Raw genomic sequence first — 43,242 nt, forward strand, 5'->3', positions numbered from 1 at the left:
TGGAGAAGCCGCTCCATGTGAAGCGCGCCTCCGACCTTCTGTCCGCATTCGTCGGTGATAACGAGCGGAACATCGCCTCGGCCTTCCGGGGCGCCGAGCGGGAAGGGGCTGTGCTGCTCATCGACGAGATCGATACGTTCCTGCTCGACCGGCGTAGCGCGCAGCGCCACTGGGAGGTCAGCATGGTCAACGAGATGTTGACCCAGATGGAATGCCACGATGGCATCTTCATCGCCTCGACGAACCAGATCGACGCTCTCGATAAGGCCGCGCTGCGGCGGTTTGACGTCAAGATTAGGTTCTGCGCCATGCGGCCGGAGCAGGCGTGGGAACTGCTCCGGCGGCAATGTGCCCTCCTGGGGATCGGAGAGCCCGATGCGGGACTGCTGCCGGCGGTTCAGCGGCTGGGCGGGCTGGTTCCGGGTGACTTCGCCACCGTCTCGCGCCGCAGCCGCTTGTCGGCCATCACCTGCCCGAGCGCGTACGCCGCGGCGCTTGCGGAGGAGTGCGCGCTTAGGGGCGATCAGCGGACGATCGGTTTCGCGGTGCGGTAGGCAATCACGGCGGCGACGACGCGGTTCGCTACGATTGTACAGAGACGGCGACAGTCGGTGGTGAGGGGAGTCCATCCGGATGGACTTGCAGGGACGTTTGCCGCGGAGCGACATCGGCCGTCGAAATCTTGCCGAACAGCGGAAGCCCTTGGCTTCCTGAGGCGTGTGAACTGGGGAGGGGTCATGTCGGGGATACCTTATCCGCACGATCGCCGTTCACCGTGACATGATCTGCGCCGATGGTTGGTCGACCCCGAGGGGATGTTGACGATCATGACTTTGCAGGCTTGGCTCAGAGCTTCGTCCAGTTTACCGAGTCCCAGTGAACATCGGCTGTTGCGGCATCCCCGTCGGCTGGTGCGCGACCGCGAAAATGGCCGGAGAAGGGGAGGGTGTTGTCTGTCTGAGGCAGGCGGGATGCAGGTGCCAAGGGTCGTGTCCCTGGGAGTGGTGTAGGAGTACCGGTCCTCGGCAGGGTCCGAGGGTAATCAGGCGGCCACGGCGGACAGCCTGAGGACGGGATCATCGCTCAGTGCTGCGAGCGACTCCAGGCTCATGTATCGGCGGCTGACCGCCCACTCGTCGTTCTGCTCCAGCATCAGGGCGCCCACCAGGCGGACGACGGCGCGATCGTTGGGGAAGATGCCGATGACATCGGCTCGCCGCTTGATCTCGCCGTTCAAGCGCTCGAGCGGGTTGGTGGATGCGATCTGCGGCCAGTGCTCGCGCGGGAACGTCATGTAGGCGAGCACGTCCTCACGGGCGCCGTCCATGAGTCCGGCGAGCTTGGGGAAGCGCTCGCGCAGGGCGTCGGCCACCTGCCGCCACTGGGCATGTGCGGCCTCGGCGCTGTCCTGGGCGAAGATCGTCTTCAGCATGGCGACCGCCGCTGGGCGCTGCTTCGCCGGCACGTGCGCGAGCGTGTTCCTCAGCCAGTGCACGCGGCACCGCTGGTGCGTCGCGCTGAACACCTTCGCCGCCGCTGCCCGCAGCCCCTTGTGGTCGTCGGCCACGACGAGCTTCACCCCGCGCAGGCCCCGGTCGGCCAGGGAGCGCAGGAACGCCTTCCAGAACGGCTCGGCTTCCGAGGCGCCCGTGGCGACGCCGAGCACCTCGCGGCGCCCATCCGTGTTCACGCCCACGGCGATTATCACGGCGAGCGACACGATCCGCCCGGCCTGGCGAACCTTCAGGTAGGTGGCGTCGATCCACAGATAGGGCCAGGCGCCCTCGATCGGCCGGGACAGGAAGGCGTTCAGGTCCTTGCCTTGCATGCGGGACTTCCTCCCCATCATCTGTTCAGGACGAGTGCCGAGGGCGGGCGGACCAAGCTGCCCCACGGCGCTGATCGCCGAGGCTCTGACGGTCCCGCCCGCCCGCGCCTGGAGGGGTGGTCACCCCTCCAGGCGCACCGCTCAGCTTGCGCCAGGCCGGCTCCGAGAACACGCAAGGCTCTTTCGAGGAACCGGGTGAGGCCCGGCCAGTGGCCGAGGGCATAGCGGATGTCGCCGGCCAGGGTGGAGCCGGACGAGATCGCCGACAACTGCTTCTCGAACCAGGGCTTCAGGGCCTCGACGATCGGCGCCGCGTGGCGCGTGCGCGCGGCCAGCTGCACCTCCGGGGCCTGCCCGCGCACGCCAGCCTCGACGCTACAGAGTGCTGCGATGTGGCGAAGCGCGGCCGCCGCTAGCGGCTCTCGATGTGGCCATCGCGTTGCGCAGTCCCCCTCCCGACTGCGTCCACCACACCGACCGCGGATCGCAATACGCTGCCGAGAAGTATACCGCGACCGCCTTGGCCAGGCGAAACTCGTCGGCTCGATGGGACGGCGTGGCAATCCCTACAACAATGCAATGATGGAGAGCCTCATGAAGACCCTGAAGGTCGAAGGCGTATACCCGCTCGAGTTCGAGACGGCGGAGGATGTCACGAACCAGCTTCCGGCCTTCATCGAGAAGTACAACGCCAAGCGCCTCCACTCATCGCTTGGCTACCTCAGCCCCGAACAGTTCGAGAAGCAGCACGCCCAGCCACCGGTCAAAGACGCCGCCTGATTGTGTCCGGCCCAAGGGGCCCACTCCAATCAGGGGGCAGCTTGAACGCCGTTTGACAATCAGAGGAGCCCGGTTGCGGCGGCGGGAAGCGGTCTTCGACGCCCGTGGTACCCCCGGGGAAGCGGCTACATTGAAGTCTTCGCGAGGAGCGGGCGGACGTCGATCTGTGTATGAATGAAATAATGAATGAGCCCTTCCTTCTGGGTTATTCTTGTCCTCGTCGGATTTCACCTGACAATTTGCGCGAAAGAGGAATTGCATTATGCCAGATTGGTGTTACGATAAGATCATGATCGAGACAGATGGCTCAATAACAGGGGCAGGCCTTCTTTCGGTACTTCGCGACCGATCGCAATGTCCAACGCGGTCGTTTAGCCTGACGAGCTGTGCGCCGATACCCGGCGACCTCTCTAGCGAGCCGTTCGGTTCGGACGGCTGGTACGACTGGCGGTTGGTTCACTGGGGGACCAAGTGGGACATCTCCTGCCAAGGTGACGACGAACCGTGCGTCGATTGTAACGGAGACAGAATTACCATAATCGGCGAAACACCGTGGAGCCCCCCGGCCGCAGCTCTCGACCGACTGGCAGCGGCGTTCCCCTGCATCTCGGTTTCCCTTTACTGGGCGGGCACGGAGCTGGAGGGCTGCACCGTCTGGAAAAACGCGACACGAATCCACGACTGGTGGAGATGGACTGCAGATGAGGTCGATTGGGAAAACGCCAACCGCTCAGAGTGGGACGGCGCTGCACGGCTGTCGCGTTACTTTCGGATGCCCGCGGAGGTTTCTGTACATGAGTGCAGGGCACGCAGTTAATCTGCATGCCTAGTCTAAACCACATGTCTGCCTGAGTACGGGGCGGCCCGTCTCACCAGCATGCAGGTAAAGAGGGCCGCGCCGGATAGACCGGTGTCGAGCCTCATGCATCGGGAGAGGGGCCATGGCGGATCGTATTAACTACGTCGGGCTTGTTGTTCACAAGGAGGGGGGATCCCATGGTCGGGGGCAATGTTCGAAACATGTTGATCGCGGTCAAGATTGCTTTCGACGCGCCAGGCGGTGGGTGGCGCTTTCGCTGTGTCCAACGCCAAGGCGATGCTGCATCAGACGGTGGCACCGAAGCTGCGGGCGGCTGCCAACGAGCGACGCATGTCGCTCAGTGCTCGTTCCGCGGCGACCCGTGCGCGATCCTGCCCGGTCGCCGATCCCTCCCCGTAGTAGGCCCCTCGACCATCATTGAGGACGGTTCTGACATCCCCAAAGTCGAGTCCGATGATCCCCCGGGCGGAGACGAGCTTGGATATCGCCTCAACCGCGCCTGTGGCCGACGCGAGTGCCGGATCGTAGAGCGGGGGAGGGGCCGCCGCCCCAAGGCGGTGGTAAGGCAACCACAGCAGCGCTGCTGTGGAAGCACTGCCAAGAAGAAAACTGCGTCGCGTGATTCTCATGTGGCCTTCTCGGGCGTGGGTGCGCGTCATCATCTCCCGAAACTTGTATCTGTCGACCGCGCCGGCGTTGCCTCAGGCTCCGCGGCTGGCGCGACAGACGGTTCGCCCGAGCAGTATCCGGAGGAATGGGGGAGGGATATGATCGCCGCTGACCGAGGCGCGGCGATGTCGCTACTCGTGCGGTTCGGCAAGGCGTCCGACGTCGACGGTGTCCTCGCCTGTGTCACGCCAGATTTTGGATGGCGCCTGGCGAAGGGGCTGGAAGCGCCCGACGGTCTGATCGTGCGCGGCAAAGAGGTGGTTCGCCAGGCGCTCGCCGAACGCGCGGCCGTTATCCAGCGCATTCGCTTCTCGGAAACAGAGGTCACGATCGTCGGCGACAGCATCATCGACGGCTCCGCGCTACCGGGCGAGCGGGCAACTGGCGCTCCGATCCTGGCATGAGCATCAACGTCTATGATCTACGCGACGGCCTGATTGCTGCTTAGGCCAGCTACCGGAACAGATCGGCTGATCCCCAAGCGCGCGAGGAGCAGCACCCGGCTCAGTCGGGGGCGCCGTGGGGGCGGTCGCCGGAACCCTGGCCGGTGCCGCGTGAGCCGAGCGGCCGCCTTCGGCCGCGAGCGCCGGCGGCGCTGATCGAGGACGCCCTCGCCATCCTCGGGGCGGCAATCATCGCGTGGAGCCTGTCATGAGTGAAACGTTCGATGTGATGTTGCTGGCGCGGGGTAGGCAGGCCGGGTGCAGGCTTATTGCCTGGCCGCCGCCTGGACGCGCGTGGCGCTGGTCGAGCAGCACCTCCGGTGGCACCTGCGTCAACATCGGCTGCATCCGACAACTCCGAACCCCGGCGTCATGCCACCGATCGTCAAAACCGTTCTTATCAATCCGCCACTTTCGCTTCGCCTGGACGAGATGCGGAGTCTCGTCAGAGTCCATCCGGATGGACTCCCAGGGGGCGTTCATCGCGGAGCGAGGCCGGCCGTTTATCTGCTGAGAAGCCGGCAGTCCCTTGGGTCGTTCCAGAGACATGTGAACTGGGAAGGCGATGTCGGGGATACCTTACCCGCAGGATTACCGTTCACACCCTGGCAGAATCTTCACCGATGGCTGGTAGACCCTGAAACGGGGATGTTGACGATCATGACGACGTTGGACGTGCCGCTGCCTCGCTTCCTCTATGTCAAACGGCAATAGAAGCTAACCGCTCTTCTAGAGCGGGACTCTTGGTCTGAACAGCGGAACCGGATAAATTGACAAAATTAGCCGACTGTCCAAAATATGAAAGTCATGGCACGACACTGATCCCATGGCGTCTAATTCAAGCGGAAGGTTGCCACAGGATTTTCTGGCCAGGGAGCCCTGCACGGCTTGGCGAAGCGCCAAGAAATCTCCCGCAACCTGATCCGGACCAGGGATCGAGTAGTACGATCCGACGGCGGATCTGCTCCAAGTCTACAGACACCGCGATGGGAAGACCCATTCGGGAAAGAATGATCGCCGCAAAGGTGCCGTGCGCATCGGCGAAGCCCGTCCTCGATCGGAACGCGGGCACGACGTCTCTGACGTTCGTCCTGTATCACGGCGGCGGCTATTCCGTTCCCATCGAAACGACGCGGTGTTGCTGGCGCAGCGGCCATGGCCCTCCGATCGCCTCTATCGCTGAGTGGAAATGCCAGTCAGAAGCGCACGGTGAGGTCGAGCAACCAGTCGGGCATCATGCGCACCAGAGCGGCCTCCAGGGATCTGTCGAGGCCGGTAACGATCAGTCCGCCCACCAGAATCAACAATCCCCCTAGGATGGGCTTGCTCCAGCGGCCGATCGACTGGAAGGCCGCCTTGCGCGTCGCCAGCGCCTTCCGCGATCCATAGGCGAATGCGAGCAGCGCCGTGGCCACGCCGAGCCCGAAGATCAGGAATATGAGGAAAGCGGACGGCAGATCCTCGCCACGGCTCGCTGCGGCGATGGCCACTCCGAGCGTAGGACCGACGCATGGCGTCCAGACGAGCCCGAGGAGAAGGCCGATCGAGAACTGCCCGCCGAGGCCGCGGCCGGAGACGCTCGCCAGAAGGCGATTACCGCCGCTCGCGATCGGTGCGGCGGCGCTGGCGAAGGCGATTTGGGCAACGGGTACGGTCAGCAAGACGCCCGCACCGATCAGGATGATCGCCGCGACGAGCCGCATCACCTCCTGATCGAGCCCGATGCTGAACCCAATCGTCAACAGAAGGAAGCCGAAGATCGAGAACGACAGGACTAGGCCGGCGGCTAGGGCCGCCGGTCCGTAACGGTTCTCGCCAAGGGCCGAGCCGATGATGATCGGCAGGATCGGAAGGACGCAGGGATTGAGCAGAGTCACGAGCCCGGCGACGTAGGGTAGAAGAACCGTTCCCAGCATGGGTTCGCTCGCTCCGCGTGCCGGTCAGCCGCCCGCGGCTGAGAGGATGGCGGCGCGCAGGCGGTCGCGGTCCGTTTCGGCGATGCTACGGGCGACCTCGCTGCCGCCCTTGAACACCAGAATCGTCGACTGGCGCGGGACCCGGTGCTCGCGCAGGAAAGCCTTCTCCTGGTCGTAGTCCACCGTCACGAAGAGGCTGTCCTTCAACTCCGGCTCCGCCTTCAGCTCGTTCAGGATCGGCTTCTGCGCGCGGCAGGTGGGGCACCAGTCGGCATAGACGTCGACGATGATCGTCTTGCCGGCCGCCTGCGCATCGGCGAATGCCGCTTCGGAATAGGAGATGCTGTTCGCGGCGGCGAGCGTCGCTGATCCCGTGAAGGCCAGCAGCATCAGCGCGAAGACGGTCCTGATGGTCGATTTCATGATCTGTCCTTTGTCGGTTCGAGAGGGAGGCCGGCGCATCTTTGCCTAGGCGGGAACCGGCCCGCATCGGCGGGCGGCGAAACGCGCCGTCACGCAGAGACCGGCGACGAGGAGAAGGAAGGCCGCGGGAATCATCAGACTCATTGTGGTGACGACGGCCGTGGTGACCTGAAGACCGAGGAGCAGGAAGAGAAGGGGAGCGCAGCAGGCGCTGCCGGCGAGGAGGCCCGGAAGACCGGAGATCAGCCCCGAGAGCGGGTGCAGTCCGCAGGCCGTGGCGCAGCGCCCCGCAATGCCCACCAGCGCGATCTGCACGCCCGTCAGGAGCCCCAGGATCAGGCCCGTCGCGATGTTCAGAGGCGACAGCAGCAGGACCGCCCCGGGAAGCCCGATCACGGCGACTGCCTCGAACTGGAAGGGCGCGCGCTGACGCAGCATCAGTTCCATCCAACTGCCGGCGACGGTCGCGGACAGCGGACGCATCACCGCGTCGATCGCGAGATCGCCGACGGACAGCAGGAAGGCGGTCAGGTAAAGCGCCGCTACCAGGGAGACGGTGCGCAGGCTGCGCGGCTCGCCCGCCAGACGGCGCCAGACGTCAGGCATGAACCGCGGACCCTGGATAGAAGGCCGCCCAGGCGAACCACATCGCCTGGAACGTATTCACCGGTTCGAGCGCCCGGCCGTCGGACCACCGCACGGATCCGGGCAGGGCGCCGTCCATGGTGGCGCGCGCATCGCTGGCGCCGCGGAAAATGTAGCCGGTGTCCAGTCCCGGATCGTACACAGCGGTGAACGCGTCGCCGCCGACCCGCTGGATCAACTGTCCCTCTCGACGAAGTGTCGCCAGATCGAATGCGACCGCGACATCCGCGGTCCTGCCGCCCAGTACCATCGTCTTCGGCGCGAAACGGTCGTCCTCATTCAGCACGGGAAAGATGCGGGCACTGTCCGGCGCGTAGTAACCCTCCGGCGGATTGTAGGCGCCGTATGGGTCCCGCTCATAGTTTCGCGCGAAGCCGGTTTTCGTGGAAAGGACGTCGGTGCGGGGGTACGCGGCCCGCCAGCGCTCCCATGTCGTCCAGACAAGGGGACGCTCGACCAGCGCCCCGCCGGCATGCGGCCCGCTGATGCCGACCGCCAGAACCTGCGGGAACCAAGTGTCGGTGTCGCGGTCGTACATGACCAGGTTGCTGTTCACCAAGCTGCCCGAAACGCCGAATGCGGTATCGTTCCGCTCGAACGCGATCGCCGTGCCGGTGAGCGGACAGTAGGTCACGGCCAGTCGGCGCATGCCGATCGTGTCGTTGACGATCTCGTGCCAGACCAGCACGCGCTGCGGGTAGGCACGGGCGGTGCCTCCCTCGACCAGCCCGAAGACGATGTCGCCGTCGTCCAGATATCCGCCGGCCTCCGCCGCACTCCAGAAGGCCGGCGCGTCTATCGACGGGATGCCGTCTTTGCCGGGGCCGCCAGACATCATGATCTGCCTGTAGGCGGAGAGGTCCCGCGGAACCAAACGTCCGCCCGCGAGGAGGGGGAACCGCTCCCGGCCCTGCGCGATCCCGAACGGCATCGCGGCCAGAGCTACGGACGAAAGCGCACCAGTCAGGACCGTGCGGCGGCTGGGCATCCGAACGCCTCCTCGATCTCGGTCGGGCCGCGACCGACCACTTGGCCGGCCGATCGGCAGACGGTTCAATCCCGTATTCGTGCCGCGACCCGATCCGGTTACGTGCGGTCGTGGTTCGTCGACCGTTGCTGCCGGCACGTCCGTCAGTGACCGGAGCATGACGCTCCGCCGAGGACGCAGAATTGCGCACAATTGGGATGGTTCAAACGGACCGGTCCGCTCGCGGCGGCGAGCGTCCCACCTATCTCGAACGCCTCGTCGTAAGGCAGGAGCGTGCACGCCACCACGGCCGGCCGCTCGCTGCCGCGCCGCTTCACGACCATGCGGGATGACGCGCACATGACGCTGTCCGGAGACATGCCCAGCCGGCTCCAGCAGCCCTCGCTGATCTCCGGGACGTCGCGGGTGCCGTCCATCTCGGGGAAGATGACCAGCGCGGCCGGGTCCGCAGGGTCGATCGGAAGCCCGTGCTTTGCAAAGAGGCGCGCATAGCCGAGGCGGGCCTCGGCGTCGCTCTCCGTGCCGATGGACCGACCGGCGACACTCACGGTCAAGCCGCTCCGTGCGAGCCACTTCAAACCATCGATGGCGGCGTCGAAGGCGCCCAACCCGCGTTCCTCATCGTGCCGTTCGCGCGTGTAATGATCCAAAGACACGCGCATCAGTAGGATGCCGCCGAGCCGCCGCACGACGGACAGAAGTTCTTTCTCCAGGCGCCGCATCGGTCGCATCGCGTTGGTGAGCACCAGGACCCGAAAGCTGCGGCTGAGGCACAGCTCGATCATGGCCAGAAAATCGGGATTCATGAACGGTTCGCCGCCGGTGAAGCCGATCTCGTCGGTCGGGGCGCGCAGCCGATCGATCTCATCGAGATAGTCGCGCAGATCGTCGAGACGGAAATAGGCCAGGCGATCGTTCCGCGGGCTCGATTCGATGTAGCAGTTCCGGCATTCGATATTGCAGAGCGTCCCGGTGTTGACCCAGAGAGTCCGCAACGCGGTCAGTGCGACCTCTGCCCGCGGTTCGCCAGCAGCCGTCCACGCCGGGTCTTCGAACTTGGCCGTACCGCGCGCTCCAGGCCGCCCATGGGAATCCGGCCAGTGATGCTCCACCCGGGGATCGCGCGCAGGATCGAGCGCCACCGCCCTCCACTGCGGGCGACAGAGAATCTCGCCGGCTTCGAGTGGGACGCCGCGAGCAGCACACTCCGCGGCAGGCAGAACATCGCAGCTCGGCCACAGGCCCTGCTCCAGCGCATCCGCATAACCCTCGGGTAGGCCTGCAGCCCGCATCTTCGCCGCGGCGCCGGCATGTCCATATTCGAGCGCGCGATGGGCGATCCGAAGGCCGGACGCCGACGGCGTGAGAATGCTGTACCAGACGCGCGGCGTGCCGTCGTTCGCCGGCAGGCCGACAACCCCTGGATTGTGCCAGAGGAAGCCCTCGATCGACTGTGTGAAGGGAAGTCCGCAGTGACCGCCGACGATGCCGTCCACACCGGCTGCGCTGAGTTCGGCCAGCTTGGCTGCCGCTGGCGTCGTGGCGAAGTTGAATACGTTGATGTCGTTCAGGCCGCCGTGCACGACGGCGAGGCGGATCCCGCCGAGGACAATGTCGATACGGCGCGGCAGGTTCGCCATCCAGGCCCGCCGATCGGCATCCACCAGGCCATCAGCAAATGCGTACCACGCGGCACTCAATCGATCGCAGCTACTCCCGGGCTCAAAGCCGCATCCGCAATCGCCGGCACCGCTCGCCAAGGATTCCTCGCAGTTGCCCATGACGACGTGTATGGCCGACTCGCGGATGACATCGATCGTCGCGACCGGGTCGGCGCAGTAGGCGACGACGTCACCCGTGCAGACGATCCGTTCGGGTGGGATATCGAGACGGCGGGCGTCGTCGAGGACTGCGCGTGTCGCTTCGAGATTTCCGTAGGGCCCGCCGAAGATGAGCACCGGTTGGTCGGTAGCGATCGTTGCGGGTATGCGCATGATGAGATCGAAACTCCCTGCCGACGGGTCGAGACGGCCGTCGACGTCGCCACGGCGAGTGCCCGGCGACGATCGGCCATGTCGAAGGTGTTCGAGCGCTCCGCGGCCGAGGTTACACGGCCCACGTCGGTTCTTACCGGATGCGGAACTTCGACGCTCGCGACGATCGGAACCTCGGTGTGCCGGAATGGCGCAGGCCGGAGAGAACGCCTCGCCACCCGAAGCTGGCGCCGACGCTGCGGGCCGCGCGATCGGCATAGGTGCCCTGCACTGCAGCCGCGCCACCGGCTTCGAAGAGCGCAAGGTTCACGGCACTTCCGATCAGCCCAAGGTGCGTCAGTGCCTGCGGGAAGTTGCCGAGGAACGCCCCCGTCCGCGGGTCGATCTCTTCCGCGAAGAGACCGACATCGTTCGCACGACCACAGAGATGCTCGAAGAGGGTTCGTGCCTCCTGTCCCCGACCAAGGGCCAGAAGCGCATCAACCAGCCAGAAGCTGCAAAGAAGGAAGGCTCCTTCACTGCCGGTGAGCCCGTCCTCGGCAACGTAGCGGACGACGAAATCGCCTTCGCGCAGGCCGGATTCGATTTTCTCGACGGTTGCGGCGAGATCCGCACCCGCCAAGGGGAAGTCCATGAGCGGAACCAAGAGCAGCGCGGCATCGGGACCGGCATCCTCGGCGGCGCGCGGAAGGGCAGCTCCGCTTCGTTCGAGAATCGCGGCGCGGATCTGCGCGCGCAGTTGAAGCCAGTCCCGACGCTCGCCGAGGAGCCGGATCGCGCGATCCACCGTGACCCAGCACATCACGCGCGAATGGGTGAAGTGCAAAGGGTCGGAACGCACTTCCCACAGGCCGCTGTCCGGCTCGCGCCAATACCTCGCCACCATTTCGACGAAACCGCTCAGCAGGGGGCGAGCCTCGGCCGGCAGGCGGCCGCCCAGCCGGACATAGATCAGGGCGGCATCCAGAATATAGCCGTACACGTCCAGCTGTCGCTGGCGAACAGCCGCATTGCCGATCCGGACAGGCCGGCTGCCGCAGTAGCCGTCGAGATGTAGCAGCACCGACTCCGGCAGTTCCGTCTCTCCCGCGATGCCATACATCAGCTGAACGTCCGGATGGGTCGTTGCGCAACTGCGCTGCAGAAACGTGAAGAAACGCTGCGCCTCGCCCGAATAGCCAAGCGACGTCAGAGCATAGAGCGTCAGGCTGGCGTCACGGACCCAGCAGAAGCGATAGTCCCAGTTGCGTTCACCGCCGATCGTTTCGGGAAGCGATGTCGTCGGCGCCGCGACAATCGCCCCGGTCGGCGCGAAGCACATCAGCTTCAGCGCCAATGCGCTCCGCCGGACATGCTCGGTGTATGGACCCTCATACCGGCAGAAGCCGATCCACTCCTCCCAGAAGTGCATCGTCGTGGCCAGTGCGCGGTCGACATCCTCCGGGTCGCTCGGTGAGGCGGACGCGCTGAGAAGAATGTAGAACCGATCGCCCGCGCGGACCGCGATGCGACCGCGCGCCTCGTGCCGATCCACCTCAAACGGGAGATCGGACTGAAGGCGCAATCCATTTTCCGCGACGAAGCCCGTTGCGTCAGGCTGGAGGTGCGCCGATCGCCGCGCGAAGTCGAGCGAGAGACGCAGGGCAAAGTCCAACTCGACTTCACCCGAAACGCCCTCGATCCGACGTATCAGCCAGGCCGGCGCCTCCAACGAGACATAGTCGAAAGCGCCCGCCGTCCCGTCACGCCCTACCGCCATGAAATCCGTCAGGTGGACGGCGCCGGTATCGGTCGTGAAACTCGTTCTCAAGACATTCGTGCCAGGCAGATAGTGCCGGTCCACGGCACAAGCTGCTACCGGCCGGGTCGCCATGTAGCCGGCCGATTCATTGTCCAGCAGGCGGCAAAGCACGGGGTCGGCGTCGAACCGGCCGAAGGCGCACCAGTCGATACCGCCGTCCATAGAAACGAGCGCGGTTCCATGGCAGTCGCCGAGCGCGGCATAGTCTGCGATGGGGCGGTACCCTCGTCCCTCCGCACTGTGGGGGAGTCGGGTTTTCGTCTGTGGGGCGGTCTCCCGCATGTCGGCCTCCGTTCAAGGCAGCCTGGCGAGTGCCCTGACCAGGCGTCGGCTCCACGTCCCAAAGAGCGATGCGCGGTAGAATTCGCCGGCAGCGGATTTGCTCGCCTCACCCAAGGTGGGATATGGCGCAACGGCACCGGCGATGTCCTTCAGCTTCAGCCGCTGCGCGATCGCCAGTACCCACACCTGGATGAGCTCACCGGCATGCGGCCCCAGGATCGAGGCACCGAGCACCCGGCCATTGCGCCGTGCGACGATCTTCACCGAGCCCAAGGTCTGAAGCTCAGCCCGCGCTCTGTCGTTCTTGCCGAAGCTGGACCGCACCACGACGATGCGGTCGCCGTGGACCTCTCGGGCCTGAGTCTCCGTCAATCCAACCTGTGCGAGTTCGGGATCCGTGTAGGTGACCCACGGCAGAGCGCGGTAGTCGACCTGCGCCGGGAGCCGGAACAAGGCATTGCGCACGACGATGCCGGCCTGATAGGCGGCGGCGTGCGTAAACTGGGGGCCGCCCGCGACATCGCCAATGGCATAAACGCCCCTGACGCTTGTGCGCATCCGGCTGTCGACGACGATCCCCTTCTTGCCGTAGGCGATACCCGCCGCGTCGAGATCCAGTCCATCGATGTTCGGACGTCGTCCGGTCGCGACGAGCAGGTGCGACGCGACGAGCCGGCTCGTTCTGGTGCCTTCCCTGATCAGCACCGCTATCCCGGCCTCATCCGCTTCGACCGACACGATCTCCACCTGCGGACGGATGTCGATGCCCTCGGACAGAAGATGCCGAAGCAGCGTGTCGGCCAAATCCCGATCGTCTTTCGCCATCGGTCGCGCCGCCTCGAGAACGGTGACGCGGGAACCCAGGCGGCGATGCGCCTGAGCCATCTCGATCCCGATGGGGCCACCTCCTATGACGACGAGGTGCTCGGGAAGACGCGTGTTCTGGAAGATCGTCTCGTTGGTATGGAAGCGAACCCCGTCGAGGCCCGGAATGGGCGGCACCGCCGGGGACGAACCAGTGGCGACGACGATGCGTCGGGCCTCTATGAACGTATCGTCGGCCACCAGTTCGCGCGGGCCCACGAAGCGTGCTTCCGCCCTGATGACCTCGGCGCCGAGCTCTTCGAACCGGACTTGGGAGTCGTGTGGCGCGATCGCCCGAACGACGTCTTGGACATGCTCGCGTACCCGATCGAAATTGACGGACGGCGCTCCGGCGTCTACGCCGAACCGTGGGCTCGATCGCACCGAGGCTGCGGCGTTCGCTGCTGCAATAAGCGCCTTCGACGGAACGCAGCCGGTGTTCAGGCACTCTCCTCCCATCTCGCCGCGTTCGATCAGAACAGTCGTTACGCCCAGTTGCGCAGCGACGGCGGCAACGGAGAGACCTCCCGAGCCCGCACCGATGACGCAGACATCGGCCTTGATCCGTGAACTCATAGGTCCTCCAGGCGGCGAGGCCGCGATCGGGGTGCGGGCGGAACGGCGTCGGGTGCGGGCGGAGCGGTGGGCACAGCCATGGTCGTTCCGCTTCAGGGAGCCTCGGCGATTCCCATTTCTCGAAGCTTCGTCCGGGTTCTGCGGCCGATCAGGACCGTCACACCCACCGTTGCGAGCAGTCCCACCCCGAACAGCACCCAGCGCAGCAGGCCGACGTCGGTGCTGTCTGTGGTCGCGGCGCGCCCCATGATGCCCAGCCAGACGAAGACCACTGTTCCGGGTGCGATGCCGACGAAGGTCGCGAGCACGTAGTCACGGAACGGGATGCGGGTGATTCCAAAGAAATAGTTCTGAAGATTGAACGGCACCAATGGGCTGAGGCGAAGGAGAAGCACCACCTTCCACCCCTCGTCCCCTACCGCGCGATCAATGGCCGCGAAGCGCGGGCGACCGTCGAGCATCGCCTGCACCTTTCCCTGCGCAATGTACCGGCCAATCAGGAAGGCGGCCGACGCTCCGACCGTCGCAGCGGCCAGGACCAGGGGAATCCCCATGACGCCGAAGACGAGACCGGCGACGATCGACAGGGCGGACGCCGGGGCGAGCAGAACGGTTGCGAGCACGTACACGAGGCCGAACGCAGCGAAACCCCACATGCCGAGACGTTCGACCCAATGCTCCAGGCGCAGCATCCATTCGTCGATCGGCAGGGCGAACCACACGACCAGCAGCAGTCCCAACGCAGCCGAAACGGCCAGGCCGACGAGGAGCCTTTGGCGCACGGTGCGGGGCGGCCGGGGCCCACCACCTGAGCCCGGAGCCATCACGCGGAAGCCTCTTTCACGCCGCGCCAGCTTCCGAGGGCGAACGCCAGCATCCCGCCTCCGAGGACCGAGAGACTCACGATCAACAACTTCGTGTAGTCGTGGATCGGGCCGAACATCGGTTCGAAAAGCGCGAAATGGCCAGCGCTATCGACGAAATAGCCGATCGATCCCGACATCGCCAAGGCGAAAGCCGTAGCGTACGACCAGCGCGGAACACGAAAATCTCCCCAGATCCGAAAGAAGACGACCGGCGCAAGAAACATCGACGCCGTGCCACTCACGGCGACGGCCGAGAAGAGGTCCTTGCTGCCGACGAACAGCAGGCCCAGCCCGCCGACCAGAAAGGCCACCATGGCGATGCGTCCGTTCAGGATCGATGGCTGCGCGATGCGCATGTCCACTACGACCAGTTTCGAGGCACTGGAGAGCGTGGAGTCCAGCGTCGAGACGGCGGAGACGATGAGGGCGAGATTGACGAGCACCATCGTGCCGCCGCCGAGAAGTCGTCCCAGCGTATCCATCAACACTTCGTCGCCATCGCGGTGAAGGCCGGCAAACACCCCGACCAGGCCGAAGGCGAGGATGCAGACGAGACTGATCCAGAAGGCGTGATAGAAGCTCCGCATCGTCGTGTGACGATCGGCCAGGAAGCCGCGATCCGTCATCACCGGATCATGCAGCGGGTAACTCCAGACCTGCAGGAGTGCGACTGCCAGCAGCACCCATCCCGGGCTCGTGAAGTCCGGGCTGCTCGCTAGCACCGGGACCCAGGCGAAGTCCGCACGCAGCACCACGGTCGCGAGCAGCGCCGCCAGGAGCCCCAGCAACACCGTCATCTGGACGACGTCGGTCTTCAGCGACGCGCGCAGTCCGCCCATCGCGCCGTAGCTCAGCGTCAATGCGGCGACTGCAACGATGGCGATGGCGTATGGATACGAGCCCGCGCTGCCGAAGATGATGCCGACCACCAGCAGGTTCGCGAAAACCTCGCTCAACAGGCGCAGCGCGACGACGAAATTGTAGGTCCATTCGCCGAAACGGCCGAAATCCGCAACGAGAAACGACTGGATGTTCCTGAAGCCGTGCTTGAAGCGGATGCCGTCCACGACGTGCGCGCCGACAAGGAACGAGCCGTAATAGGTCGCATAGGCGACGGTCCCGGCAATGCCGAACAGATAGCCAAGAATGGCGGCGTTCAGGAGAGAGCGGGCGAATATCCAAGTCGTCACTTGCGACAGGACGAGTGTCCAGAGGCCAGGGGGCGCCCCCTCCTCGTCGGCGCCGTAAAAGAACCCCTCGACCGTGCGGACCCGCGGCGAGACCACCAGGCTCAGAAGCCCCAGCCCGATCAGGGAGAAAATAAGGACATACGCCATGTACCAGAGACCCGAGAGTCGCGGATGAGTGTCTTCGGCAGACTGTCGTGCGCGCCGGCGACGATATGGTGCGAACAACCGTCGTCACGAAGCCGTCCCGCAGCGGCCGACATGACCTGCTCGGGTGGGGTTCCCTGCGGAGCACCGTAAGGTTACGCCCTCATGGAATCGCAGGGCAGAAACGGGGAGTTGCTGCCCGACAAGCGGTTGCCGCAGGTGGGACCGGCGGTTCTGCGCCGATCCCACCCGTTCAGATCCGCTGTCAGTTGCCGAACTTCTCGAAATTGTCTCGGCGCCACTGCGCATCGCCCGCTCGTGAAGAGCCCGCGGGAAAATAGCCTCCGAGGTTCAGATCGCGTCCAGCACCGCCCGAGGCCGGGGCCTTGGCCGCACAAGGATTCTTGGCCGCACAGGGATTCCTAGCCGCGCAGGGGCTTTTTGCTGCGCAGGGGTTGCGGGCGGCACAGGCCGATTTGGGAGCGCACGGCGCTCTCGACTGCCCCGCGGCAGGCAATGATGTCGCCGCCAGAAGGCCTCCGACGGCTATAACCGAGCTCAATGCCGCGACAGTTCTCACCTTTTGCGAGCTCATTCTCGTTTCCTTACCTTCAGTCATTCAGTTGTCTTGGTGATTTTGGCCGTGTGCAGCCAAAATTCGGCGCCTTTCGCCCGGACGGGTACTTTCGGACCATGCGTCTGCGCACAGTTATTCGGACGAGGTGCTCGGAATTTCGCCGCAACAACTCTGAAAGTTACCGGTCCCGGCTCACAAAAAGGTGATATATCGATGCGACCGCTGGCCAGCGGCGATGCGGCGCTTCAAGATGGATGTGCCGATCAAGCGGCGACCGCGGCCGCCCGATGGATCGGAACTGCATCGAAGAGGCATACAAAAGCGGTGGACAACAACGCTGAACTGGTCCGGGACGTCTGGGGTGCCCTGATGGCGGCATCGCAGGCCGGCGACAAGAGCGCCTATCGCCAACTCCTGACCGAACTGCTGCCCTATCTCCGGCGTATCGCACATCGGAGGCTACCCACACACGAAGATGCCGAGGACGTCGTCCAGGAGACGCTCGTGACGATCCACGCCATCCGCCACACCTACGACCCGTCGCGGCCGTTTCGGCCGTGGCTCGTGACGATCGCGCGTCGAAGGATTGCCGATCGCCTTCATCAGCTGGGACGGCGGAACCATGTCGAAGCGCCACCCGACCGAGGAAGCGAAACCTTTTTCACCGAAGACTGGAACCTTGCAGAAGACAGGATCAGAGCGGGCGAACTTCGTGCGGCGATCACCGCGCTGCCGCCCGGACAACGGCGAGCGATCGAGTTGACCAAGCTGCGGGAACTGTCCCTCGCAGAAGCGTCGACGATATCCGGTGTGTCCGTTACGGCCCTGAAGGTCGGAGTGCATCGGGCGGTCGCGACGTTGCGTCGTCGGTTCGTCGGCAGCGAGTGAGCGGGAGACGCGTCTTGGCGGAACTTCGAACAGAGGATCTTCTCGAGCGGCTGGTTGCCGATGTGCGCCCCGTCAGAAGAGTGGTCCACCCGGTGGTGGGGGCAGCCATCTGGTTGGCGGTCGCGGGAGCGGTCGTCACCACCATGGTGATTTTGCACGGGCTCCGGCCCGACCTGATGGAGACATTCGCGCGGCCGTTCGTGAAGACCTCGTGGATCGCGTCGATTCTCACGGGGCTATTGGCGGCGGTCGCGGCGTTTCACATCGCTCTTCCCGACCGCTCTTCACGGTGGGCATTGCTCCCGCTTCCGCCCCTTCTGCTGTGGATCGCCGGGCTGGGCTACGGGTGCTTTACAGACTGGTTGCGGGTGGGCCCGGACGGACTCGTCCTCGGGACCAGCTTCAGCTGTTTCGCCGTGATCGCGCTGACGAGCCTTCCTCTGGGGACTGGCATGCTGTTCATGCTGCGGCATGCAGCGCCGGTCAGGCCGGCGCTCACCGCAATGATCGGCAGCCTCTCCATGGCCGCGCTGGTTTCGGCCGGGCTCCAGCTGTTCCATTACCTGGACGCCGCGATCATGGTGCTCGTGTGGCACCTCGGGCCGGTATCGGTCGTCGTGGGCGTCTTCACCTTGGCAAATCGCCGGATCTTCTCGGAGATCGAGAAGATCGACCCCATGGCTGCGGCAGCAACTTGAACGCATCTGCAGCGGGATGACGTGGTTCGAGGACACCATGGTCGAGGAAGAAGCGGGCGCTGGTGAACGTAGCGAGAGCGCAGGCGCGCCAACGATCGTGCTCGATCAGCGCGCTGCCTTCTCGGGATCGGAAGGCGTGGACCGTGACGGCCTCCGCGACGCGGCATTCGAGCTGATCGAACTCCATCGCCTGTTCGCCAAGACAGAGGAGAATGTCGTCGGCGAGGTTCTCCGCGAGTCGGACGGTTTCGTCGAGTGGGAGCATTATCCGGAGAACGACGCCTACGATCCCGAGACGGGTGCCCAGTATTACTACCACGCACATCCACCGGAGGAGCGCGGCACGAGCGAGCATGGTCACTTTCATCTGTTCATGCGCGAACGGGGCATGCCGGCGGGAGCCGTCCCGTTTCCGGGCCAGGAGCTTCCGGAGGGGGAGAACGCCATCCTGACGCACCTGGTGGCGATCTCCATGGACCCACGCGGGCTGCCGATCGGGCTCTTCACCACCAACCGCTGGGTGACCGGAGACATCTGGTACCCGGCGCAGGATGTCGTGAAGATGATCGACGCCTTCGCAATCGACGTGATCCGGCCGAACCTGGCGGTCAATCGATGGCTGACGGCCATGGTGCGGCTCTTCCGGCCCCAGATCGTTTCGCTGCTGGAGGCGCGCGACCACGTCCTCCGCGATTGCCTGTCCCGCGCACCCGCTGCCACGGTCTTCGAAGACCGCCGCACCGAGGTGATGTCCTACATGGCGATATCGGTCGAGGACCAGGTCCGTCTGCTCTGCGGGGAATCGGCTTCGGCGGAGCCGGCTTAGATATCCTGCCGCCCACGCCCACTCGCCGTTTGCTCGTCGCGCTCCACGGGACGGGCTGCAAAACTGCTGTCACACACTCTGCCCGCGCCCGCGTCTTCGGTCTCGGCGCTCCCGCGCCGGGTCCGACTCCCCACGAATGACACCGTCCCCAGAGATATTTCTCAGACACGCATCTAAGATGCGAGTGCATCCAGGACGGGACACTCCGGCACCTGTTGGCCAGAACATTGCGCCGCCGTTGCCACCAGTACGCGCTCGATGCGCTTCAGGTCGGCGATTTTCATGCGCACGTCTGCAAGGTGCCGCTCCGTTCTTTCCTTCACCTCCGCACAGGTCTGTGTTCCACCGTCCACCAAGCCAAGAAGTCCGCGGGTTTCCTCGAGGGCGAAGCCGAGTCTGCGCGCGCGCAGTATGAAGCGCAGACGCGAGACGTGCTGTCCGTCATAAACGCGGTAGCCGGCAGGGGTGCGCGGTGGCACCGGCATCATGCCGATCTTCTCGTAGTAGCGGATGGTCTCCAGATTGCAGCCCGTGCGCCGCGCCAGTTCCGCGCGCTGCACACCCTTCCCGGAATCATGGTCGGTCATCTCGCAAATTTTCCCTCTTGAGCCTGTAGTGACTACAGACCTTATCTGAACATCAGAACGGAGGCGAGGACCACGACGCATGAACACCACGCGAACGGAAACCGAGGTACCGCAAGCCGATAGCGAGGCGGACAAGCGAAACGGCTGGTTCGCCACCGGCGGCGTCATTGGTGCTGTCCTGGCCTCGGCCTGCTGCATCGCGCCGCTGATGCTGCTGACGCTGGGGATTTCCGGCGCCTGGATCGGCACGCTCACGGCGCTGGAACCCTACAAGCCGTACTTCGCCATCGTGGCGCTCGTCTTCATCGGGCTCGGCTTCCGGCAGGTCTACTTCAAGGCCAAGCCCACCTGTGTGGACGGCTCCTACTGCGCGAAACCTCAATCCGCCCTCATCACCAAGACCGCCCTCTGGGTTGCGACCGCGCTGGTCGTTCTGGCGCTGACGATCGACTGGTGGGCGCCATTTTTTTACTAAGGAGACCCGACATGAACCGACCACTTATGCTCCCCGCCGCCCTGCTTGCCGTGGGCGGGTTCGGCGCCGTGGGCCTGACGGTGCTCCCATCCCTTTCCGCTCCGCCGGCGGCCGCCCAGGTCGCGGCCGTGCAATCGGCGACGTTTACGGTGGAGAATATGACCTGCGCGCTCTGCCCGGTCACAGTGAAGAAGGCCATAGAGAACGTGACCGGCGTGCAGTCGGTTCAGATCGACTACGCCGCCAGGACGGCAACCGCCATCTTCGACCCGGCCGTGACGTCCGTTGAAGCCATTGCCGCCGCTTCTACCGACGCAGGTTATCCGGCAGCAATCAAACGCTGAGATCGAGGAAGGATGCGACCATCGTCAAGACCGGCATGGTCTGCTCGGTCAACGCCGCCATCTGCTGCTTCACCCCGGTTCTGGTGATCGCCCTTGGCGCCGTCGGCCTGTCCGCCTGGCTCGACTGGATCGACTATGTGCTGCTGCCAGCGCTCGCGCTGTTCCTGAGGCTGACGGCCTACGGGTTGTGGCGACGGAACCGCGCTGCGGCCTGTTGCGCAATCGAAACGCAAACCACCGAGGAAAGAGCCTGACATGACCGACTGCTGCACGACTGACGCAAAGAAGAACTCCTACGACCTCGCCGTCATCGGCGCGGGCTCGGCGGGGTTCTCCGCCGCGATCACGGCAGCCGAACAGGGCGCCAACGTGGCGCTGATCGGTGGCGGCACCATCGGCGGCACCTGCGTCAATGTCGGCTGCGTTCCGTCGAAGACCATGATCCGAGCGGCCGAGGCGCTGCACGGCGCGCGGGCGGCGGGGCGATTTCCGGGGATTTCCGGCGAGGCGGGTGTGGATGACTGGCGGGAGCTGATCGCCGCCAAGGACGACCTCGTCTCCACGCTGCGGCAGAAGAAGTACGCCGACCTCCTGCCCGAGTATAATGGCATTGCGTATATCGAAGGCGCGGCGCGGCTGAACGGTGCAGGGGTCATCGTCGATGACACCCCTGTCGCTGCCGGCAAGGTCGTCATCGCCACCGGTGGGCGACCCGCCGTGCCGCGGATTCCCGGCATCGAGAACGTACGCTACCTGACCAGCACCACCTTGCTGGAGTTAGAGGAACTTCCCAAGAGCTTGATCGTCATCGGCGGCGGCTATATCGGCGCAGAGCTTGCCCAGATGATGGCGCGCGTGGGTGTCGCCGTGACCCTCGTCTGCCGGTCACGGCTCCTGCCTCAGGTGGAGCCGGAAGTTTCCGACGCCCTAGCGGCGGTCTTCCTCGGCGAGGGCATTACGCTCCATTGTGGCATAACCTACGATGCCTGCCGCGACGATGCGAGCGGCGTTACGGTGTGCGTCGAAGACAACGGACAGCGCATCGATTTGAACGCGGAACGGCTTCTGGTCGCCACGGGGCGCACCCCCAACACTAAGGCCCTTGGCCTCTTGGATGCCGGCGTCGCACAAGACGGCCGCGGCGCTATCGTGGTCGATGGTCGCATGCGTACGTCGAAGCCGGGCATCTATGCGGCGGGCGACGTGACCGACCGCGACCAGTTCGTATACATGGCGGCCTATGGGGCCAAGCTGGCCGCGCTCAATGCGCTGAACGACGACAGCCTTTCCTACGACAACAGTGCCATGCCGTGGGTGGTATTCACCGACCCGCAGGTGGCGGGCGTGGGTCTGAGCGAGGCGAAGGCTGCCGGTCATGAGGTCAAGATCTCCGTAGTGCCGCTCGACCGGATACCGCGCGCACTGGCTGCCCGGGACACACGCGGACTGATTAAGCTGGTCGCTGATGCCAAGACCGACCGCCTGCTCGGCGGCCAGATCCTTGCACCGGAAGGCGCCGACAGCATCCAGACGCTGGCGCTGGCACTCAAGTTCGGTATGACCGCGAAGGCGCTGGGTGAGACGATATTCCCGTACCTGACCACGGTCGAAGGGTTGAAGCTCGCTGCCCAGACCTTCGACAGGGACTTGGCCAAGCTGTCCTGCTGTGCGGGCTGAGATGCCTTCGAAAAAAAAACGGCACCAGCGGCCGGCCGCCGGAGAAGCGGGGCGTCCCGTCTCCGTCGGCGCGGCAATCGCAGACGTCAGGTCTTCGGCTTCCCAAGCAGAACGAACTCTCCGTCCTGACCCGAGAAAATTCCCGGCCCCGGCTTGACCTCGTGCGGGGCGGCGTAGTCGAACGGTTTCACATTGGCACAGGCCGCCAGAGCCGCAGCCGAAAGTGCCGCGATGACGTAGCGCAACACCATCATTGTTCCTCCCGGATGATGACTGAGGCTCAGAACTTCACGCGCGCGCCGGCCATCACGGCGTAGATGTCATCGAAGTCGGCGCCACGCCTGTCCAGTTCGTACATCCTGGCAGCGACATAGGCCTCCGTAGCGATTCGGTCGATGTTCTGAACCAGCGCAAGACCGTACGTCGTCGCTTCGTCACCGGAACGATCGCGGTCCTCGACCAGCTGCCAGTCCGCCGACACGGCAGTGCTGCCGATCGAGAATGGAGAGAGTATGTAGCCGACTTTGGCATAATACATGGACGGATCGCGACCGTCTTTCTCCAGGTCCTGCTGGCCCGCCGCGAGGGTGAAGTTCAGACCGAAGGGAAACAGCACCGAAGCCGAGCCGTTGACCTGTTCGAGGTTGCGGTTGTTCTTGTTGTCAGCATCGGCGTAGGCGATCGCGGCGCGCGTCTTGATCCCCGAAATCTCGCCGGCATAGGTGAGTGCCGCATCCCAGGCGCTGCCGTCGACATGACTGGTGGAGAATTTGAAGCCCTCGAACGAGGGGGTGTCGTATCGGATGCGGTCGTCCCGGCTCAAGCCGTCGAAGTCGGAGAAGACGTCGCGCACCCGGGGACCCGTGGTGCCGTCCTCCTGAAAGCGAATGCTACCGGCCATCAGCCATGCCCCCGATGCGAGGCTGACAACGGCCGTGCCGGATAGGTCGCTCTCCGACGTACCGTTGGAGGCGGTGTCGCCCTGACCGAGCCAAAGCCGCCCGAACGTCTTGCTGTCGAAGAAGAGCTCGAGCTTCCGCTCGGTAAAACTGACCGTGTTGAACCCGGCCGGTTCGCCGCCGATGCTGACGTCGAAGCTGGAATTCGATTCGATCTGCACTTCGATCTGCGTGCCGACCGTGAGATCCTCGTCGAACCTGCCGACGCCGCGAAACAGCAGGCGAGTGGAAGAGTTGTCGTTGTCGACATGGAACACCTGATCCTCGTCGCCATCGTTGGCGTAGAGGGCGGCGCGGTTGACCTGGCCCGAAAGGGTGAGGCGGATGTCGTCGTTGATGCTCTCGACGAACCGCGGCACCTTGGCGTCGCCTTTGGCGGCCGCCGCTTTCGACTGTTCGGACTCCAGGCGCTCGATACGTTGGCGCAACAGCGGATCCTGATGCTGTTCGGGCATTCGCTGCTGCACTTCCATGCGTTCGATGCGCTGACGCAACGCTTCCTGCTCGGCCTTCAGCCGCTCAATCTCGGACTGCTGCGCGCCTGCCACCGACGGCATCAGCAAGCCGAGCGCGACCGACGCCATGAGACACTGAATCAATCTGCGACCCACCTTCTTCTCCCATTATTTTGTGGACTTATCGGCGCCACGAGAAAAAGCTCTCGCTGACGCAGTTCATGCGTGCGGTGAGGCGCCGAATATCCAATTTTGACCAACAGGATCCTGGAGCGGATTGCTTCAAACCAGCCCGATAAGCCTGCGAAGAAGGTTTCTTGTGATGTAGAGTAGAGGTTACATCAGATTTTAATTTTGCCGCGAAGGCGCCATTACTTTGTAAGTAAGAAGGGCATGGTTTGACGTAGCCCGGCCACAACGCCTGCCGCCTCACCAGCGCCGTCCGGAAGGATCATCGCGGGAGGCCACGGCGCTTCGGCGACGAAGCTGTGCACGCGACCGTTCCCACACTGTGATCGGCCATGGGGAAGGATCTTGCCGACTTGGTTGGATGACCCTGATTCATCGGCCGGCGCGAATCGGTGACGGCATGTGCCTTCAAGACATCGTGATGATCTAGCGCGCGATCTCGAAACCCGATGCGAGTGCTCATCGTTCGGCGACGGGATTTGATTTGCCATCCGTGTGGATGATCAGGTCGAACGACCGATAACGCTTCCGCCGTAACTTTTTCGCCGCCGACTGGAATCACTGCGAGCCGGCTGCTTGGTATGCGCCAGGTGGGTGGGAGAACAGCGTTCTACGAACATCGGAGGTTATCCATGCATAAGCACAGACTCGTCGCCGTGAGCATGACCGCCCTCGCGGCCGCCGCCTTCGCGGCTCCCGTCGCCGTCGCCGCGCCGGCCACGCCCATGCAGCTCGCCCAGGCTGCCAATCCCTGCGCGGCGAAGTGCAAGGCCAATCCCTGCGCGGCGAAGGCCAATCCTTGCGCGGCAAAGGGCAAGGCCAACCCCTGCGCGGCGAAGTGCAAAGCCAATCCCTGTGCGGCGAAGGCCAATCCCTGCGCCGGCAAGAAGAAGTAAGAACGCCGCAGGCAGGGAGGCGCCGGCCGCCGCTCACGCTCGGGCGCTGAATGCGCTCGACGCGTAGCGGCGGCCGGTCGTCGTAGGGGCGGCCATGGCACAGGAACCGACGTCCATCGAGGCGCCGCCCCGAACAGCGCCATGCCGCGCATCACGCAGGTGGTGCATCGAGCGTCCCGCCGGGCTTTTCGCCACCGCCGTCGGACCTGCAGCCGTTGCCGGCACGGCCATCATCTGGTCTGCAGCCATCCACCCTGACGGCCTCGTGCTCCTGCTGATCGGCATGGCGATCGGTGCCATTCTCCTCGCTACCGGTTTCGGCTTCGCCGGGTCCTGGCGCGCCTGGATCAGCGAAGGCCACGGGGCTGGGCTCCGCGCCCAGTTCGTGATGCTGGCCATCGCCACATGCCTGTTCATACCCAGCCTCGCCGCCGGCAACCCGATCGCCGGGGCGGTCGCCCCGGCCGGCCTGTCCGTGGCCGTCGGGGCATTTCTGTTCGGCCTCGGTATGCAATGCGCTGGCGGATGCGCGTCCGGGACGCTGGTCGCAGTTGGGGCAGGCAATCTACGGCTGGTCGTGGTCCTGATTGCTTTCGTGGCTGGTGCGGTCGCCGGTACCGCGCATCTCCCGTGGTGGCTATCCCAGCCGTCTCTGGGTGAAGTGTCGCTTCCTGAAGCCGTCGGGCCGGGGCCGGCCGTGCTGTTGCAGCTCGCGGCCCTCGCCGCGCTGTTCCTGCTCGTCTCTTTGGGAGAGGGGGCAGTCTGCCCGAGCTGGCGGAAGGTCATCCGCATACCATGGCCGCTTCTGGCGGCGGCAGTCGCGCTGGCGCTCTTGAACTTCGCGACGCTGGCGGTGGCCGGTCATCCCTGGAGTATCACATTCGGCTTCGGCTTGTGGGGGGCGAAGATCCTGGCCACGATGGGCGCCGACATCGGGAGTTGGACCTTCTGGTCGTGGCCATTTCCGGCTGAAGCGCTGGCGGCGCCCGTGCTCGCCGACACGACGACCGTCATGAATGTCGGGATCGTCTGCGGCGCTACCGTCGTGGCCGTTTGGCGTCGGCGACGTGAAGAGCCGAGGATCCGGCCGCTTTCGGTGCGGACCGCTGGCACGGCGCTGCTGGGCGGCGTCCTAATGGGCTATGGCGCCCGGCTGGCGTTCGGATGCAACATCGGCGCGCTCTTCGGAGGCATCGCCTCGGGCAGCCTACACGGCTGGCTCTGGTTCGCGGCGGCGATGGCCGGCAGCATGCTTGGCGTATGGCTATCGCCTCGGCACAAGTAGCCAGAGCCTCCCAAGGTGGTGAGCGGCGCATCTCCCATCATCGTCGCAACGGTAAATCCGGTTACTGATATGCGCCTCCTACCGAGCACCAGCCATGTTGCACACGGCGGCACGAGTCCCTGCGGTCCAGTTCGCTTGCACTCACGTGCCGCTGGTCCGCCCGTTCCGATCGTCCTTTCCAGCGGTGCATTGCGATGCCAACGATGAACCATGGATGACCGCGTAGATGGCTGGAATGACGATTAATGTCAGCAGAGTCGAAGACGCCATGCCCCCGATCATCGGAACGGCGATCCGCTGCATCACTTCGGAGCCCGCACCGGTCGACCAGAGGATCGGGAGGAGACCTGCCATGATCGTGACGACGGTCATCATTTTAGGTCGAACCCGGCCAACGGCGCCTTCCATGATGGCAGCGTGAAGCTCGACACGACCGAAGCGCTTCCCGGCAGCAGCCGCCGCAGCCTTGGCGTCCAGGAGTGCGTGATCGAGGTAGAGCAGCATTACGACGCCGGTTTCGGCGGCGACACCCGCCAGAGCGATGAAGCCCACGACTGCGGCAACGCTCATGTTGAAGTTCATGAGGTCCATCAGCCAAAGACCGCCGACCAGGGCGAAGGGCAGAGACAGCATGACGATCAGCGATTCTGTCAAGCGCCGGAAGTTAAGGTAGAGAAGCATGAAAACCACCAGGAGCGTCGCTGGAATGACGACAGCGAGTCGCTCCTGCGCACGTGCGAGATGTTCAAACTGGCCGCTCCAGGACAACACGTACCCTGCCGGCAGGGAGATCTGTTCGGCCACGACTGCCCTGGCCTCATCCACATAGCCACCGAGGTCACGGTCACGGATATCGACGAACACATAGACAACTGGCCGGCCGCCCTCGGTTCGCACCATGGTCGGTCCGCGGGATCGCTCCACCGACGCAATCTCACCCAGGGGAATGGCAGCGCCGTTGGGCAAAGATACGAGCACCTCACGGGCTATCGCTTCAGGATCGCTCCGGATCGCACGGGGATAGCGCAGGACCACGTCGTAGCGCTCGCGGCCTTCAACCGTGGTGGTGACGGTCTCCGCGCCCAGCGCCATCGCCACCGTGTCCTGCACCGTATCCATGCTGAGCCCATACCTGGCGATACGGTCGCGATCGGGCCGAATGTCCAGGAAGTAGCCGCCGTTGACACGTTCCGCAAAGGCAGAGGATGTTCCGGGAACGGATCTGAGAACGGCTTCGATCTCCTTGGCAAGGCGTTCCAGTTCGACGAGGTCGGGACCGAAGACCTTGATGCCTACCGGCGTACGGATACCTGTCGACAGCATGTCGATGCGCGCCTTGATCGGCATCGTCCAAGCGTTTGAAACGCCGGGAAACTGCAATGCGGCGTCCATTTCGGCGATCAGTTCGTTGAGGGTCATGCCGTTGCGCCAATCCGCCTCCGGCTTCAGGTTGATGATAGTCTCAAACATCTCCACCGGTGCCGGGTCGGTCGCCGTCTCGGCCCGGCCCGCCTTGCCCCAGACCGACGCAACCTCGGGAAAGGACTTGATGATCTTGTTCTGGGTTTGGAGCAGCTCCGCCGCCTTCGTGACTGATAGGCCGGGGAGCGTCGTCGGCATGTAGAACAGCGTGCCCTCGTTTAGGTTTGGCATGAATTCAGAACCGATACGCATGAACGGGACGACCGAAAAACCCAGCGCGACAACCGCCGCCAGGATGGTGATCGCCTTCGCCCGCAGCACCCACCTAATGACGGGGCGGTACAGCCAGATTAGGAGCCGGTTGATCGGGTTCCTCGCCTCCGGGACGATCCTGCCCCGGATGAACAGCACCATCAGCGCGGGGACGAGCGTGATGGACAGGAGCGCGGCGGCCGCCATTGCGAAGGTCTTGGTTGCCGCCAACGGTTTGAACAACCTGCCTTCCTGCGCCTCCAGCGTGAAGATCGGAAGAAACGAGACCGTGATGATGAGCAGGCTGAAGAAAAGAGCCGGGCCAACCTCTTGAGCGGCCCCAATCAGCACATCGGTCCGTGACGCACCCGGCGGCGCGTGCTCCAAACGTTTGTGGGCATTCTCGATCATCACGATCGCAGCATCGACCATCGCTCCGATGGCGATTGCGATGCCGCCGAGGCTCATGATGTTCGACGGAATGCCGAGGGCATAGGTGACGGTGAGCGCCATCAGGATGCCGGCAGGTAGCGTAACGATCGCGACTAGGGCGCTGCGCGCATGCCAAAGAAACAGAAAGCAGACGAGAGCCACGACGATGCTCTCCTCGATCAAAGTCGTGACCAGCGTGCGAATCGCGCGGTGGATCAGGTGCGAGCGGTCGTAGACCTCGACGATTTCGGTGCCTTCCGGCAGGCTTGAGGCCACCGCCGCGAGCTCGTCCTTGACGTTCGCGATGACATCGAGGGCGTTCTCACCATGACGTTGCAGCGCTATCCCGCTGACCACCTCGCCTTCGCCATCCATTTCCGCGATACCACGCCGCTCGCTGGGCGCCAGTTCGACGCGCGCCACGTGGCGCAGCAGAATAGGGGTGCCACCATCAGCCTTCAGAACGATCTTCTCGATATCTTCCATGCCGTTGAGGTAACCGCGTCCACGGATCATGAATTCAGTCTCGGCGAGTTCGATCGTTCTGCCGCCGACATCGCGATTGCTTGCTCGCACCGCACCGCGCACCTGGGCCAACGTAATCCCGGTATGCTTCAGGAGGTGCGGATCCACGACGATCGTGTATTGCTTGACGAAGCCGCCGACGCTCGCAACTTCGGCAACCCCCTCGGCCCTGGCGACGGCGAAGCGTACCTGCCAGTCCTGCAGGGAGCGTAGTTCCGCGAGGTTCCGGTCGGAGGATTTGATCGCGTATTGGTAGACCCAGCCGACGCCTGTCGCATCCGGTCCCAGCGCGGGTGTGACGCCCGCCGGGAGCCGGTCGGCTGCGGCGTTCAGGAATTCGAGCACGCGGCTCCGCGCCCAATAGAGATCCGCTCCATCCTCGAACAGGACGTAGACGAAAGACACGCTGAAGAACGAGAAGCCGCGCACCACCCGCGCCCGAGGCACGTTCAGCATCGCCGTCGTCAGCGGGAAGGTAATCTGGTCTTCCACCACTTGGGGTGCCTGACCGGGAAAATCGGTGACGATGATGACCTGCGTGTCCGACAGATCGGGGATGGCATCCAGCGGGATGCGTGAGACGGAATAGAGGCCCGCGAGGACCGTGAACGCCGTTCCGATCAGTACCAGAACGATGTTGCGCGCCGACCATTCGATGAGGCGGACGATCATCGGGACGGTCTCTCGGCAGTGAAAGCCGCCAGCGCGGCCTGCAGGTTGCTCTCGGCGTCGATCAGGAACGTGCCGTTGACGACGACCTCTTCACCTTGGGACAGGCCGTCGATGATCTCGATCAGCGCTCCGGCGCGTGCGCCGAGCGTGAGGTCGCGCGGTTCGAACAGGCCCTCGCCCCTGGCGACGAACGCCACCTGCCGCGCTCCATCGTCGATGACGGCCGACGCCGGGATCGCCAGAACCGGCTCGTTGCCGATCTGCGCCTCGATTTCGGCGTGCGCGAAAAGGCCGAGTTTCAGCCGCCCATCCGTGTTCGGGACGACGATCCGCACCCTGACGGAGCGTGTTGCGGGATCGAGCTCCGGATAGATGAAGTCGACCGTGCCTTCGATCTGCCGCCCGGGTTGGGACGGCAATGTGAGCCGCGCGTCCTGACCGCTGCGGATGAAGGCGAGGTCCTGTTCCGCAACGTCCACGACGATCCAGATGCGCGAGAGGTCGGCGATCCGGAACAGCAGGTCCCCAGCGGCGAAGCGCATGCCATCGACTGCCGGCTTCTCGATGACGGTGCCGCTTGAAGGAGCATTGAATGGCATCGTACGGACGGCCGAACGCGTGCGTGCAATCTCCGCAATGACATTCTCCGGCACGTCGAACAGGCGCAGAGTGCGCGCAGCCGTTTCGGCATCGCGGGCGCCGCCAAGCCGCGCGCCCGCCAGATCGACCATTCTCCGCAGCAGGTCACCGCTTTCGATCCACACGGTCAGCAGGGGCTGGCCGGCTTTCACCCTCTCTCCGGTCGTACGCACATTCAGGCGATGCACGAAGCCGTCGAACTTGGCGGTCACAGTTGCGAGCCGCGATTCGTCCGCGGTGATCACGCCGGCACCGCGTACGGTGCGGAACAACAAATGATGCTCCAGGCGAGCCGTGCGCACACCGGCGCGTTGGACCTTTTCCACGCTGACGCGCACCGTGCCGGCAGGGCCGGCCATCTCGTCTTCGTAGACGGGGATGTAATCCATCCCCATCGGGTCCTTCTTCGGGACCGGGGAGACATCGGGCAGGCCCATAGGGTTCCGGTAATAGAGGATCCGGCGTTCTCCCGCCGTGGTCGCGGCGGCGGCCAGCTTCTCGGCGGCCGTATAGATGACCACGCCGCTGACGGGTTCAGTCTCACCCGGTTTCGCTGCCTCAATGGTCAGCGCCCATTGGCCGGCCATGACGATGTCGGTTTCAAACGCGAAGATCCCAGACCCATCCGCAGTAATCGGTCTGAGTGGCGCTTCCATCATCGCCATCCCGTCTGGCCCCATGTCGAGGCGTGTGGATGTCACGACGACAGATTGGATCGGCACCGGTCTGCCATCCGGCCCGACGAGGCGCGCGGCGACACGAACGGCCTTGCCGACGGGGACCGCCGCCGACACTGCTTCGAAGCGATAGGATGAGGCCTCGGCGTCGACAGCGACCCAAAGGCCGAGAAACGCCAGTACGGCAGCAAGCATCAATGCCGCGCGCGCAGGGATCCTGCGAAACATGAAAACCTCCTTGATTGGTCATGACGGTTCGGCGGCGCGGCACGTCGGCGCAGCCGTGCGAACGGTCAGACCACTCGTGGAGGTCGTCTCATGGGTGAAACCGACAGGCCCGATGCCTCGTCAACGGACGCAACGGTGCGTACCTTTTGATAGCGATCCGCTGAAGTGCCGCCTTCGGCCGTTAATTGGCCGGGCAGTGCGCCGCACGCGATCATGCAGAACGCCGATGGCGTGCACCGCTCGGATCGATCCGCGTCGCGCCCGTCGCAACACGGGTCGGACATCGCATCCATTGTCCGCGCCGCTTCTGCCCATCCCTGCGCCGTGAGCGTCGGGACAGGCATGCCGCGATCGGCGGTCGGACCCAAGGAGAACGACAAGATCATGGCGCAAGCAAGTAGTGCCGCAAACAAAGATGTTTGAGCAGTCTTGCGCAATCCGGATACTGTAGGGCAACCAGTTCTCGTCATCTCGATGATGATATTCTCTCGTTCGCAGCAGGCTCAAGAGGCTCCTGCGTCGACAGGCCGCCGCCGTGCGGGAAAAGCGCGGCGATACCCGTCATCCCAATGCGCATGTGTCGCTCTGGATGGTGGCGCTTTTTTCGGAGCGCATGGGTGTAGTCGGCACCGGCGTTCGGCGACGGTGCCGCGCTGGGAATCAGAGTTCGGCCGGCGACTTGTCCCTGATAGTCGGCCAGTTGTTGTTGGCTTTCACCAGGTTGCCGGGGATGTCCTCCTGCCAGCGGGTCGAGGCGGCCTGGTGCACGTTGAGGTAGAGCTTGCCGTCGACGACCCGCCAGATCGTCGGGTCCCCGTCGAGCTTCTTGCCGAGTGCCGCGCCCATGGCGCAGAATCCCCCGAACGAAGGTGCGTACTGCCCCGGCGACTTCATGAATGCTTCCCGGTTCGCGGCAGACGCGAACTGGTAGCGTGCGCCTTCATGGACCGCAGTAAGGTCCTCGCGCCCCTTGGTCGGCGTACCCGCGTTGAAGTAGGACACGGGATCGTAGCCGCGCAGAGCGACCCCCTGCGCGTCGACGTTGATCGCGCTTTTCGAGTTCTCGTCGTAGGCGGCTGCCGGCCCTGCCTGGAATGCGATGGCGGCGGCAACCACGAACATCCCCGCAGCGAGCACACGGGCCAGGACGGTGCGGCGTGCAAGCGAGACGACTGCTACTGGCATGGAAGCTTCCTCGGCTATTTGTTTGAGCACAGGCGCGCGGCAACTGGAGGACGGCCGCCGCGACGCTTGCCGACGAGTTCTCCGGGACTGCCACTGCCGTTACGCTCATCACGCGGAAGTGACGCGCCGACTACGTGACTAGCGCGCCTCGTTGAGCCGCCAGTCATAGTCCCAGGCATAGTCCGCTCCCGCCGCGACAGTCTGGTCGAGGGCGGACCGAAGCGGCTGGTCGGCATAGTGGAGCAAGTGCGTGAGAACGCCTTCCTTGCCGCCGAAATCCTCCGCGAACCAGACATAGATGCTCGAGAGACGAACGACGTCTGGCCGGACCGTGAGGCCGCGCGGGTGATTGACGTAGGCACGGGCGGCTTGTTCGAGCAGCCCGTCCGTGTTGGCCGACGTGAACGCATTAGGCAGCAGGTTCGGACACCCCAGGGCCGCGCAGTTGAGTGCGTAATGGATACGCGGGTCGCGCCATCCGGGCCGTAGAATGCGGTGTTCGATATCATTGAGGGCCAGCGCTTCGCCCTCAACGGATACCAGCGACCGATCCCAGGGCCCCCGCCCGAACAGGCCCCGCGACAGATTGATGTCGCGGATGCTGCCGACCGGATAGTGGTCGAGCACCACCGCGACGGTCAGCGCATTGTACAGGTTCACCCAGAACGCGCGCTGCTCGGCGCGGTCGAGCGACGATACCGGCACAGCCGCGAGCGCGCCGATGTAGCCGTCGAGACGCGCCCGGTCCGCGGGGGTGACACGCCCGTATGCGACGCGCGCTATGCCGTCGGGACCGACCGAAACATAAATCCCTAGCCAATCTTCCCAGACCGAATGATCGACACGTGCGGTCGCCTTCGGATCGTGCCGTTCCCATCGCGGCCAGGGTTCGGCGCCGGGCGCGAAGAGGCGCTCGATCGACCCGAAGCCCATGAGCATGAACGCGAGCGCCAGGGAAGCGAGGCGCGCGCGCCATCCGGGTGAAGCCTTTCCCTCGACAGCAGGGGCGCGTGACCCGATGGTCCCGACCACGGAACCGCGGCCGTCTAGGCTTCGCCGCGCGCCGGGTAGTTGTTCTTCGTGACGAACTCAACGGCGTTCAAGACATCGGCGAAGCCGGGACGCGCGAACGGCATCGTTTGCACCGACGCGGCGTACAGCGTCAGGTCGGGCCGGATGAGGAAGAGGCCGGGTTCGGCGAACATCGGCGGCTCGCTCTCCTTGATCCCGGTGGACACGAACAGGCCCCACGAGCGAGCATCTTCGATGCCCAGCCCATAGCCGAGCGCCAGTTCCGAAAGCTCCCACTCGTCGCGCGTTCTACGCGCCCGAGCCTCATCGTCCGTGCTGAATGCAAGGACGTCGACCCCACGGCCGGCGAAATCCGGCAGCTTGCGCTGCAGGTCGCGCAGATAGGTCTTGCAGATCGGACAGTGATAGCCGCGATACGCAACGAGCAGGAAGAACGTCTGCGGTTTGCGCGCGGCGAGCCGGAAACGGTCTCCGTCGACCATCGGAATATCAAGGGCGGGCACGGTCTTACGGGGCTTTATCATCATGAATGCCTCATCATCACGGAACCGATAAAAGCTGAGGGTGGCGATCGGGCGACCCATCTCCGGCCACGGCAATACCGCGCGGACAGACACCACGCCGATCGGCGTGACCCACTCACATATTCGTCTGCCGGGCAGAAAGGTTACGCGCCGACGTCCGGATTCCCGACGTTCGGCCCCCAACGGATCGGCGGAAGGTGAGGGCCGCTCGCCGCCTCAAGGATACTCGAGGGCTCGTAACCTTTGTGCGCGCTTGGGAGAAACGCGTCACGCCAATCAGCCCATGTCGGCAGCCCCGGGGAGCGAGCCCATGTTCAGGGACCGTCTTATGAAGGGACAATGTCGCTCCGGGCTCGCGTAACCCGCCCGGAGCTGCCATGCCTGAAGATACCGGCGACTTGTCCCGGCGCCGTTGGCACCGTGTATGGCGGAATGCGTTGTGGCCGTCCGAGCAGGGGGCACTGCCGGCAACGGTCGCGGCAAGAATCCGGGAGAGAGACCGATCCAGCGAACTCATGATGCGGCTGGTCCAACTCTGCATCGTGGTGGCGTTCGCCGTCCTCTACCTCCTGTCACCGCGCACGGATGGAGGCACAGAGTTCTCGCTCGTTCCCGCCGTGCTGGCGATATATTTTATCCTGACGCTGATCGGCCTGTTGTGGTCGGCCAAAAGCGAAATACCGGATTGGGGGGCCTACCTGTCCGTTGGATTCGATATTGCGTTGCTCGTGGTGCTCATATGGAGTTTTCATATACAGTACGGTCAGCCGCCCTCTTTTTATCTAAAGGCACCAACATTTTTATATTTCTTCATTTTCATTTCACTGCGCGCCCTGCGCTTTAATCCTAAATTTCTGATCGCATCCGGCCTCGCGTCGATCGTCGGGTGGCTCGCGCTGGTACTGTACGTCGTCCTCGGCGAAACCTCCCAGAGCGTCGTCACCCGCAGCTATGTCGACTACCTGACCGGCAATGCGCTTCTCGTCGGGGCCGAGGTCGACAAGCTGCTCTCCGTAACGATCGTGGCCGGAATCCTTTACGTGGTTCTCCACCGGTCCCGCAGCCTGTTGATCGAGGCGGTGCGCGAGCAGCGCGCGGCCTCGAACCTGTCCCGATTCTTCGACAAAGAGATCGCCGCCCGTATTCGGCTCGCCGACGACCTGTCGGAGCAGGGTGTCCGTTGCCAAGCGGCGGTTCTGTTCGTCGACATCCGCGGCTTCACGTCCTTTTCCGCTGCGCTCGAGCCGAACGAGGTGATCCGTGTCCTCGCGGAGTATCAGCGTCGCATCGCGCCGATCATCCGGGCGCATGGCGGCATCATCGACAAGTTCATCGGAGACGGGATCATGGCCACGTTCGGTGCCGTCGACAGAAGCCATACCTATGCCGCGAACGCGCTCCGAGCCGTCGACGCGATCGTGGCCGAGGTCGACCGGTGGCCAGGCGGTACGAGCAGCCTGCGCAGTCTGCCCGACCGTTCGGTCGGCGCAGCCGTAGCAGCGGGCACGATCGTTGTCGGAACCATCGGAGATGCGGACCGGCTCGAGTTCACAGTGATCGGCAGCGCGGTGAACCTCGCGGCGAAGCTGGAGGCGCTCAACAAGCGGATCGGATCCCGTGCGCTCTCGCCGCTCGAGACCTACCGGACTGCAGTCGAGCAAGGGTACGCCGACGAGAGGAGGATCGCTCAGTTCTGTAGCAGAGTGGACGGTGTCGAAGGCGATATTCAACTCGCTGTCCTGCATCCCTGACCGCACCCCGCACGCAATGTCGCGCAGACGCTTCTGACACCGCCCGCCGTGCTTCGGTCGGTTCGCCGATGCAGGCACGTCATGGCGTCGGAGGCCGCCGACGGAGCGGCAACGCGGGATAGGTTCCTGCGGGACGTAACTTCCCGGGGGTCGGCTCGGAACTTTCGGATATGGGCGAGCACGAACGCATCGGTCCCTACAGTCCGAGACGCATGCGTGCCGCCCCGACGAGGACTTCGCGTCTTGCCTGCGGACAGGGCTTCGCGGGTAGAGCCGAACCGCTTCGTCGTTTCAACCAACAGACTGGGAGTATCGTCATGAACAACATCAAGGTGAGTGCCGTCGCTCTGGCATCCGCTCTGGCTGCCGCCGTCTCGATGGCTTCCGCGGACACGGCGCACGCTCAGGGCATGGAAAAGTGCTACGGCGTGTCAGAGGCGGGAAAGAACGACTGCGCCGCCGGTCCGGGCACGACCTGCGCAGGAACGTCCAAGGTGAACTGGCAGGGCAACGCGTGGAAGCTCGTGCCGGCTGGTACCTGCGAAGCGACCGTCATCAAAACGACCGATGGTCGGGAAGTCCGCGGCAGCCTCAAGGCGCTCGAGCGCGACATACCGAGCTGAGCAACGACTAGCACCGGCGGGTTCGGCTGGTAGGCGCACGCCCCCCGGTCGAATCCGCCGTAGCGTGATCTTCGTGCTTCTTGCAGCGAGTATCTCAGATGGAAGGTCCCTCAGCAGAAAGCGAGCCGCTCGAGAAGACGCACAGCGCGAGCCGCGTCTCGAGCGCAATATCCGCCAGGGCAGGGGTGGGCCTGAAGGATGCTCATGCCGTCCAGATAATCAGCGAGCGACCCGAACTGGGCTTCTTCGAGATTCACGCAGAAAATTACATGGTGGAAGGGGGGCCTCGCCTGGCCGTGCTGGAGAGGATCCGCACGATCTACCCACTGTCGGTTCACGGCGTGGGACTGTCGCTGGGAAGTCCAGGCCGCCCCGATCCCGATCATCTCGCGGCGCTGCGCGCGGTCGTCAGGCGGTTTGAGCCGGGGTTGGTATCGGAGCATGTCGCGTGGTCCGGTCACGACGGCAAGTATCTCGCCGACCTCCTACCATTTCCGTTCACCGAGGAGTCGCTCACTATTTTGTGCGGTCAGGTCGACGAGGTCCAGGAGGTGCTCGGCCGCCCAATCCTGATCGAAAACCCATCAAACTATCTGCTGCTGCCCAGTTCGACGATTCCGGAGCCCGAATTCATCGTCGAGGTGGCGCGCAAGACCGGCTGCGGCCTGCTAATCGACGTGGGCAATATCCAGGTCAGCGCCTTCAACGTCGGCACGGACCCCTTCGCCTACGTCGACGGCCTGCCCGCCGATGCCATTGGCGAACTCCATGTCGCCGGCGCCAGCGTCGATGACGCGACCGGCCGCCCCCTACTGATCGACGATCATGGTGCATCGGTCTCAGAGGAGGTCTGGCGTCTCTACGACCGCCTCATAGACCGGATTGGGCCCAGACCGACGACGCTGGAATGGGACAATGACGTGCCGTCATGGCCTCACCTGTACCGGGAGGCGCGACAGATCGAGCGCCGGTTGATCCGGTCGTGCCGAACGAGGGCCGCATAATGGAAACGTTGGCCGGCTTCCAAGAGGATTTCGTCCGCGCGCTGACCAGCGCCGACCCCGACGCGCGCCCGGCTGGCTTCGACGAAGAATCGCGACGGCGATTTCGGGTGTACCGGAACAACCTCTATTCGGGCCTCTCTCAAACTCTCGCAGACGCCTATCCGGTCGTCCGACGGCTGGTCGGCGATGCCTTTTTCTTCGCTGCGGCGCGCCTGTTCGTTGCCGACCATCTGCCGCAAAGGCGGTCACTCGCTCTCTATGGCGAAGCCTTTCCCGCCTTTCTGCAGGAGTTCGAACCGGCTCGGTCGGTGCCCTATCTTGCCGACGTCGCGCGATTGGAGCGGATGCGATTGGAGGCGCTGCACGCCGCCGATGCGCCGCCGCTCGATCCCCACGAGCTTTCCGGATCGGGCGAGTTGCTGATCGATCTGCGGCTCGTGCCGCATCCTGCCGTACGCCTGCTCCGCTCGCCGTTTCCGGTCGTCTCGATATGGACGGCGAACAGCGGCGAGCACTCGCCGGCCGGCCGATACATTCCCGAAGGTGCCGAAGCTGCACTCGTCACGCGCGCCCATTTCGATGTCGGAGTGGTCGCTCTCGACCCCGCTGCCGCCGGATTCGTCGCCGCACTGATCAGTGGCACATCGATCGCGACCGCTGCCGCGGACGCGCTGGATGGCAATCCGGCTTTCGACGTCTCGACGATATTCCATCGGCTTCTGAGCGTCGGCGCGTTCATCGGCATTTCAGACAGAGGTATCACGCGATGACGATCTACCACCTGCCCGTGCCGGCAACATCGAGGATGTCGCCGCGCCTTCTGCTGCTTCGCCTCGAGACGATCTACGCGCAGATCACGGCGATCGCAGGGCCGTTTGCGCTGCTGTTCCTGCGGCTGCCGGTGGCGCTCACCTTCTGGTATTCCGGCAGGACGAAGGTGGAGGGCTGGAACATCTTCTCGCTCCAGGCCTCCCAGCCTTATTTGTTCGAACACGAGTTCGGGCTGCCGTTCCCCGTGCTGTCGGCGCATCTGACCGCCATCGCCGAACATATCTTGCCCGTGCTGGTAATCCTCGGCTTGTTCACCCGCTTCGGCGCGCTCGGCATGCTGGTCATGACGACGGTCATCCAGTTGTTCGTGTTCCCCGACGCATGGTGGAACGCTCACATGTGGTGGGCGGTCGTTCTGTTCGCCGTCGTCGCTCTCGGCCCCGGACCCATCTCCGTCGATCATGGGATCGCGCGCTGGGCGCAATCGCGACCGGCGACCGGCCATCGCGCCTGATCCGGACCATAAGACGTTCAGCGCCGACCGGGCCGTACCCCGTGGCCGAGCCGATCCTCCGCTCCCGAAGAAGGAGAGCCGACATGACCTTGAACGAGACGCAGTCGAAGCTCTGCAGCCAGAACGGGACCGACTTCTCCGACCTGCGCGCGGTGATCTTCAATACGACGCTGAAAAAGGTCGAACGCGACTCACATACGAAGCTGCTTCTCTCGGTCGCCGGCGAGATAATGTCCCGGAACGGAGTCACCGTGGATCATGTTCACGCCGCCTCCTATCAGATCGCCTACGGCGTATATCCGGACATGACCGATCATGGCTGGGACCGCGATGACTGGCCAGCGCTCTGGGAGAAGGTCGCCGCCGCCGAGATCCTGATCGTCGGCACGCCGATCTGGCTGGGTGAGGAGAGTTCGCTCTGCCGCGTCCTGATCGAGCGTCTCTACGGTATGTCGGGCATGCTGAACGAAAAGGGCCAGAGCATCTTCTACGGCAAGGCGGGCGGTGCCGTCGTCACCGGCAACGAAGACGGCATCAAGCACTGCGCGATGACGATCCTCTATGCGCTCGGTCATTTGGGCTACACCATCCCGCCGCAAGCCGATTGTGGCTGGATCGGAGAGGCAGGCCCCGGTCCCTCCTACGGCGACGAGATCGAAGGCGGCCCTGCAGGCTTCGGCAACGATTTCACACAGCGCAATGCCACGATCATGACGTGGAACCTCATGCATATGGCGCGCATGCTGAAGGATGCGGGCGGCCTATCCAACCACGGCAACGACCGTACCGCGTGGAAGGCGGGCTGCCGCTTCGACTACGAAAACCCGGGGCATCGTAGTTGAGCCGTCGATCGCGGCTGTGACAAAGATATAGATGAGCGCGTTAACGCACCGGTCCATTAGGGTCGTCGCAGGATTTCCGATGGACGGTCGGCCACTTGGCCCGAGGATTTATGAGCGTTATGGCGCGGGCGCGTGCGAAGCGATCCGGGACGACCCAGGGTGGCGACGAGCAGCGAGGCTCCCACGCAATAGATGGCCGATCCTGCGGCGATGGCGCCCATCGAGATGTCGAGATCGATCAGCACGCCCATGGCTACAGGCGCGAGACCGGAAGAAAAGACCATTGCCGACTGTCCGAAGGCACGGATCGCACCGAGGTGCGTCGTTTCATACAATTCGCCCAAATCGCGCCCTTGATGACGGCCGTCACCCCGGTGCTCGTGCCGAGAAGTGCCAGGAACGCGGGGGCTACCCGGGGGCGTCGCTCAGCACAGGACAACGCAAGACAGGGTCAGCGGGGTCAGAAGGAAGTGGTCAGGCGGCGCGCAGACCACCTGTCCAACAGCGGCCCGGTTCCAACGGACGCGGCGACTGGCGCCGCAACGCAGAGCGAGAACGAGGCAGCCATCAGCGACAGCGGCCAACCCTTGGCGGCGGCCAAATGCACCTGGGCGCGAGCGCCGCCCCGCCGGCGTTGCCAAGAGCCGCGACGCTTATGGCGCGGCCGCACGCCCAGCGCGAGGAGCCGCCCGTGGGCGCGCAAGAATGACAAGTATGGCATTCGGCAATGTCACGCCGCTGTTGTCGCCGAAGGATATAGGCGCTGCTTTCGGCAGCCGGCCTAGACCTGGTATCGGGCGCGGTGACGCTGCGAAGAGCTATTTCGCGCTGAAGAGCCCGATACTTCTTACGGAACAGGGTTCTCCACGGCGAGCCGTCTGGAGTGGCAGCATGAGCGACATGTTTATCGCGACATCGATGCCTGACCGGGATTGGTGGGCGGCGCTGTGGCCCGATCCCGAGGGGGTCCTGCGGGCGCTTGGCGTACAGCCGGAAATGACGGTGGTCGATCTCTGCTGCGGTGACGGCTATTTCACCGCGCCTCTGGCGAGGATCGTCGGCGGCCGTGTTTATGCGCTCGACATTGATCCGGCCATGATCAATCAGGCGCGCGGCGAAACAGCCCGACAGGGCGTGTCGGTCTCGAACTGGATCGTCGCCGATGCACGGGAGGTCGCGGCCCTGACGCCAGAGGAGGTCGATTATGTCTTCATCGCAAACACCTTTCACGGGGTCTCGGATCAGACTGCCCTGGCGCGCGCGGTGGCCGACATACTAAAGCAGAGCGGGCTGTTCACCATTGTCAACTGGCATGACTTTCCGCGCGAGCGTACGGCCGTCATGGGCCAGCCTCGGGGACCGAAAACCGAGATGCGCATGACACCTGATTCCGTCCGGGCTGCCGTAGAACCCGCTGGATTCCATTTGGCGCGTGTGGTCGATCTTCAACCTTACCATTACGGCACGATCTTCGAGCGCACGCTATAATGGTGGCTTTGTCGGATACGCCTCGCTCAATCGTTTCACAATGAATGCCGGCCCTCCGATATCGCGTAGATCTCGCAAATGGGCGAATGCGCGTCGGCTCAAGCCTTGGAGCGGAGCGTCTTTCTAGGTCGATTCACGGCGTTAACGTAGTTTGCTTCAGTTGACGAATCCCGGAACTGCGGTAGACGTCGCCATGTCAGGAACGACATGGAGGGCAAGATGCCCATTCGGCTGAAGTTTGCAGAGGTCACCCGTTCGACGTCTACGACCGCCCGGCAGCGCAGCCCGCGTGACGTCATCGTCGGCGCGCTGTCCGAGCAGATCGCACTGGCGCAGGCGACGATGCGCGGTGAGACATTCACTGTCGAGAGGCGGGTCTACAAGAAGGGGGAGAAGGGCAAGGTCATGCGGGCCGTCACACCGCGTCCGTGGTGGTTCGAAACGGACGGGAAGTTCTTCGGCGAACTCCGCTTCGGCAATGGCCCGGTCGATCTGTCTGGCAAGGGTCTGACCTCCTTCGAGTGCGGAGCGTCGCTGTCGGACGTGATCGCCATCTTCGAGAAGCTGCGCGACGCCGTCGGCGCGGGCGAGTTCGACGCGCAGATCGCCCAGGCGCGGGAGAAGGCGACGCGCAAAGCGGCTGCCTGACCTGAATACTTCAGCCTGACCCGCTCCCGCGTGCGATTACTTGGGCGCGGAAGCGGGGCAGGGCGGTCATGCACACTTCCTGCACAGCCAGAAAACGGCCTGTAAGCCATTGATGAAGAACGCGAAAATCCTCGCCCCTTACCTTGCCAACGTGAGGGTCGAGGGTTCGAATCCCTTCTCCCGCTCCAAGTTTTCGGAGCAATATCAAGGCGCTAGCCCGGTCGGGCCGGCGCCTTTCGCGTTTCCGCGCACAGCCCCAAAATCTCCGATTCAGCTATATCAAAGGCTTAGAAAAGTCGGTTTTGTGCACAAATCGTGCACAACACGGCTTGCTGATTCAATAATGACAGTCGAGCGGCGGCTCTCATACCATGCTGAAGTTGGTGATTTCGAAGCGTGGTACGCATTGTGAAAAAACACGTGATTTTTCCCGGACTCCAGTTGTACACCCGCGCCGACATGATCGGCGATTCGATCTACTGTTACTTCAAACACGGGCGCAGAGCGGTTCGACGTTCTATGGAAACGGCTGACCTCGGCGTCGCTATTCAGCGTGCAGTCGACCTGTACAACCGCTTCCAGGCAGGTGAAGGGGATCGTGCCGAGAAGGTCATGCGGAAGCCCTCGTTCAATGCCGTCGCCAAAAGCTTCTTGGAGTCGGTGAGGTCGCACTCCGACTACGCGAACAAGGAAACCGTGGTGCGTCGATTCTTCGTGCCGTTCTTCGACGGAGAACTCGGCCGGACGATCGATGCGGTCACCCAGAGCGATATCGCCGCCTACCTGGAATGGCGGCGGACCTACCATAGTCGCCCTCGGCAGTCCGAGCAGGTTGCCTACGATCGCAATGGTAAGCGCATCCTCGCAAAGCGGCAGACCTACGGTGAACCCACCGGAAAGACGCTGAACCGCGAAAATATCGCCCTGCGGCAGTTGCTGGATCATGCCGTGACGAAGGGATGGCTGAAGAAGGCCGACGTGCCGACCGTCCCGGCGATGAAGCAGAAGAAGAATCGCAGGCGGGCCTTCTCGCCGTCTGATTACGATCGGATGTGTCGGGTGGCGCAGGAACGGATCGATGCGGTTGCCGACGCCCGGCAGCGGCATCAGCGCACGGTTCTGCTGGATTTCCTCATCGTCGTGCGGTTCACAGGGCTGCGCCCGCACGAAGCCTACGGTCTCACCTGGGCCGACGTTCATATGGAAGATCGCTTCCTGCACGTCGCTGGAGGAAAGACCGGCGAACGTGACGTCGCGCTTTTGGACGATGAAGTCGTGGATCGGCTTCATGAAATCCGGAAGCGCCACACCAAGCAGCAGGGCGGCAAACTCGATCCCGCGACCTCCGTGTTCGCCGGCTTCACCGGCAAGCCTACCGGCGACGTCAAAAAGGCCTTCGGGACGCTGCTGAAGGCCTGCAGCTTTCAGCATTCGACGGCGAAGGATTATTGCCAGTACTCACTGCGTCACCTGTACGCGACCGACCTGGTGGGCCGAGGCTGCCAGGACGGCATTCTCGCCAAATTGATGGGCACGAGCCGCGAAATGATCCAGGACTTCTATGACCACGCGACAGTCGAGATGGCGCGCCGCTGGGTCGAAGAGCGCGAGCGGGCAGGGCGGCATCTGCGCCGGCCAGGCGAATCGGATGAACTGAGGCTGCTCGACCCGGATCTCGACGATCGGCGGATCGTGTTGGGCGCGGATGGAGCGCTGAGGGTCGAGGCGGCGTAGCCGGGGTGGGGCAGCGGTCCCTTTCGGCTGCTGCCCCAGAGGCCTCCCAGGACGCCCTGGGGCGTCGCTGGGTGGGACTCGGTGAACAGAGCCGGGTAGAGTGGAGACCCCCTTGGCACGTCCCAGAATGTTTCCCAGGAAACATGAGGATGGGCAGGGCACCCTCGGTCGCGGAGCCGCCTTTGAAGCCAATC

The 43,242-nt window shown here is 64.2% G+C and carries 42 protein-coding genes, 1 tRNA gene and 1 pseudogene; 23 read left to right on the top strand and 21 right to left on the bottom strand.

Going from position 1 to position 43,242, the window contains the following annotated elements; genetic code table 11:
* The first annotated feature begins 17 nt into the window (after positions 1-17).
* Complete coding sequence (locus ABIE65_RS26505) at positions 18-554, top strand: AAA family ATPase (RefSeq protein WP_354081774.1); 537 nt, start codon at positions 18-20, stop codon at positions 552-554.
* A 488-nt stretch (positions 555-1,042) separates the two neighbouring features.
* Here the strand turns inward: ABIE65_RS26505 and ABIE65_RS26510 are convergent.
* Both ABIE65_RS26510 and ABIE65_RS26515 read right to left on the bottom strand, forming a co-directional pair.
* Positions 1,043-1,813, bottom strand: a pseudogene (locus tag ABIE65_RS26510) (IS256 family transposase); the annotation flags it as partial.
* Between the two features lie 32 nt (positions 1,814-1,845).
* Positions 1,846-2,391 carry an IS66 family transposase gene (locus ABIE65_RS26515; protein ID WP_354081775.1) on the bottom strand — a complete coding sequence of 182 codons (546 nt, stop codon included), beginning with the start codon at positions 2,389-2,391 and terminating at the stop codon, positions 1,846-1,848.
* Between ABIE65_RS26515 and ABIE65_RS26520 the strand changes: the two genes are divergently transcribed.
* Together ABIE65_RS26520 and ABIE65_RS26525 are read left to right on the top strand one after the other, a co-directional pair.
* Positions 2,375-2,608, top strand: a complete 234-nt coding sequence (locus tag ABIE65_RS26520; protein ID WP_354081776.1) for an integrase core domain-containing protein — start codon at positions 2,375-2,377, stop codon at positions 2,606-2,608. The genes ABIE65_RS26515 and ABIE65_RS26520 overlap by 17 nt on opposite strands.
* Before the next feature lie 289 nt (positions 2,609-2,897).
* Positions 2,898-3,425, top strand: coding sequence for a DUF1281 family ferredoxin-like fold protein (locus ABIE65_RS26525; protein WP_354081777.1), 528 nt, complete (start codon positions 2,898-2,900; stop codon positions 3,423-3,425).
* A 287-nt stretch (positions 3,426-3,712) separates the two neighbouring features.
* On the opposite strand, the gene ABIE65_RS26530 is transcribed toward ABIE65_RS26525, so the two are convergent.
* Positions 3,713-4,087 carry a hypothetical protein gene (locus tag ABIE65_RS26530; RefSeq protein ID WP_354081778.1) on the bottom strand — a complete coding sequence of 125 codons (375 nt, stop codon included), beginning with the start codon at positions 4,085-4,087 and terminating at the stop codon, positions 3,713-3,715.
* 108 nt (positions 4,088-4,195) lie between these two features.
* Here ABIE65_RS26530 and ABIE65_RS26535 point away from each other — a divergent pair, with 108 nt between their 5' ends.
* Positions 4,196-4,501 (top strand): nuclear transport factor 2-like protein, encoded by a 306-nt coding sequence (locus ABIE65_RS26535; protein ID WP_354081779.1) that lies wholly within the window; start codon positions 4,196-4,198, stop codon positions 4,499-4,501.
* A 1,235-nt stretch (positions 4,502-5,736) separates the two neighbouring features.
* Here ABIE65_RS26535 and ABIE65_RS26540 read toward each other — a convergent pair.
* The 9 genes from ABIE65_RS26540 to ABIE65_RS26580 form a co-directional block, all read right to left on the bottom strand.
* Entirely contained in the window at positions 5,737-6,456 is a 720-nt protein-coding gene (locus ABIE65_RS26540) for a cytochrome c biogenesis CcdA family protein (protein ID WP_354081780.1), read from the bottom strand.
* 24 nt (positions 6,457-6,480) lie between these two features.
* Entirely contained in the window at positions 6,481-6,879 is a 399-nt protein-coding gene (locus ABIE65_RS26545) for a thioredoxin family protein (protein WP_354081781.1), read from the bottom strand.
* Positions 6,880-6,924: 45 nt separating this feature from the next.
* On the bottom strand, positions 6,925-7,485 hold the full coding sequence (locus tag ABIE65_RS26550; protein WP_354081782.1) for a hypothetical protein: 561 nt from the start codon (positions 7,483-7,485) through the stop codon (positions 6,925-6,927).
* The gene (locus ABIE65_RS26555; RefSeq protein ID WP_354081783.1) at positions 7,478-8,512 is read right to left on the bottom strand and encodes a DUF3179 domain-containing protein; all 1,035 of its coding nucleotides are present in this window, start codon (positions 8,510-8,512) and stop codon (positions 7,478-7,480) included. Before ABIE65_RS26555 ends, ABIE65_RS26550 begins: the two co-directional genes overlap by 8 nt.
* A 143-nt stretch (positions 8,513-8,655) precedes the next feature.
* Entirely contained in the window at positions 8,656-10,758 is a 2,103-nt protein-coding gene (locus ABIE65_RS26560) for a radical SAM protein (RefSeq protein ID WP_354081815.1), read from the bottom strand.
* On the bottom strand, positions 10,640-12,589 hold the full coding sequence (locus ABIE65_RS26565) for a glycoside hydrolase family 15 protein (RefSeq protein ID WP_354081784.1): 1,950 nt from the start codon (positions 12,587-12,589) through the stop codon (positions 10,640-10,642). The genes ABIE65_RS26560 and ABIE65_RS26565 overlap by 119 nt, the downstream gene beginning before the upstream one ends.
* Before the next feature lie 12 nt (positions 12,590-12,601).
* Complete coding sequence (locus ABIE65_RS26570; protein WP_354081785.1) at positions 12,602-14,029, bottom strand: dihydrolipoyl dehydrogenase family protein; 1,428 nt, start codon at positions 14,027-14,029, stop codon at positions 12,602-12,604.
* A 92-nt stretch (positions 14,030-14,121) separates the two neighbouring features.
* Positions 14,122-14,811 (bottom strand): TVP38/TMEM64 family protein, encoded by a 690-nt coding sequence (locus tag ABIE65_RS26575; RefSeq protein ID WP_354081786.1) that lies wholly within the window; start codon positions 14,809-14,811, stop codon positions 14,122-14,124.
* Between the two features lie 41 nt (positions 14,812-14,852).
* On the bottom strand, positions 14,853-15,962 hold the full coding sequence (locus tag ABIE65_RS26580) for a hypothetical protein (protein ID WP_354081787.1): 1,110 nt from the start codon (positions 15,960-15,962) through the stop codon (positions 14,853-14,855).
* A 1,057-nt stretch (positions 15,963-17,019) separates the two neighbouring features.
* Here ABIE65_RS26580 and ABIE65_RS26585 point away from each other — a divergent pair.
* From ABIE65_RS26585 to ABIE65_RS26595, 3 genes are read left to right on the top strand one after another with little or no spacing between them, the layout of a single operon-like run.
* Complete coding sequence (locus ABIE65_RS26585) at positions 17,020-17,694, top strand: RNA polymerase sigma factor (RefSeq protein ID WP_354081788.1); 675 nt, start codon at positions 17,020-17,022, stop codon at positions 17,692-17,694.
* A 14-nt stretch (positions 17,695-17,708) separates the two neighbouring features.
* Positions 17,709-18,392, top strand: coding sequence for an NrsF family protein (locus ABIE65_RS26590; protein WP_354081789.1), 684 nt, complete (start codon positions 17,709-17,711; stop codon positions 18,390-18,392).
* A gap of 16 nt (positions 18,393-18,408) precedes the next feature.
* Positions 18,409-19,218, top strand: a complete 810-nt coding sequence (locus ABIE65_RS26595; protein WP_354081790.1) for a DUF6969 family protein — start codon at positions 18,409-18,411, stop codon at positions 19,216-19,218.
* A gap of 173 nt (positions 19,219-19,391) precedes the next feature.
* Here the strand turns inward: ABIE65_RS26595 and ABIE65_RS26600 are convergent, their stop codons facing one another.
* Positions 19,392-19,805, bottom strand: coding sequence for a MerR family transcriptional regulator (locus ABIE65_RS26600; protein WP_354081791.1), 414 nt, complete (start codon positions 19,803-19,805; stop codon positions 19,392-19,394).
* 79 nt (positions 19,806-19,884) lie between these two features.
* Here ABIE65_RS26600 and ABIE65_RS26605 point away from each other — a divergent pair, with 79 nt between their 5' ends.
* The 4 genes from ABIE65_RS26605 to merA are packed head-to-tail and all read left to right on the top strand — an operon-like array spanning position 19,885 to position 22,301.
* Complete coding sequence (locus tag ABIE65_RS26605; protein WP_354081792.1) at positions 19,885-20,280, top strand: mercuric transporter MerT family protein; 396 nt, start codon at positions 19,885-19,887, stop codon at positions 20,278-20,280.
* Between the two features lie 11 nt (positions 20,281-20,291).
* A complete protein-coding gene (locus tag ABIE65_RS26610; protein WP_354081793.1) occupies positions 20,292-20,624 on the top strand; it encodes a heavy-metal-associated domain-containing protein in 333 nt (110 codons plus the stop codon).
* A gap of 35 nt (positions 20,625-20,659) precedes the next feature.
* Positions 20,660-20,878, top strand: coding sequence for a mercury resistance system transport protein MerF (gene merF, locus ABIE65_RS26615; RefSeq protein ID WP_354081794.1), 219 nt, complete (start codon positions 20,660-20,662; stop codon positions 20,876-20,878).
* Position 20,879: 1 nt separating this feature from the next.
* Positions 20,880-22,301 (top strand): mercury(II) reductase, encoded by a 1,422-nt coding sequence (merA, locus tag ABIE65_RS26620; protein WP_354081795.1) that lies wholly within the window; start codon positions 20,880-20,882, stop codon positions 22,299-22,301.
* A gap of 86 nt (positions 22,302-22,387) precedes the next feature.
* Here merA and ABIE65_RS26625 read toward each other — a convergent pair whose 3' ends face one another.
* Both ABIE65_RS26625 and ABIE65_RS26630 read right to left on the bottom strand, forming a co-directional pair.
* The gene (locus tag ABIE65_RS26625) at positions 22,388-22,555 is read right to left on the bottom strand and encodes a hypothetical protein (protein ID WP_354081796.1); all 168 of its coding nucleotides are present in this window, start codon (positions 22,553-22,555) and stop codon (positions 22,388-22,390) included.
* Between the two features lie 26 nt (positions 22,556-22,581).
* Positions 22,582-23,844, bottom strand: coding sequence for a porin (locus tag ABIE65_RS26630; RefSeq protein ID WP_354081797.1), 1,263 nt, complete (start codon positions 23,842-23,844; stop codon positions 22,582-22,584).
* Positions 23,845-24,536: 692 nt separating this feature from the next.
* Between ABIE65_RS26630 and ABIE65_RS26635 the strand changes: the two genes are divergently transcribed.
* Both ABIE65_RS26635 and ABIE65_RS26640 read left to right on the top strand, forming a co-directional pair.
* Positions 24,537-24,800: a hypothetical protein gene (locus ABIE65_RS26635; protein WP_354081798.1), complete on the top strand. Its 264-nt coding sequence runs from the start codon at positions 24,537-24,539 to the stop codon at positions 24,798-24,800.
* A gap of 94 nt (positions 24,801-24,894) precedes the next feature.
* The gene (locus ABIE65_RS26640) at positions 24,895-26,085 is read left to right on the top strand and encodes a YeeE/YedE family protein (protein WP_354081799.1); all 1,191 of its coding nucleotides are present in this window, start codon (positions 24,895-24,897) and stop codon (positions 26,083-26,085) included.
* A 141-nt stretch (positions 26,086-26,226) separates the two neighbouring features.
* Here the strand turns inward: ABIE65_RS26640 and ABIE65_RS26645 are convergent, their stop codons facing one another.
* The 5 genes from ABIE65_RS26645 to ABIE65_RS26665 all read right to left on the bottom strand — a co-directional run bounded on the left by ABIE65_RS26645 (position 26,227) and on the right by ABIE65_RS26665 (position 33,733).
* Positions 26,227-29,388, bottom strand: coding sequence for an efflux RND transporter permease subunit (locus tag ABIE65_RS26645; protein ID WP_354081800.1), 3,162 nt, complete (start codon positions 29,386-29,388; stop codon positions 26,227-26,229).
* Entirely contained in the window at positions 29,385-30,932 is a 1,548-nt protein-coding gene (locus tag ABIE65_RS26650; protein WP_354081801.1) for an efflux RND transporter periplasmic adaptor subunit, read from the bottom strand. The genes ABIE65_RS26645 and ABIE65_RS26650 overlap by 4 nt, the downstream gene beginning before the upstream one ends.
* 660 nt (positions 30,933-31,592) lie before the next feature.
* On the bottom strand, positions 31,593-32,117 hold the full coding sequence (locus tag ABIE65_RS26655; RefSeq protein ID WP_354081802.1) for a YHS domain-containing (seleno)protein: 525 nt from the start codon (positions 32,115-32,117) through the stop codon (positions 31,593-31,595).
* Between the two features lie 138 nt (positions 32,118-32,255).
* Positions 32,256-33,149, bottom strand: coding sequence for a DUF547 domain-containing protein (locus ABIE65_RS26660; RefSeq protein ID WP_354081803.1), 894 nt, complete (start codon positions 33,147-33,149; stop codon positions 32,256-32,258).
* Between the two features lie 14 nt (positions 33,150-33,163).
* Positions 33,164-33,733: a peroxiredoxin-like family protein gene (locus tag ABIE65_RS26665; RefSeq protein ID WP_354081804.1), complete on the bottom strand. Its 570-nt coding sequence runs from the start codon at positions 33,731-33,733 to the stop codon at positions 33,164-33,166.
* Positions 33,734-34,050: 317 nt separating this feature from the next.
* On the opposite strand from ABIE65_RS26665, the gene ABIE65_RS26670 reads away from it, so the two are divergent.
* From ABIE65_RS26670 to ABIE65_RS26695, 6 genes are all read left to right on the top strand, one after another.
* Positions 34,051-35,424, top strand: coding sequence for an adenylate/guanylate cyclase domain-containing protein (locus tag ABIE65_RS26670; RefSeq protein WP_354081805.1), 1,374 nt, complete (start codon positions 34,051-34,053; stop codon positions 35,422-35,424).
* Between the two features lie 317 nt (positions 35,425-35,741).
* Positions 35,742-36,047 (top strand): BufA1 family periplasmic bufferin-type metallophore, encoded by a 306-nt coding sequence (locus ABIE65_RS26675; RefSeq protein WP_354081806.1) that lies wholly within the window; start codon positions 35,742-35,744, stop codon positions 36,045-36,047.
* A gap of 98 nt (positions 36,048-36,145) precedes the next feature.
* Positions 36,146-37,051 (top strand): MNIO family bufferin maturase, encoded by a 906-nt coding sequence (gene bufB / locus ABIE65_RS26680; protein ID WP_354081807.1) that lies wholly within the window; start codon positions 36,146-36,148, stop codon positions 37,049-37,051.
* Positions 37,051-37,821, top strand: coding sequence for an HvfC/BufC N-terminal domain-containing protein (locus ABIE65_RS26685; protein WP_354081808.1), 771 nt, complete (start codon positions 37,051-37,053; stop codon positions 37,819-37,821). Before bufB ends, ABIE65_RS26685 begins: the two co-directional genes overlap by 1 nt.
* Positions 37,818-38,336: a DoxX family protein gene (locus ABIE65_RS26690; protein ID WP_354081809.1), complete on the top strand. Its 519-nt coding sequence runs from the start codon at positions 37,818-37,820 to the stop codon at positions 38,334-38,336. Before ABIE65_RS26685 ends, ABIE65_RS26690 begins: the two co-directional genes overlap by 4 nt.
* Before the next feature lie 41 nt (positions 38,337-38,377).
* A complete protein-coding gene (locus tag ABIE65_RS26695; RefSeq protein ID WP_354081810.1) occupies positions 38,378-39,178 on the top strand; it encodes a flavodoxin family protein in 801 nt (266 codons plus the stop codon).
* A gap of 56 nt (positions 39,179-39,234) precedes the next feature.
* Here the strand turns inward: ABIE65_RS26695 and ABIE65_RS26700 are convergent, their stop codons facing one another.
* Positions 39,235-39,513, bottom strand: a complete 279-nt coding sequence (locus ABIE65_RS26700) for a hypothetical protein (protein WP_354081811.1) — start codon at positions 39,511-39,513, stop codon at positions 39,235-39,237.
* A 556-nt stretch (positions 39,514-40,069) separates the two neighbouring features.
* Here ABIE65_RS26700 and ABIE65_RS26705 point away from each other — a divergent pair.
* From ABIE65_RS26705 to ABIE65_RS26720, 4 genes are all read left to right on the top strand, one after another.
* On the top strand, positions 40,070-40,666 hold the full coding sequence (locus ABIE65_RS26705; protein WP_354081812.1) for a class I SAM-dependent methyltransferase: 597 nt from the start codon (positions 40,070-40,072) through the stop codon (positions 40,664-40,666).
* A gap of 207 nt (positions 40,667-40,873) precedes the next feature.
* Entirely contained in the window at positions 40,874-41,314 is a 441-nt protein-coding gene (locus tag ABIE65_RS26710) for a hypothetical protein (protein ID WP_354081813.1), read from the top strand.
* Between the two features lie 46 nt (positions 41,315-41,360).
* Positions 41,361-41,502: transfer RNA gene (locus tag ABIE65_RS26715), tRNA-Gly, on the top strand.
* A gap of 208 nt (positions 41,503-41,710) precedes the next feature.
* Entirely contained in the window at positions 41,711-43,048 is a 1,338-nt protein-coding gene (locus ABIE65_RS26720) for a tyrosine-type recombinase/integrase (RefSeq protein WP_354081814.1), read from the top strand.
* The last annotated feature ends 194 nt before the right edge of the window (positions 43,049-43,242 follow it).

This window comes from Constrictibacter sp. MBR-5 (genome assembly GCF_040549485.1).
GTDB lineage: Bacteria > Pseudomonadota > Alphaproteobacteria > JAJUGE01 > JAJUGE01 > Constrictibacter.

Bases quoted from the DNA above. Each gene is read 5' to 3' on its own strand.
- ABIE65_RS26520 (WP_354081776.1), top strand. From the start codon at position 2,375: ATGGGACGGCGTGGCAATCCCTACAACAATGCAATGATGGAGAGCCTC.
- ABIE65_RS26525 (WP_354081777.1), top strand. From the start codon at position 2,898: ATGATCGAGACAGATGGCTCAATAACAGGGGCAGGCCTTCTTTCGGTA.
- ABIE65_RS26530 (WP_354081778.1), bottom strand. From the start codon at position 4,087: ATGACGCGCACCCACGCCCGAGAAGGCCACATGAGAATCACGCGACGC.
- ABIE65_RS26535 (WP_354081779.1), top strand. From the start codon at position 4,196: ATGATCGCCGCTGACCGAGGCGCGGCGATGTCGCTACTCGTGCGGTTC.
- ABIE65_RS26540 (WP_354081780.1), bottom strand. From the start codon at position 6,456: ATGCTGGGAACGGTTCTTCTACCCTACGTCGCCGGGCTCGTGACTCTG.
- ABIE65_RS26545 (WP_354081781.1), bottom strand. From the start codon at position 6,879: ATGAAATCGACCATCAGGACCGTCTTCGCGCTGATGCTGCTGGCCTTC.
- ABIE65_RS26550 (WP_354081782.1), bottom strand. From the start codon at position 7,485: ATGCCTGACGTCTGGCGCCGTCTGGCGGGCGAGCCGCGCAGCCTGCGC.
- ABIE65_RS26555 (WP_354081783.1), bottom strand. From the start codon at position 8,512: ATGCCCAGCCGCCGCACGGTCCTGACTGGTGCGCTTTCGTCCGTAGCT.
- ABIE65_RS26565 (WP_354081784.1), bottom strand. From the start codon at position 12,589: ATGCGGGAGACCGCCCCACAGACGAAAACCCGACTCCCCCACAGTGCG.
- ABIE65_RS26570 (WP_354081785.1), bottom strand. From the start codon at position 14,029: ATGAGTTCACGGATCAAGGCCGATGTCTGCGTCATCGGTGCGGGCTCG.
- ABIE65_RS26585 (WP_354081788.1), top strand. From the start codon at position 17,020: ATGCGACCGCTGGCCAGCGGCGATGCGGCGCTTCAAGATGGATGTGCC.
- ABIE65_RS26595 (WP_354081790.1), top strand. From the start codon at position 18,409: ATGACGTGGTTCGAGGACACCATGGTCGAGGAAGAAGCGGGCGCTGGT.
- ABIE65_RS26600 (WP_354081791.1), bottom strand. From the start codon at position 19,805: ATGACCGACCATGATTCCGGGAAGGGTGTGCAGCGCGCGGAACTGGCG.
- ABIE65_RS26605 (WP_354081792.1), top strand. From the start codon at position 19,885: ATGAACACCACGCGAACGGAAACCGAGGTACCGCAAGCCGATAGCGAG.
- ABIE65_RS26610 (WP_354081793.1), top strand. From the start codon at position 20,292: ATGAACCGACCACTTATGCTCCCCGCCGCCCTGCTTGCCGTGGGCGGG.
- merF (WP_354081794.1), top strand. From the start codon at position 20,660: ATGGTCTGCTCGGTCAACGCCGCCATCTGCTGCTTCACCCCGGTTCTG.
- merA (WP_354081795.1), top strand. From the start codon at position 20,880: ATGACCGACTGCTGCACGACTGACGCAAAGAAGAACTCCTACGACCTC.
- ABIE65_RS26625 (WP_354081796.1), bottom strand. From the start codon at position 22,555: ATGATGGTGTTGCGCTACGTCATCGCGGCACTTTCGGCTGCGGCTCTG.
- ABIE65_RS26630 (WP_354081797.1), bottom strand. From the start codon at position 23,844: ATGGCGTCGGTCGCGCTCGGCTTGCTGATGCCGTCGGTGGCAGGCGCG.
- ABIE65_RS26635 (WP_354081798.1), top strand. From the start codon at position 24,537: ATGCATAAGCACAGACTCGTCGCCGTGAGCATGACCGCCCTCGCGGCC.
- ABIE65_RS26640 (WP_354081799.1), top strand. From the start codon at position 24,895: ATGGCACAGGAACCGACGTCCATCGAGGCGCCGCCCCGAACAGCGCCA.
- ABIE65_RS26645 (WP_354081800.1), bottom strand. From the start codon at position 29,388: ATGATCGTCCGCCTCATCGAATGGTCGGCGCGCAACATCGTTCTGGTA.
- ABIE65_RS26650 (WP_354081801.1), bottom strand. From the start codon at position 30,932: ATGTTTCGCAGGATCCCTGCGCGCGCGGCATTGATGCTTGCTGCCGTA.
- ABIE65_RS26655 (WP_354081802.1), bottom strand. From the start codon at position 32,117: ATGCCAGTAGCAGTCGTCTCGCTTGCACGCCGCACCGTCCTGGCCCGT.
- ABIE65_RS26665 (WP_354081804.1), bottom strand. From the start codon at position 33,733: ATGGGTCGCCCGATCGCCACCCTCAGCTTTTATCGGTTCCGTGATGAT.
- ABIE65_RS26670 (WP_354081805.1), top strand. From the start codon at position 34,051: ATGCCTGAAGATACCGGCGACTTGTCCCGGCGCCGTTGGCACCGTGTA.
- ABIE65_RS26675 (WP_354081806.1), top strand. From the start codon at position 35,742: ATGAACAACATCAAGGTGAGTGCCGTCGCTCTGGCATCCGCTCTGGCT.
- bufB (WP_354081807.1), top strand. From the start codon at position 36,146: ATGGAAGGTCCCTCAGCAGAAAGCGAGCCGCTCGAGAAGACGCACAGC.
- ABIE65_RS26685 (WP_354081808.1), top strand. From the start codon at position 37,051: ATGGAAACGTTGGCCGGCTTCCAAGAGGATTTCGTCCGCGCGCTGACC.
- ABIE65_RS26690 (WP_354081809.1), top strand. From the start codon at position 37,818: ATGACGATCTACCACCTGCCCGTGCCGGCAACATCGAGGATGTCGCCG.
- ABIE65_RS26705 (WP_354081812.1), top strand. From the start codon at position 40,070: ATGAGCGACATGTTTATCGCGACATCGATGCCTGACCGGGATTGGTGG.
- ABIE65_RS26710 (WP_354081813.1), top strand. From the start codon at position 40,874: ATGGAGGGCAAGATGCCCATTCGGCTGAAGTTTGCAGAGGTCACCCGT.